This window comes from Pseudomonas sp. PDM03 (genome assembly GCF_014852385.1).
In the GTDB taxonomy this organism is placed as follows: domain Bacteria; phylum Pseudomonadota; class Gammaproteobacteria; order Pseudomonadales; family Pseudomonadaceae; genus Aquipseudomonas; species Aquipseudomonas migulae.
Genome location: NZ_JACVBM010000012.1, coordinates 57,672 through 115,342, shown reverse-complemented (window position 1 = coordinate 115,342; position 57,671 = coordinate 57,672). Strand labels below are relative to the sequence as shown.

The 57,671-nt window shown below is 61.7% G+C and carries 48 protein-coding genes (2 of these 48 cut by a window edge); 15 read left to right on the top strand and 33 right to left on the bottom strand.

Annotated features, from left to right (window positions below; genetic code table 11):
- The 14 genes from IB254_RS17605 to IB254_RS17540 all read right to left on the bottom strand — a co-directional run.
- A protein-coding gene (locus IB254_RS17605) for a secretin N-terminal domain-containing protein (protein WP_192418339.1) crosses the window boundary here: on the bottom strand, nucleotides 1–1,047 show its 5' portion. It extends 792 nt beyond the left edge of the window; 1,047 of the gene's 1,839 nt are visible here — the first part of the coding sequence; the start codon lies at nucleotides 1,045–1,047; its stop codon lies beyond the left edge, outside the window.
- Nucleotides 1,044–1,562: a hypothetical protein gene (locus tag IB254_RS17600; RefSeq protein WP_192418337.1), complete on the bottom strand. Its 519-nt coding sequence runs from the start codon at nucleotides 1,560–1,562 to the stop codon at nucleotides 1,044–1,046. Before IB254_RS17600 ends, IB254_RS17605 begins: the two co-directional genes overlap by 4 nt.
- Nucleotides 1,562–2,110: a GspMb/PilO family protein gene (locus tag IB254_RS17595; protein ID WP_008034015.1), complete on the bottom strand. Its 549-nt coding sequence runs from the start codon at nucleotides 2,108–2,110 to the stop codon at nucleotides 1,562–1,564. The genes IB254_RS17600 and IB254_RS17595 overlap by 1 nt, the downstream gene beginning before the upstream one ends.
- Entirely contained in the window at nucleotides 2,097–2,642 is a 546-nt protein-coding gene (locus IB254_RS17590) for a PilN domain-containing protein (RefSeq protein WP_192418335.1), read from the bottom strand. The genes IB254_RS17595 and IB254_RS17590 overlap by 14 nt, the downstream gene beginning before the upstream one ends.
- A gap of 1 nt (nucleotide 2,643) precedes the next feature.
- On the bottom strand, nucleotides 2,644–3,447 hold the full coding sequence (locus IB254_RS17585) for a hypothetical protein (protein ID WP_192418333.1): 804 nt from the start codon (nucleotides 3,445–3,447) through the stop codon (nucleotides 2,644–2,646).
- A complete protein-coding gene (locus tag IB254_RS17580; protein ID WP_192418331.1) occupies nucleotides 3,428–5,134 on the bottom strand; it encodes a GspE/PulE family protein in 1,707 nt (568 codons plus the stop codon). Before IB254_RS17580 ends, IB254_RS17585 begins: the two co-directional genes overlap by 20 nt.
- 84 nt (nucleotides 5,135–5,218) lie before the next feature.
- Entirely contained in the window at nucleotides 5,219–5,752 is a 534-nt protein-coding gene (locus IB254_RS17575) for a response regulator (protein ID WP_008043360.1), read from the bottom strand.
- Between the two features lie 223 nt (nucleotides 5,753–5,975).
- Nucleotides 5,976–6,929 carry a peptidylprolyl isomerase gene (locus IB254_RS17570; protein ID WP_192418329.1) on the bottom strand — a complete coding sequence of 318 codons (954 nt, stop codon included), beginning with the start codon at nucleotides 6,927–6,929 and terminating at the stop codon, nucleotides 5,976–5,978.
- Between the two features lie 15 nt (nucleotides 6,930–6,944).
- Nucleotides 6,945–8,495: an ABC transporter substrate-binding protein gene (locus IB254_RS17565; RefSeq protein ID WP_192418327.1), complete on the bottom strand. Its 1,551-nt coding sequence runs from the start codon at nucleotides 8,493–8,495 to the stop codon at nucleotides 6,945–6,947.
- 9 nt (nucleotides 8,496–8,504) lie between these two features.
- Nucleotides 8,505–9,125 (bottom strand): SCO family protein, encoded by a 621-nt coding sequence (locus tag IB254_RS17560; protein WP_192418325.1) that lies wholly within the window; start codon nucleotides 9,123–9,125, stop codon nucleotides 8,505–8,507.
- Nucleotides 9,122–9,778: an SCO family protein gene (locus IB254_RS17555; RefSeq protein WP_192418323.1), complete on the bottom strand. Its 657-nt coding sequence runs from the start codon at nucleotides 9,776–9,778 to the stop codon at nucleotides 9,122–9,124. Before IB254_RS17555 ends, IB254_RS17560 begins: the two co-directional genes overlap by 4 nt.
- 13 nt (nucleotides 9,779–9,791) lie before the next feature.
- Nucleotides 9,792–11,744, bottom strand: a complete 1,953-nt coding sequence (locus IB254_RS17550) for a YncE family protein (protein ID WP_192418321.1) — start codon at nucleotides 11,742–11,744, stop codon at nucleotides 9,792–9,794.
- A 421-nt stretch (nucleotides 11,745–12,165) separates the two neighbouring features.
- Complete coding sequence (gene mnxG, locus IB254_RS17545; RefSeq protein WP_192418319.1) at nucleotides 12,166–17,976, bottom strand: manganese-oxidizing multicopper oxidase MnxG; 5,811 nt, start codon at nucleotides 17,974–17,976, stop codon at nucleotides 12,166–12,168.
- 308 nt (nucleotides 17,977–18,284) lie between these two features.
- Nucleotides 18,285–18,893 (bottom strand): lytic transglycosylase domain-containing protein, encoded by a 609-nt coding sequence (locus IB254_RS17540; RefSeq protein ID WP_192418317.1) that lies wholly within the window; start codon nucleotides 18,891–18,893, stop codon nucleotides 18,285–18,287.
- A gap of 195 nt (nucleotides 18,894–19,088) precedes the next feature.
- On the opposite strand from IB254_RS17540, the gene gspG reads away from it, so the two are divergent.
- From gspG to IB254_RS17525, 3 genes are all read left to right on the top strand, one after another.
- The gene (gspG, locus tag IB254_RS17535) at nucleotides 19,089–19,538 is read left to right on the top strand and encodes a type II secretion system major pseudopilin GspG (RefSeq protein ID WP_008043382.1); all 450 of its coding nucleotides are present in this window, start codon (nucleotides 19,089–19,091) and stop codon (nucleotides 19,536–19,538) included.
- 12 nt (nucleotides 19,539–19,550) lie between these two features.
- Nucleotides 19,551–20,738, top strand: a complete 1,188-nt coding sequence (locus IB254_RS17530) for a type II secretion system F family protein (RefSeq protein WP_008043385.1) — start codon at nucleotides 19,551–19,553, stop codon at nucleotides 20,736–20,738.
- A 148-nt stretch (nucleotides 20,739–20,886) separates the two neighbouring features.
- Complete coding sequence (locus tag IB254_RS17525; RefSeq protein ID WP_192418315.1) at nucleotides 20,887–21,507, top strand: hypothetical protein; 621 nt, start codon at nucleotides 20,887–20,889, stop codon at nucleotides 21,505–21,507.
- Nucleotides 21,508–21,640: 133 nt separating this feature from the next.
- Here the strand turns inward: IB254_RS17525 and IB254_RS17520 are convergent, their stop codons facing one another.
- Nucleotides 21,641–22,537: a LysR family transcriptional regulator gene (locus IB254_RS17520; RefSeq protein ID WP_192418313.1), complete on the bottom strand. Its 897-nt coding sequence runs from the start codon at nucleotides 22,535–22,537 to the stop codon at nucleotides 21,641–21,643.
- 160 nt (nucleotides 22,538–22,697) lie between these two features.
- Here IB254_RS17520 and IB254_RS17515 point away from each other — a divergent pair, with 160 nt between their 5' ends.
- A complete protein-coding gene (locus IB254_RS17515) occupies nucleotides 22,698–23,717 on the top strand; it encodes an alpha/beta hydrolase (protein WP_192418312.1) in 1,020 nt (339 codons plus the stop codon).
- A gap of 230 nt (nucleotides 23,718–23,947) precedes the next feature.
- The gene (locus IB254_RS17510; RefSeq protein ID WP_192418311.1) at nucleotides 23,948–25,384 is read left to right on the top strand and encodes a mechanosensitive ion channel family protein; all 1,437 of its coding nucleotides are present in this window, start codon (nucleotides 23,948–23,950) and stop codon (nucleotides 25,382–25,384) included.
- A gap of 175 nt (nucleotides 25,385–25,559) precedes the next feature.
- On the opposite strand, the gene ycaC is transcribed toward IB254_RS17510, so the two are convergent.
- The 7 genes from ycaC to IB254_RS17475 all read right to left on the bottom strand — a co-directional run bounded on the left by ycaC (nucleotide 25,560) and on the right by IB254_RS17475 (nucleotide 32,563).
- Nucleotides 25,560–26,186, bottom strand: a complete 627-nt coding sequence (ycaC, locus tag IB254_RS17505; protein ID WP_008032694.1) for an isochorismate family cysteine hydrolase YcaC — start codon at nucleotides 26,184–26,186, stop codon at nucleotides 25,560–25,562.
- Nucleotides 26,187–26,254: 68 nt separating this feature from the next.
- Complete coding sequence (locus IB254_RS17500; protein ID WP_008043255.1) at nucleotides 26,255–28,093, bottom strand: amidohydrolase; 1,839 nt, start codon at nucleotides 28,091–28,093, stop codon at nucleotides 26,255–26,257.
- Nucleotides 28,090–28,680: an antibiotic biosynthesis monooxygenase gene (locus IB254_RS17495; protein ID WP_008032692.1), complete on the bottom strand. Its 591-nt coding sequence runs from the start codon at nucleotides 28,678–28,680 to the stop codon at nucleotides 28,090–28,092. Before IB254_RS17495 ends, IB254_RS17500 begins: the two co-directional genes overlap by 4 nt.
- Entirely contained in the window at nucleotides 28,673–29,089 is a 417-nt protein-coding gene (locus tag IB254_RS17490) for a DoxX family protein (RefSeq protein WP_192418310.1), read from the bottom strand. Before IB254_RS17490 ends, IB254_RS17495 begins: the two co-directional genes overlap by 8 nt.
- Before the next feature lie 1,334 nt (nucleotides 29,090–30,423).
- A complete protein-coding gene (locus IB254_RS17485) occupies nucleotides 30,424–31,344 on the bottom strand; it encodes a LysR family transcriptional regulator (RefSeq protein WP_192418309.1) in 921 nt (306 codons plus the stop codon).
- A 31-nt stretch (nucleotides 31,345–31,375) separates the two neighbouring features.
- Nucleotides 31,376–32,359 (bottom strand): MBL fold metallo-hydrolase, encoded by a 984-nt coding sequence (locus IB254_RS17480; protein WP_192418308.1) that lies wholly within the window; start codon nucleotides 32,357–32,359, stop codon nucleotides 31,376–31,378.
- A gap of 60 nt (nucleotides 32,360–32,419) precedes the next feature.
- Nucleotides 32,420–32,563 carry a hypothetical protein gene (locus tag IB254_RS17475; RefSeq protein ID WP_192418307.1) on the bottom strand — a complete coding sequence of 48 codons (144 nt, stop codon included), beginning with the start codon at nucleotides 32,561–32,563 and terminating at the stop codon, nucleotides 32,420–32,422.
- A 5-nt stretch (nucleotides 32,564–32,568) separates the two neighbouring features.
- On the opposite strand from IB254_RS17475, the gene IB254_RS17470 reads away from it, so the two are divergent.
- On the top strand, nucleotides 32,569–32,985 hold the full coding sequence (locus IB254_RS17470) for a helix-turn-helix domain-containing protein (RefSeq protein ID WP_008041154.1): 417 nt from the start codon (nucleotides 32,569–32,571) through the stop codon (nucleotides 32,983–32,985).
- Nucleotides 32,986–33,484: 499 nt separating this feature from the next.
- On the opposite strand, the gene IB254_RS17465 is transcribed toward IB254_RS17470, so the two are convergent.
- From IB254_RS17465 to IB254_RS17455, 3 genes are all read right to left on the bottom strand, one after another.
- Nucleotides 33,485–34,927, bottom strand: a complete 1,443-nt coding sequence (locus IB254_RS17465; protein ID WP_192418306.1) for a catalase — start codon at nucleotides 34,925–34,927, stop codon at nucleotides 33,485–33,487.
- A 72-nt stretch (nucleotides 34,928–34,999) separates the two neighbouring features.
- Nucleotides 35,000–35,824 (bottom strand): alpha/beta fold hydrolase, encoded by an 825-nt coding sequence (locus IB254_RS17460; RefSeq protein WP_192418305.1) that lies wholly within the window; start codon nucleotides 35,822–35,824, stop codon nucleotides 35,000–35,002.
- A gap of 31 nt (nucleotides 35,825–35,855) precedes the next feature.
- Nucleotides 35,856–36,431 carry a flavodoxin family protein gene (locus IB254_RS17455; protein ID WP_008032866.1) on the bottom strand — a complete coding sequence of 192 codons (576 nt, stop codon included), beginning with the start codon at nucleotides 36,429–36,431 and terminating at the stop codon, nucleotides 35,856–35,858.
- A 407-nt stretch (nucleotides 36,432–36,838) separates the two neighbouring features.
- Here IB254_RS17455 and IB254_RS17450 point away from each other — a divergent pair, with 407 nt between their 5' ends.
- A complete protein-coding gene (locus IB254_RS17450; RefSeq protein ID WP_192418304.1) occupies nucleotides 36,839–39,643 on the top strand; it encodes an ATP-binding protein in 2,805 nt (934 codons plus the stop codon).
- On the opposite strand, the gene IB254_RS17445 is transcribed toward IB254_RS17450, so the two are convergent.
- Both IB254_RS17445 and IB254_RS17440 read right to left on the bottom strand, forming a co-directional pair.
- Nucleotides 39,608–41,092, bottom strand: a complete 1,485-nt coding sequence (locus tag IB254_RS17445; RefSeq protein ID WP_192418303.1) for an ATP-binding protein — start codon at nucleotides 41,090–41,092, stop codon at nucleotides 39,608–39,610. The two genes, IB254_RS17450 and IB254_RS17445, sit on opposite strands and share 36 nt — an antisense overlap.
- A gap of 176 nt (nucleotides 41,093–41,268) precedes the next feature.
- Nucleotides 41,269–42,219: a GlxA family transcriptional regulator gene (locus IB254_RS17440; protein WP_008032863.1), complete on the bottom strand. Its 951-nt coding sequence runs from the start codon at nucleotides 42,217–42,219 to the stop codon at nucleotides 41,269–41,271.
- Nucleotides 42,220–42,539: 320 nt separating this feature from the next.
- Between IB254_RS17440 and IB254_RS17435 the strand changes: the two genes are divergently transcribed.
- Entirely contained in the window at nucleotides 42,540–43,262 is a 723-nt protein-coding gene (locus IB254_RS17435) for a pirin family protein (protein WP_008032862.1), read from the top strand.
- Between the two features lie 106 nt (nucleotides 43,263–43,368).
- Here IB254_RS17435 and IB254_RS17430 read toward each other — a convergent pair whose 3' ends face one another.
- Nucleotides 43,369–44,244: a LysR family transcriptional regulator gene (locus tag IB254_RS17430; RefSeq protein ID WP_192418302.1), complete on the bottom strand. Its 876-nt coding sequence runs from the start codon at nucleotides 44,242–44,244 to the stop codon at nucleotides 43,369–43,371.
- A gap of 112 nt (nucleotides 44,245–44,356) precedes the next feature.
- Between IB254_RS17430 and IB254_RS17425 the strand changes: the two genes are divergently transcribed.
- The 3 genes from IB254_RS17425 to IB254_RS17415 all read left to right on the top strand — a co-directional run bounded on the left by IB254_RS17425 (nucleotide 44,357) and on the right by IB254_RS17415 (nucleotide 47,785).
- Nucleotides 44,357–45,568 (top strand): YbfB/YjiJ family MFS transporter, encoded by a 1,212-nt coding sequence (locus IB254_RS17425; protein ID WP_192418301.1) that lies wholly within the window; start codon nucleotides 44,357–44,359, stop codon nucleotides 45,566–45,568.
- Between the two features lie 57 nt (nucleotides 45,569–45,625).
- Entirely contained in the window at nucleotides 45,626–46,624 is a 999-nt protein-coding gene (locus IB254_RS17420; RefSeq protein ID WP_192418300.1) for an NAD(P)H-quinone oxidoreductase, read from the top strand.
- A 204-nt stretch (nucleotides 46,625–46,828) separates the two neighbouring features.
- A complete protein-coding gene (locus IB254_RS17415) occupies nucleotides 46,829–47,785 on the top strand; it encodes an alpha/beta hydrolase (RefSeq protein ID WP_192418299.1) in 957 nt (318 codons plus the stop codon).
- A gap of 3 nt (nucleotides 47,786–47,788) precedes the next feature.
- Here the strand turns inward: IB254_RS17415 and IB254_RS17410 are convergent, their stop codons facing one another.
- The 3 genes from IB254_RS17410 to IB254_RS17400 form a co-directional block, all read right to left on the bottom strand.
- Nucleotides 47,789–49,603: an ABC transporter ATP-binding protein gene (locus tag IB254_RS17410; protein WP_192418297.1), complete on the bottom strand. Its 1,815-nt coding sequence runs from the start codon at nucleotides 49,601–49,603 to the stop codon at nucleotides 47,789–47,791.
- Nucleotides 49,604–49,770: 167 nt separating this feature from the next.
- A complete protein-coding gene (locus IB254_RS17405; RefSeq protein ID WP_192418295.1) occupies nucleotides 49,771–50,361 on the bottom strand; it encodes a DUF6338 family protein in 591 nt (196 codons plus the stop codon).
- Between the two features lie 170 nt (nucleotides 50,362–50,531).
- On the bottom strand, nucleotides 50,532–51,560 hold the full coding sequence (locus tag IB254_RS17400) for an AraC family transcriptional regulator (protein ID WP_192418293.1): 1,029 nt from the start codon (nucleotides 51,558–51,560) through the stop codon (nucleotides 50,532–50,534).
- A 166-nt stretch (nucleotides 51,561–51,726) separates the two neighbouring features.
- On the opposite strand from IB254_RS17400, the gene IB254_RS17395 reads away from it, so the two are divergent.
- The 4 genes from IB254_RS17395 (at nucleotide 51,727) to IB254_RS17380 (ending at nucleotide 54,373) form a co-directional block, all read left to right on the top strand.
- A complete protein-coding gene (locus IB254_RS17395) occupies nucleotides 51,727–52,578 on the top strand; it encodes a 3-hydroxybutyryl-CoA dehydrogenase (protein ID WP_192418291.1) in 852 nt (283 codons plus the stop codon).
- Nucleotides 52,565–53,167, top strand: a complete 603-nt coding sequence (locus IB254_RS17390; RefSeq protein WP_192418289.1) for a TetR/AcrR family transcriptional regulator — start codon at nucleotides 52,565–52,567, stop codon at nucleotides 53,165–53,167. The genes IB254_RS17395 and IB254_RS17390 overlap by 14 nt, the downstream gene beginning before the upstream one ends.
- A 244-nt stretch (nucleotides 53,168–53,411) precedes the next feature.
- On the top strand, nucleotides 53,412–53,825 hold the full coding sequence (locus tag IB254_RS17385) for a VOC family protein (protein WP_192226533.1): 414 nt from the start codon (nucleotides 53,412–53,414) through the stop codon (nucleotides 53,823–53,825).
- 119 nt (nucleotides 53,826–53,944) lie between these two features.
- Nucleotides 53,945–54,373: a hypothetical protein gene (locus IB254_RS17380; protein WP_192418287.1), complete on the top strand. Its 429-nt coding sequence runs from the start codon at nucleotides 53,945–53,947 to the stop codon at nucleotides 54,371–54,373.
- A 9-nt stretch (nucleotides 54,374–54,382) separates the two neighbouring features.
- On the opposite strand, the gene IB254_RS17375 is transcribed toward IB254_RS17380, so the two are convergent.
- A complete protein-coding gene (locus tag IB254_RS17375; RefSeq protein ID WP_192418285.1) occupies nucleotides 54,383–55,609 on the bottom strand; it encodes an RtcB family protein in 1,227 nt (408 codons plus the stop codon).
- 66 nt (nucleotides 55,610–55,675) lie between these two features.
- On the bottom strand, nucleotides 55,676–57,671 hold the 3' portion of the coding sequence (metC, locus tag IB254_RS17370) for a cystathionine beta-lyase (protein WP_192418283.1). It continues 755 nt past the right edge of the window; the window shows 1,996 of its 2,751 coding nt (coding positions 756–2,751); its start codon lies beyond the right edge, outside the window; the stop codon is at nucleotides 55,676–55,678.

Here is a 57,671-nt window from a genome sequence, read left to right as displayed (position 1 = left end):
GAGGTCGAGAATCCGTTGGGTGGCAACCTCCATCACCTCCACTTCCAGCACCACTTCGGGGTTGGACTGGTCTTGCGATTGCAGGAGTTTTTCCGCCATGCGGATCGCGTCTTCGGAGTCGCGCATGGTCAGGGTGTTGAGGCGCTCATCGACAAACACGTCGCGGGTCTTGAGCATGGTTTTGATCATGTTCAGCGCGGTGTTGGCATCGATGCTGGTCAGGTAGAAGGTGCGCATCACCAACTCCTGGTAATCCTTGAGCTTTTGCGGTGAGTCCGGGTAGATCAGCAAGGTGTTTTCGTTCACCACTTTTTGATGCAACTGGTTCTGTTGCAGCAGCAGTTCCACGGCGTCTTCGATGCGCACGTCACGCACGAAGATCGTGGCTTTCATGTCCGGGCGCAGGTCCTTGTCGAAGATGAAGTTCAACCCGGCGACCTGGGACAGCACCTCGAAAATGGTTTTCAGGTTGGCGTCGCGAAACTCCAGGGTCACGGGCCGTTCCAGGCGTGTGCGCAGTTGTGGGTACGGGATGACGTTGCGGCTCTGGACCAGACGGATGCTGCTTTGCAGTTCCAGGGCGCCTTCATTCTTCGGGTCCAGTTCGAGGATCTGTTTGACCTGACGGTCGGCACCGTAGATGTCGCCGCGACGCAAGTCGCCACGGGCCAGCTCGAGCTTTTCATCGAGGCTGCGCATGTAGTCGAGCTGGCGCATTGCATCCTGGGCACGCCGGTTGTTCGGCTCGATGGTCAGCACCCGGTTGTAGCTGACGCGCGCGGCGGCGAAGTCCCGGTGCGAACGGTCGGTGTCAGCCTCGGTCAGCAGCGCGGTAATCGCCTTGGCGTGGGCGGAGTTGCGGGCCAGGTGCAGTTCGGTATTTCGAGGGTTTTCCCGCAGCCCTTCTTCAATACGCGCCAGGCCGGCCTCGTATTGTCCCTGCTCGATCAGCTCGGACGCTTCCTTGTTGGCGACCTGGGCAGAACTGCACGCCACCAGCCCGGCACACGCACAGCAAAAGCTCATCAGCAAACGGGATCTATTCATGGCGTGCTCCCCATAGACAAGGTCTGGGACAAATGCAAAGGCAGGTAGACGAAGCTCAGTTCCACATCGGAAATGCCCACGATCCGCCAGGTTTCGTCGATCACATCCCCTTTGCGTACGACGTATATTTTTTCTCCGCTCAGCAGAAACACTTGCTGGTCTGAACGATCATCCATGCGCCCGATAAACTGGAAAGGCATTGGCGGCGCGCTGGGGACGGTCACCACCGGGGTCACGTTGACGGGTTGTTCGGTGACGCTTGCGAGCGTCGGTTCAGCCTTCCAGCTGCGGGCGGCGAACAGGTCGCCCGCCGGGCTCAAGTCCTTGATCACAGCGGTTTTGCCGGTGGCTGGCGCGGCAGGCAGAGCACCGCGGGTTTTGCTGTTGGCCGCCGTGGCCACGACGGTGATGGCCGCCTCACCGTCGTCCGCCGACATCCAGTAATCGGGCAACCAGGCCAGCCCCGCCGCTACGCCGAAGAACCCCACCCACCCCGCTACGCGTTTGGTATTCATCATGACCTCGACAGGTAGAGGGTCATGCGGATCCGCCCGGTCAGGTCGGTGTCGGCGATTTTTTTACGCTGGAACTCCACGTCCTCCACCACCACCGCCGGCAACTGACCGAGCAAGGCATGCAGGAAGCGCCGCAGTTGCGGGTAGCTGCCACGCACCGGCAGCAGAATCTGATAGCGCGCCAGATGGGTCTTGGGGTCGATACCCAGGGCATATTCACCGCGTGCCAGGGTGATGTGTTCCTGGGCCGCCAACGCGTAGATCTTGTCGATGGCCACCGTGGCTTGCGGCTGCGAAGGTAGCTTGCTGCGGAAGTCGTCGAGCTGACGTTGTGGCACCACCGGCGCGGCGACGCTGCCGTCTTCAACCCTGGCCAGGTATTCACCGGCTTCGCGGGTCTGCTGGCTGAGCTGTTGCAGCGACTGCCAGTCCGGCATCAAGCCCGCCAGGCCATAGACCGATGCCAACGCCAGCAGCGCCATCCCTGCCAGACCGGGAATGCCCAGGCCTTGCAGGTATTCGTGGACGATCAGTCTAGGGATTTGCATCGCCAATCTCCCAGGTAGCCGACAGGTTGAATTGCACCGGGTGCTCGGGCACGTTGGCCACGATTTCGTGGCTCAGCAACGACACATCGGACAGCTCGTCGCTGGCCTCGAGGTTGCGGTGGAAGTCGAGCATGGCGTCGAGGTCTTTCGCCTCGGCGCTGATGCGCACCTGGCCTTTGCGTGCATCGGGGGTCAGGGTCAGCAAGGCGATATCGCCCCGGGGCATAGCTTCGAGCATGGCGAACAGGCGCTCCCACGGCCGGCGCAGTTGCTGCGAGACCTTGCGCATCTCGGCGAGGTTTTGTGCCTGCTCGCGGATTTGCGCCGGGGTCAGGCTGACCGCGCCGCCATCGTCGCCGGTGAGGACGCGCTGGGCGGTTTGCAGATGGCCCTGTTGTTGCGCGGTCTGATCACTGAGGTGTTGCTGAACCAGCACGCAAATCAGGCTCAACACCACGCCCACGGCCAGCAGGCTCCAGCCCAGGGGGCCCGAGCGGCGGCGCGGCTGAAAGTCGAGCATCAGGGCGCGCATGTCAGGCCACCGCCCGGGACATGACGTACAAGCCATCGCGTACGGTTGTCCGGTCTTCTTCAAGGGTGCGCAAGTGCACGCCGGGAATGTCGGGTTGCACATCGATACGCGCGGGCGCATGCAGGTAAACGTTCAGTGGCCGCTCGCTGGTGGAGGCCTGCAATTGGCTTTCACGACCGATCAACGCGGTCAGTGCGGCGTCGCTGTCGCCGGTGCCCACCGAACGCACCGAGGCCCAGCGGCCTTCCCGGGCCAGCAGCAATACGCTGCGTACCGGCTCGGCGACCACGAACAGGAAGTCGCCGGTTTCGAGGCTTTTATCGAAGTGGTTGAACGCCGTCATCAGGTACGGCTGCACCGAACGCAGGCGCAGGCCCCGGGCGCTGACCAGGGTGCGCAGACGCGTCAGCAAATCCTGCGGCAGTGCGCTGGCGACCCGGTCGTAGCCGGCCGGTTCCGGCGAGAGCACCAGGCTCCAGGGTTGCGTCGGCACGCCATAAAGGTCTTCGAAGCACAGCCGGGCAAACCCGAGCAATTCGTCTGGACTGCTGATCTGCTCGCTCCAGGGCACCAGGCAGAAACGGCTGAAATGCCCGGAAATCACCACGCTCAACTCGGCACCGGCGTGGGTGTGATCGGCCAGCAGATGATCGAGGGTGTCCAGCGCCACCGCCCAGGCGTGGAAGCCTTCGTCGATAAAACCGACGCTGCCCAGCCACAAGGTTTCGCTGCCACGACGCTGGCCGAGGCCGACCCCACTGGCGCCGAGCACGGCGATAAAACGATCACGAGACAAAAGTGACACGATTGATCTCCTCGAGCGTGGTGCGCCCTTCCTGAACCAGTTCCAGCGCCGACTCACGCAGCAAGCGCAAGCCACGTTTGCACGCATGGGTTTTGATTTTCGAAATCGGTTGGCGCTCGACGATCATCTGCCGCAGCTCGTCGTCCAGGTGCAGCAGCTCGGCGATCGCCGTGCGTCCGCGATAACCGGTGCCCCGGCAATGCCCGCAGCCCTTGCCGTGAACGAAGTGGAAGTGATCGACGTTGTGGGGGTCGAGTCCCGAAGCGAGCAGTTCGTCATCGGTCGGGGTGCACGGCGCGCTGCAACTGGTGCAGACCAGACGGATCAAGCGCTGCGCCAGCACGGCATTGAGTGCCGAGACAAGGCTGTAGGGATCGATTTCCATCTGGGTGAACCGGCCGATGACATCGAACACGTTGTTGGCGTGGATCGTGGTGAACACCAGGTGGCCGGTGAGCGCCGATTGCACGGCGATCTGCGCGGTGTCGGGGTCACGGATTTCACCGACCATGATCTTGTCCGGGTCATGACGCAGGATCGAGCGCAAGCCACGAGCGAAGGTCAGGCCTTTCTTTTCATTCACAGGGATTTGCAGCACGCCCGGCAACTGATACTCCACCGGGTCTTCAATGGTGATGATCTTGTCCACGCCGTGGTTGATCTCGGTGATCATCGCGTACAGCGTGGTGGTCTTGCCGCTGCCGGTCGGGCCGGTCACCAGCACCATGCCGTAGGGTTCGGCGGCCAGCCTGCGCAGTTGGCGCAGGGTTTCGTCTTCAAAGCCCAGGGCCTGCAACTGCACACCGCAGACCTTGTCCGCCAGGTCCTGTTTGTCGAGCACCCGCAGTACCGCGTCTTCACCGAAGATGCTCGGCATGATCGAGACTCGGAAGTCGATCTGCCGGCCACTGATGCCGATCTTGAAGCGACCGTCCTGAGGCACGCGTTTCTCGCCGATGTCCAGTTCGGCCATGACCTTGACCCTGGAAATCACCTGCTCGGCAAACTCGCTGCCCTGGATCTTGCTGATGTTGTTGAGCACGCCGTCTATGCGGTACTTGATCACCAGGCCGCTGCCGGTGGTGCCCAAATGGATATCGCTGGCGTGCATTTTCAAGGCGTCGTACAGCGTCGAGTTGACCAGTTTGACGACGACGCTGGCGTCTTCGCTGATGCTGGTCAGGGACAGGCTTTGCAGGGTGTCGGTTTCGATGTTGGCATCGGCCTGGGCGTTGAGCGATTCCACCGCATGGAAGCTCTCTTCGTGACGTGCCAGATAGGCTTTCAGGTCGTCGGCATGCACCAGATACAGGGGCGCACCGTGCAGGCAGTCATCGATCCAGGCCAGGCGCGACGTGTCGAACGGGTCGGCGAACACGCCGATGATCTCCTCGTCGTGGCGCAACAGGATGAATTCGCGCTTGAGGCATTGGGCCAGGGTGACCCTGTCGAATACGGGAGTGGACTTGAACAGGTTGTCGGTGTCGAGCACCGGATAATGCAGGGTGGCGCCGAGGCACTGGATGAAGGGCATGGGGGCCAGTTCGCACAACACCCCGAGGGCTTCGAGCATCCGCTCGCCGGAACTGGCGGCCAGTGATCGGGCCTGGGCCAATTGCTCACTGGAAAAGCGCGACGGTACGGATTCCAACTGCGCCGGTTCGACGGTAAGGGATAGACGGTCCATGGCTTGCTCTCCAACGCCGGGGGCTTTGAGCCCTGTCGACGCGGCGAGCAATTACGGCGGTTACCGCAACGGCTGGTCGCGCCACTACTCCCCGGTGAGCAATTGTTCGTCGTCTGGTGCCTTGGACGTCGAGGGATTGCGTCGACGATCCGCCAGCACCCAACTGCCATCGTACAACTGCAGCGGGAAACTCTCGGTCCTGCTCTGGCGTCGTTCGACAAACCCCTCGGATGTGCGCGCGCCTGCTTTGGGTTCGCGCTCCATCCCCAGAAGGTCACAGACTGCACGGGCCAGTTCCGCCATTGGAAACGGTTTGAACAGGATATGGCTGACTCCCACCTGCCGGGCCCGCTCACAGACTTCAGCGGTCGGGTGCCCGGTAATCAGCACAAAATGACAGTTCCTGTTCCGGCGGATGGCATCGAGCACCTCAAAGCCTTCCATATCGGGCAAGCGGTAATCGAACACCATCACATCGGGTGCAAACTGCTCGGCTTCGCCGATAGCCGCCGCACCGTCATGTGCAACCCGGACGTCCAGTGCTTGCGCCTCAAGGTAATCCTTGAGGTTTTGTGCAAGAAGCTGTTCGTCATCGACAACCAGTACTTTGTTTAACAAGGTGGACTCCTTGAAACCGCAGGCCCGAGTTCCGAACCTGGCAGAGTGCTCGCCTTACCGAGGCTAACGCACACTTCATGCCAGGCTGGGTGCCGGGTGTTTCACCACTGCATGTGTTTGATTTTCATAAAAAAGCCTTTCCGCCCAAATACACCGCCCCCCCAAAGACGGGGGCGCACACGGAATTGCCCTGAAGCTTTTCCCCACTATTGGGGGGGAACCTTCATTCATCGTCAATTCGTTCGATTCGATTACGCGATCGCAATTGCGCCAAAACCTGCAGGCGCACCTGAGCCTGTTGCTGTCGGTCGAGGTACGCCCTGACCATCTCAAGCCCTTGCACCTCTGTGACATCGGTCACCTCCCTGTGGTTCTGCACCTGGATCAAGTGCCAGCCCAGTGGCGTGCGAACCGGCTCACTCACTGCGCCCGGTGCCAAGGCAAAGGCTGCCGCTTCAAACGCTGGCAGCATGCGTCCTCGTGGAAAATAGCCCAGATCTCCGCCCTCGTTCGCCGAGGCATCTTCGGACCCCGTCCGGGCCACACTGGCGAAGTCCGCGCCCTGGCGGATTGTCGCCTGCATGTGCACCAAGCGTAGCCGCGCCGCTTCGACTGTGGCGGCATCGGCGTCCTGAGCAACCTTGATCAGGATGTGCCGCGCCTGCACCGCTTCGGGCTGGCTCATCTGCGCGCGGTGTTCTTCATAGAACGCGCGGACCTGTTTTTCGTCCGGCCCCTCGACGCTGGTCAGCTCGGCAAACACCTGCTGAGCCGCGAGTTCACGGCGGGTGTATTCGATAAAACCGGCCTCGTCGAAACCTGCGTCTTCCAGGCGTCGAGCGAATTTCTCGGCACCGCCAATGGCCTGCCGGGTCTGTTCAACCTGGCGTTGCACGGTGGCATCGCTGATCACCACCCCACGCTTGACCGCTTCCTGCCACAGCAACTCGCGGTCGATCAATGCGTCCAGCGCCTTTTGCCGAAGTTGCTTGTACGCCTTGGGATTACGAATGCTGCCCAGCGCCCGGCCCTGGTCCTCCAGGTACTCGGCAAAATAGCGTTCGAGGCGGAACTGGGAAATCTCCTCGCCATTGACCCGCGCGGCGACCGGCCCATTGCTGCCGAACGCCACGGGCAGCCATAGGGTCAGCAGGATCAACAGAGTCTTGAGCGTCATGATCGAGGCCTCCGGTCAGGGTTTCGCGGTAATGGGCTTGTAAGGGGCGACCAGGTAGAAGCGCTGGTCGGGCAAATCCACGGTGACGATATGCGCGCCGCTCAAGCCCAGCCGCTGGCCCGGCCCGAAGTTGAGGCGCGGGGTCAGCCCGGTGTCGAAGTCATGCAGGCCTTCCAGCGCATAGATCAGCTTCTCGCGGCTGGCGTCGCGCCCGGCCTGCTTCATGCCTTCGCTGAGCAGCAGCATCGAACTGAACGCGCCGACTTGCAGCACCGCGTGCTGGCCACCGAGCCCCTGCTGTTCGCGCAACTGGATCAGGGCCAGGCGCCCGGCCAGGGTCCAGTCGCTGGGCACGAACGGATAGGACAAGAACAACCGCCGGGAAAAACCACTGGGCACTCGCAAAAGGTCACCCGCCACCTGATTCGCCATGGCGAACAGGTAAGGAACCTGCCCCGCCCTCTGCAACCTTTCGGCGAGCAGGCTGAAATCGCTACCGCAGCCCAGGTAAAACAACGAGCGCGAGCCCAGCGGCAGTTGGTCCTTTACCGGGTCGTAGACCTGCAGGCTGACATTTTGCCAGGCGTGATCTTGTAGATACTGACGCAGGGTATGAGCCGCCAGTCGTTGACCGGGATCGTCCGTGTAGGTAATCAGCGTCGGGCCCTGGAGCACGCGCAAACTCCCGGTGGCGTAATCGGCCAGGGCGATCAGTTGCTCGCGCACCCCTGGCATCGGTTCAAAAATCTGTCGACTGCTCTGCGCCGTACCCTGCAACGAGAGCGGACCGATCAACGGAATGCCCGCCTGCTCCAGACGCGAAACCAGTTGCGTATCGAGCGCCGGCGCCAGTGGCGCGATCAGGGCAAACACCTGCTCCTGATAGATCAACTGATCCAGCGCCCGCCCGGCACTGACAGGGTCCGGCCCCGGGTCGAGGATCGTCAGGCGCAACTGCCGGCCATGAATCCCCCCCGCCTTGTTGATGCGCGCCACGCTGCCTTTGAGTACCGCGGCCACCGTCGCGCCCTCTTCCGCCAACGGTCCCTGACTCGGCAACAACGTGCCCAGGTGCAGGCTGTCAGGCGTCAGGCCGGGGTCGCGCTCATCAGCCAGGCGCTTGAGGTAGGCCGTAAGGTTGCGTTGATCCTTCATCGATAGCACGAACCGCGGCATCGCCGGGTCGAGGCGATTGTTGGCGGAATCGCGCCCCTCCTGAATCGCCCGCGCCAGGGTGCCGTCGGTGTACGCCGGGTAGTTGCGGCCATTGACGTGCCGTTGGCCATAGGTGCTGGTCAGCCGCGACCAGCTCAGATCGGGTGGACGCACCCCGCCCTCGGGCCGGCCCAGGCCATCGGCGCCGTGGCAGTTGGCGCACGGCAGGCTGGTGGCCGGCAGCAACATGCCCGTCGCCCCGATACGCGCCATGATCGGTTCACCGCTGCCCGACACACCCTCGCGGTACAGCCGTTTGCCAGCACTTTCGTCAGGGTTCAAGGGCAACGTATCGGCCGCGCAATGAAGATTGCCGATCAGGAACAGGCCGAGGATCAGGGAGATTTTCATGGTGCGGGCTCAGCGACCGGCCACGGGCATTGTCAGCAATTGCAAGCGCTGGGCAATGGCGGCGGCCGGGGCATCGGGGCGGATTTTGCTCCAGCGTTTGTTGGCCACGTCACCCACAATCAGTTGCGTTGAATGTTGCTCGGGAGTCGGCACGATCTGGCCGATGCGCCCCAGCACCAGATCCATTTGCGCCTTGTCGCCAGTGAGAAAAAGCCAGTGGGGGCCATTGACGCCCTGCTTCAAGGTGTAAGCCTTGAGTACCGCCGGGGTATCCCGCAGCGGATCACTGGTAAGGGAGATAAAGGTAATGCCGTCTGCTTTGTCGCCCAGCAACTCACGCACTTCCTTGAGCTTGCGGGTGATCAGCGGGCAGGCATCCGTGCAACTGGTGAAAATCACGTTCAGCAGCACCACGCGGTTATGCAGCGCGTCGCTGTAGAAGCGCAGGGTCTCGCCGTTCTGGTCCTGCAACGGCGTGTCGGTGAACCAGGTTTTCGCATCGCGCGTGCCGCTCGCCGGTTGCGCGCTGGCCACGACGGGTGCGGGTTCTTCGTGCCCTTCGTGAGCGAAGGCCAACGAGCTGAAAATCCAGAAGCACAGGCTCAACGCAACCCAGTCGATGACTCTCATGGTTGCTGCTCCATGGCAATGGCGGTGTGTTTGGCGTGGCTGTTGCGCTGACCGCTGAGTTTCTCCACTTCACGGGTCAGTACGGTCGGGTCGGTGAAGCCGTAATAGCGCGTCCAGTGGCGGCTGTTGCCGTCGCCGACGAGAATCAGCGGCTGGTGGTTCTTGAAGTCGCCGCTGAACGTACCGAGGCCTTTGAGGGTGGCGTCGATCGATTGCGCACTGCCGGTCAGCCAGCTCCAGCCCGGACCGTTCTGGAAGCTGCGGGCGTAGTCGTTCAGGCGTTTGGCGTCATCGCGCTGCGGGTCGATGCTGATCGAGACCAGTTGCACCTCGGTGCCCACCCGCGCGCCCAGCTGTTTCTGCACTTTGCCCATGATCGACGACACCACCGGGCACACCGTGGTGCAACTGGTGTAAATGAAGCTCATGACCACGATTTTGTTGGTCACCAGATCCTTCTCCAGACGCACCGGTTTGCCGTTCTGGTCCACCAGCGCGACGTCGGCGAATTTGACCTGGGCGCTTTCCGAACGGGCGCCTTTGGCCGGCATGTCGTGCCCGGCGTGTTCATCCGTCGAGTGCGCCAGGGCTTGCCCCACGCCGATGGTCAACAGGCAGAACGTCAGCAGTCCACGGTGTGCGAATCGGTTCATGTCAATTTCCTCTTCAACGGGCATCGCCGGGCAGGACCCGAACGCTGGCAAAGGTCTTGTCATCGAAATTCGCGCCAAGGGACGCCGCACGCACGTGCAGGTACCAGGCGCCGTTCTGGTCGAGCGTCACTGGGGCTTCGTAGATTCCGTTGCCGACCTCAAGGGCCGCGACTTCCCGAGCCCGCGAAGTCGGGGCGCGGAAGTAGCGCACCTGCACGTCTTTCACGCCGCTGCGCTGGGCTTTCTGTTGGCCCTCAACGATGCGAAATCGCACGGTGTACGGGCTGCCGAGGGCGGCGGTGGCGTTGTCGAGCAGGAATTCGACTTTCGGTACGCCGGGGTGTCGGGTGATACGGGTATCCGGTTCAACCAGCGTCGTGAAGCAATGGATGATGTTCGGTTGATTGAGCAGGAACGCCACGTCGAATCGCCCTGCCGGTGGCAGTTTGACCCGCGCGCTGTACAGCCCCGGTTCGACTTCGCGCAGGCTGCGGTCGATGACCATCGCCGCCCGCGCCACTTGCCCGCGATTGGGGTAACCGGACATCGGTGCGTTCATGCCTTCGGCATAGAAATAGGTGGTGTTGTCCACCGGGTTGACCACAAACACCGCGTTGTCGTCCCGCGATACCGCAAGGCTCGACGCCAGCGGCAAATCACCGGCCAGCCGTGGCGCCTGGGGTCCGGCCTCGAAACCCTGACTGATCGGCTGGCGACCTTCACCGAGCGACGACAGGTTGATCATCGTCACCTTGGGCGACGCCAGTCCGCGCACATAGGCGTAAGCCTTGGTAAACACCAGTTGATACGGTTCGGCGGACACGTCCAGTTCATGGACCAGCGAATCGGTGGCGGTATCGATCACGGCCACCTGGTTTTCCAGGGTGTTGAGGACGATGCCAAATCGTCCGTCGGCGCTGAAGCCCATCGGGCCCAGGCCCTGTTTCATCTTGATCACCCGGCGCACGTCGAGGCTGGCGGTATCGACCACGGTCACGGTGCCGTCCTTGCCGTCGGCGACATACACCGCCTGGGACAGCGGCGAATACGCCACCGACAAAGGATGCGAGCCGGTCTTGAGTTGCTTGCTGAGGGTCAGGCTGGCGATGTCGATGATGCTCAGCGTGCCGTCGTCGCGGTTGGTGATGAAGGCAAACCGGCTGTCTTTGCTGAAGGCGATTTCATGATGCCCGGCGCCGGTGGCCAGGTGTTTGAGCGGCTTCAGGCTTTGGCTGTCGATCACGGTGACCCCGGACGCTTCGGCCTTCGGCGCATTGTTGCCGACCCACAGCAGGCGCTCGTCCGGTTGCAACGCTACGCGCACCGGGTGGGTGCCGGCGGCCACCGAGGCGATCAACTTGAACTGCTCGCTGTCGATCACCGCCACTTCGCCGGCGGTGGGCATGGAGATGAATACGCGTTTGTTGTCCTTCGGTGTGACCCAATCCATCGGCGGCCGCTTGAGGTCGATGCGGGCCATGGTGCTGGTGATGCCGCCCACCGAGACCGAGGGGTCGACCACGGAGACGCTGGCATCACGGTTCATCACCAGCAGGAAATAGCTGTTCAGGTCGAGCAGCGGCCGTGCGCCGATGCTCGATTTCAGGAACACCCCGACCCGGGATTTGCAGCTCCGGTCACGGCCCTGGGCCAGGTCGGCGGCAACGGTTTCCGGGTCCAGCCAGGCACCGGGATTGGCGCCGGAAAAGGGTTGGCCCGAAGCGCTGTCACTGACCCGGAAGAGCACGTCGGCAAACTCGCCTTCGCGCAGCACACCGTCCTCGGCCAATGGCTGCATTTGCAAGGTTACAGACACGCCGTCACGCTCCAGCGTCTGACCGCTCCAGGTGTCCGGTAGCGCTATCTCGCTGAGCATGTCGGGCGGAGTCGTGCGCCAGACACCCAGCCAGATCAACGCCAGCCCGACAACCAGCGCACAACCCGCAATTGCAGTAGTCCTGTTCATGTCACCTTCTCCCCTTACAGATCTGCGCCTGTCTTGCGGCCGCCATCGCTGGCAAGCCAGCTCCTACAGTTGAACCTTGTGAACCCAATCCCTTGTAGGAGCCAGCTTGCTGGCGATGAGGCCCTTACGCCTTGCATCAATCCCTCGGCCGCCATCGCTAGCAAGCCAGCTCCTACAATTTGCCCTGTGCGAACCCAATCCCTTGTAGGAGCCGGCTTGCTGGCGATGAGGCCTTCACGCCTTGCATCAATCTCACGACCGCCATCGCTGGCAAGCCAGCTCCTACAGTTGAACCTTGTGAACCCGATCCCTTGTAGGAGCGAGGCTTGCCCGCGAAGGCGCCATCCGCCATACCACCTACAACCGAGGTGTCCCCTTCGCGAGCAAGCTTCGCTCCTACAGGGCTGGTGTCGCACAACGTCTACGGTGCCGGTTCAGGTTCGTTGGTCACTCGCAACAAGCCCCAGAGCCCGGCGGTATTGCCGTAGGCGCCGTAATCGCGGAACAGGTAGTCGCCCGGTATCGCGTTGCTGCCCCCGGCACTCGGGTGCATGAAGCTGAAATGCGCCGCCGGCAGGATGCTTTCGTGGGCGCCGATGTACATCGACATCGGGTTGAACCCGAACCGCACCGAACCCACGCCAGGCGTACTCATCGGATAACCGCCGGTGTCACTCTTCTCCGACTGGAACGGGTTGACCGACCAGACGTGGCCGTCCAGCTGGAACGTCGTGCCGCGGCTACCCCCGGATGGCATCAGGATGTGCGTGCGGAACGGTTGCCCCGGTTTCACATACAGCACCGGCGTCTGCGGATCGCCGCCCACCAGCGCATTGCTGTACGCCATGTGCGCGTTGGGCACGTCGCCGTAACCCGCGCCGTCGGCGTGACCGAACGGCGCATCCGGCGCGAGGCCGAAACGGAACCATATCGGCTCGGACTTGTAGTTGATGGCCATGCTCGAGTTGTCCTGTGGATCGGTCGGCACACCGAGGCCTTCGGCAGCGATGCCTTCCACCGGCCGGCCATTGGCCCAGCGAATGTTCAAGGCTTTCTGCCAGACCATCGCAAAGTCGCGGTAAGGGGTCTGCCCCGGTGCGGTGACCGTCGCCGTGACTTTGCGCGCGTCGTCCACCCAGGTAGCGCCGACCGGCAGGATGCTCATCGCGCCACCCAGGCCTTTCTGCGGTTGCTTGATCACGTCCGCCGGGGTGAAATTCAACCCGCCGAACTCCACGGCCGTGGCGTTGATGTTGTCGACGTTGCGACCCAGTTGAGTGATCGGTTTGCCTTCGCGCTCCAGGTGCCCGGCGTAGTACTGATACGTACGGGTCGGGTAGGCGCCGCTGTTGCCAACCCTTGGTGGCACGGTCTGGATCGGGTTGGCGCCGACGTTGGTACCGTCGGATTTGGTGATGTCGTACGCCAGCAATTGCGCGTGCAGGCCCACGTGGCTGGACGGCCGCATCAGGTTGTTGCTGAAGGTGGTCGAGCCCTGTCCGCTGTTGCGATCGCGTTTGACGATGCCTTGCATCACCGCCGTCTGGGTCAGGTCCGGCATGACCATGGGCAGACGGTTTTCCAGGGTGATGTTGATGCAGTCCCCCGCCGTTGCGCGCAGCACCAGCGGTTCGACAGGCACACCGGGCTTGAGCTTGCCGGTGACCGTGTCGAGGTCGGACTTGCGCACGTAAATGATCGCGGTCGGGTCATGCAGCGGACCGCTTTGCCCGCCGATGGTGATGGTTTCGCCATCCTCCGGATCGGTCACCGTGACCTGCGGAATATTGACCACCCGCGAGTTGTACACCAGGGTGCCGCCCGCCGGATTCAACGGCCCGCCGACATGCTGGCCGATGCCCTCCGGATCGCCGAGGACCAGGTTCAGCGGATTGCCGAGAATGTCGTTGGCCAGTGCCGCAACCACTTCATAGTTGCGTTGCACGGTCGGCCGGGTGCCGATGCCGTTGGGGTTGGCGCTGATCCGTGGGCAGGTACCGTCGAACGCCACGGTGTTGCGCATCCCCGCCGGTTTCGGGTTGTTCGGCAGCGCGAACAGATCGCTGCGCTGGGCCGTGTAGTTACGCATCACGCCCCAGATCCCGCTCCAGTAACCTTCGAGGGAGGCGTCCATCGAGTACAGGTAATCACCCGTGGTCGCCGCCGAGCTGGACAGCATCGAGACCGGCGCAATAAAGCCCATCTGCTCGGAGATCCCGATCATTTGCGACGAGCGCCAACCCGAGTTGGAGCTGTTGCCGTAACCGGAGCCGCTTTGCAGCCACTTCACCCCGTGCAGGGTCACGTTGTGCTCTTCTTCGTGACCGCCGGCATGCACCCGCAACCGCACGTTGTCACCGGTGTAGGTGCGCAGCATCGGCGTGAACGGATCACCCGGTTCCGCGCCGCCACGGTTGATGTGCGGCGGGAACAAGGTGGTGCCGCCAGTCGGGCCGGTGGCGGCGGTGATCAGGTTCGGCGCCTGGTTCATCGCCGGGATCGCACGGTCGGTTCGGCTTTGCATGGCGTACGCCAGATCGCCGCCGAGGCCGTAGGCCTGCATGCCGCGCTTGCCGTCCGGGCCGATCTTGTAGGGGTCGTATACCCGCAGGGCCAGCGGTTCGTTGCGGTAGTTGACCACGAACATGCCGGGGTCATCGACCGAGATCGCTTGTGGGCACGGCCGGCTCGGGCAACCGGGGACCATACCGCCCTGCACTTCGAGAATGCCGTCCAACAGGGTGCTGGCGTTGTTGCGCACCGGCGGATTGATCGCGTAGCGGAAACTGTCCGCGGTGGCCGGGAACGCTTGTGGATTCGGCACACCATTGGGACCCGCGCCCACGTACACACCGGCTTCATAGGCATGCTGGAAGTCGCTGTACTCAAGGAAGAATTCACGGAAGCTGTCGTTCTTGCCGTCGCCGTCCAGGTCGCCGGTGGACACCACGGCTTGCCACGAAGTCGGCCCGCCATCCTGGCGCGCGCCGCTGTACAACGGTTCGCCGGTTTCGGCGTGGAACCAGGTGGAACCGGCCGGTTCAGCCAGCACCGTGGCGTACAGACCAATCTGCTGGTGAGTCGATGGCCCGAGGTGATCGTGGGTGAAAATGGTCCCCAGGCCACGGTCGACGCCTTTGCTGTTCACCACCGGGTCGGCAAACCAGCGCTGCATCGCGGTGCGCGCCCCGACCCAGTCGGCCCGGCCAAACTGGCCGAAGTACGGGTGGTTTTTAGCTTTCGGGCAGGCCGGTGTGCCGTCACGCGTGTCAGTGCCCTGGCATTGATTGAACTCGCGGATGGCGTGGATGCGTTCTTGCACCGCACCTGGGGAAAGTACGCCGTCTTCGTAGTTCCAGCCGTTGGCCGAACCGTCCGCCGCCGTCAGGTCCCATTTCGGCAAATGAATGTGCTGGCCGATCACGTCAGTCGGCGTGCGCACCTGATAGTCGTCCATTTCATAGGTGGCCGGCACCAGGTTGGTTTGCTGGTATTGCACGCAGTCGAAGGTGTTCATGCGCATCACCAAAGGCTCTGGCGGACGCTGCTTGGTGATCACCGGCCACGCGTCTTCCCACAGGGCCAGAATGCGCGCTTGCGGGAAGTGGTAGCCGACCTTGTTGTAGACCGCGTCGAACTGGATGTTCGCCGCTTTGTAGACCCGTGGCCGGTCAGCCGTGAAGGTCGAGGCCCCGCTGAAGGACATGCCGTCGAGCCGTTCGCCGCTGAAAAACTCGCCCATGCCGGCGCTGCTGGTCAGGCGTTTCTGCCGGTCGTCCATGCACGGTTCGTAGAAAGGCGCACCGGCGACTGGCAGCGCGCCGTTAGTGCGGAAGGCGCGTGCGACGATTTGATTGCCGGGCAGCACGGCGAAGCTCGGGTGGTCTTTTTTCGCGTGGAAGGCCATGGCCGCCTGTTCGACTTCGGTGCCCTCTTCCGGCAGGTAAAGCGCTTTGGCACGGGTCACTTCCTTGGAGAAGTCCAGCGAGGTGGTCACGGTGTTCGCCTCGCCACCGGCAGAGAAACCGTCCAGGGAATGGCGTCCCAAACCGCCGTCCCAGCCACCGGACTGCGCTGGATCGAGGTTGGCCCACAAGGCATTGCCGCTGGTTTTCAAGGCATAGGCCTTGGCGGCGTCGAGCATGTCCAGCGGTGGGGTTGGTGGACGTTGGCCGACCGAACTTTCCATGCCGCCGATCCAGAACGGATAACCAGGGTTTTTCAGGCTGCCGTCGGCGTTGCGGTTGGCGTAGCTGCGGTCAACCAGCGCCAGGGAGCCAATGGCCTGGGCGCCACCGCTTTGCTCACCGTCGCCGGCTTCATCATCGTCATTGCCAGCCACCAGGGTCTCGCCGATTTTCGGCACGACCACGACCTTGCCCGGCATCGGCGCCATGGCTTTGCCCGGTAGCGGCACGACCGCTGGAATCGGCGTACCGGCAATGATCTCGCCATCGGGCAAGGCCCGGGCGCCAGCGGCCGGTTTACCGCTGCGCAGTGCGTAAGGTTCGCTGTGATAACCGTCGGCGCCCTGCTCGGACACCTCGAGTCGGGTGCCTTCTTCAAACACGTCATGCACCCGCCACATGCTCCACATGCCTTGGGCGAAGTGCGGATAGAAGTGGCAGTGATAGATCGCATCACCGGCGACGCGGTTACGGTTGCCCGACCCGCCGTTGGCGATTTCATAGGTGTAGCCGGCGCCCGGCCCGATGCCTTGGGCGTCGACATAGTCAGAGTTGTCGTCGTTGGGATTGAACAGCCACTGGTGCCCGTGCAAGTGGAAGATGTGCTGCTCGTGGCCGTTGTGGGTGTTGCGGAATTTGACGAAGTCACCGATGTAGCTGTGGTTGACGTTGGACGGCTCGGATGGATACAGCGCCATCGTCGCCTTGACCCCGACCTGATCGGCGCGCGGTGTTTCGCCCGGCCGGATGCTTTCCAGACCGGCGTTGGCCGGCACGTCCACCAGCATCGCCACGTCGCCGACGGTGTGCGAGCTGAGGAAGAATTCTTCATAGGCGCAGGACAGGCAATCGTGCATCGGCCCGACGCCTAACCGGTTGGCCACCACTTCGGCGCCCATGCCGCCGGAGCCGTAGTTGATCATGAACGAATCGCGGGTCGGCTCCAGCACGTGGGCCATGACCGGGTCTTCCCAGTACGCGGGGAATGCCTGGGTCGCGGCGGTTTCATCCTGGAATTGCGAGGCGAAATCGCGGAACGGTTCCAGCCGGTTAGGCAGCGCCGGGTTGCGTTTGCCGATGGCTTCCAGCGGATAGGTCGACGGCGGGAAGCTGCCGTCGGCGTAGCTGCCCATGACGATCGCATCGCTCTCGCTGGAGATGATTTCGTTGCCGTCGACCATGTTGATGATCGGCGTGCCGGCCTTGCCTTCACGAATCCACGGTTCACGCTGCGGGTAGCGTGCCTGGTAATCGACAATCGGTTGACCAGCCGGCGTGCGGCCAGTGCTGGCGAGGCGCATTTCTTCTTCGGTCACGGTGTTGCGATAGGTGCGGCCGCCCTTGGGCACCACTACCACTTCGCCGAACAGGCCATTGGCGACGTTGCCCGCATCGCCTTCACCACCGAACGTTGCACCGCGGCTGCTGGCGGCGAACGCCCCTTCACGCTCGGCGTACAAGGTGTAGGAACGGGTCGCGCCGGGAGCGACCAGCGTATTGGGGTTGCGTCCGGTGTAGGCCGAAATGTCGTCAATGCTGTTGACCGCCTGCAGACCGTTGACCTGAAAGCCGACGTGGCGGTCGGTGACCTGCTCATCGACCTTGAACTGCTCCGCGTTGCCGATTTCTACCTCGCCCTCGATTTCCCCCTCTTCTTCCTCGCCGCTGTCGTGGCTGCCGGGGTTGGCCTGATAGGCCAGCAGGTTCTGCAGATTGATGGTCAGACAGTCACCGGCGGCAACCCGTAACACCAATGGACGCGGACGCTTGTCGGGCCGCAGCGAAACCTTGCCCGGCACCGCTGCCCCACCGTAGGCCAAGGACACATTGTGATCGTCGACCACATCGCGACGCAGGGCGAACATCATGCCGTTGGCGTTCTGTGCGCCGAGGCGGTTGAACATCAGCGGTTGATCCAGCGCCACAACGTTCGCCACCAGATTTCGTTCACAACGCACGGCGGCTTCGGCCAACTCGATGCCAAACAGGGGTGCAACAAGCAGCAGCAAGTTAACCAAATGATGAGCGTGGGGTATGCCGGTCATAATCACGGGCCTCGCTTTGGGTACTCACGGGAATGATTCTCGACAAATCCCTTGGAGCAATCCGCATGCCATAATTTTTTTTGTTATTTTTCAGCTAGTTACGTAAACGACTTGATAAGTCGGGGGATATTCCCCACCCAATCCCCACCATTCGGGTTGCCCGCTGATTCCACCAAGACGCCCACACCTGTAGGAGCCGGCTTGCCGGCGATCGGATTTGTGGACAGGTGGTGATTGTGAAAATGCCTTCGCCGGCAAGCCGGCTCCTACAGATGAATGTGTTGCCCCACATGTGGGGCCATCACCCATCACAGCGGCGCATCCACGGCCAGGCCTTGCAAGCGGCGATATTGGCGCAGCACGCTCGGCACATAACGGCGGGTTTCGGCGAACGGCGGGATCACCCCGCCACGGCTCAGCACCGCTTGCGGCCCGGCGTTGTAGGCCGCCACGGCGAGCGCGATGTCGTTGTCAAACAGGGTCATCAGGCGCTTGAGGTATTTGGCCCCGCCCTGAATGTTGGCCTTGGGGTCATAGACGTTGGTCACGCCCATTTCCCGGGCGGTGTCGGGCATCAATTGCATCAGCCCGCCAGCCCCCTTCGATGAGGTCGCGCCGGAGTCGTAGTGGGACTCGGCCTGGATCACCGCATGCAACAGCGCCGCCGGTAATTGATTGGCCTTGGCGGCCGCCGAAACCAGCTCGGCATAGGGTTGCCGGGCAATCATCTGTGGCTGTTGATCAAGGCTTACCTGCGCCGATTCAGGCTCGTGGATCACCCGTTCATAGGTACGGCCGGGGCGGTGGACATTGGACAAAACGTAGCTGCCCTTGCTGTCCACGGAAACGAATACATCGGCCTGAGCTGTGCCTGCCAGCAACATGCAGCCGAGCAGTCCAGTGGTGAGTATTTTCATTATTCTGTCTCCCCTGACCGGCCCCGAAAAATGGGGCTATTGCCCCAATGACCGGTAGTGAACCAGCCATACGCAAGCACTGTGCCGTAAGCGCGAAGGCCAGTAATTCAGGGGTTGCGGCAGGATGTCCGGGGGTGAGCATGGCAATTGCATGAGCCTCTGTGGCGACCCTTCTGCCGACTGTGTGAGGTCATCATGAATCATCGTCTGTGTTGTGCCCCGCGTAACGGCTCACCGCGAGCCCAGCGCGGGTTCACGTTGCTCGAACTGTTGGTGGTGCTGGTGGTGCTGGGGTTGTTGGCCGGCATCGTCGCGCCGAAGTATTTCGCCCAACTCGGCCGCTCCGAAGTGAAGGTGGCCAAGGCGCAAATCGAAGGCCTGGGCAAAGCGCTGGATTTGTACCGCCTGGAGGTCGGCCATTACCCGTCGACCGAGCAGGGTTTGCAGGCGCTGGTCACCGCGCCCAGTGATGAAACCCGCTGGACCGGCCCCTACCTGGCGAAAAAACTGCCGCAGGACCCGTGGGGCCGCAATTACACCTACCGCTACCCCGGCGAAAACGGTGAATACGACCTGTTGTCCATGGGCAAGGACGGTCAACCCGGCGGCGAAGGCGAAAACGCCGAAATCACCAGCTGGCAGTGACGGGAGGCGAGCATGCGCTTTCATCTCAAGGCTGTCGGCAAGGCCGGCGTGGTCTCGATGACAGTCGAGGCCCATGGGGACAGCGAAGCCCGACGCATTGCCGAAGACCAGGGCCTGCGGGTCGTCAGCCTGCAAGCCGAAAAGCACTGGCGGGCGTTGCGTCTGCAAAAGCGCGAGACGTTCAACCTGGTGCTGTTCAGCCAGGAGCTGACCACCCTGCTCAACGCCGGCCTGCCATTGATCGATGCACTGGAAAGCCTGGCGGAAAAAGAAACCGCGCCACAGGCCCGCAAAACCTTGAGTGAACTGGTGCGCCTGCTTTATGAGGGCAAATCGTTTTCCCAGGCGCTGGGTCAGTTGTCGGCGGTTTTCCCACCGCTCTATGTGGCCCTGGTGCAGTCCAGCGAGAAGACCGGCGCGGTGGGCGATGCGCTGGGCCGCTATGTCAGCTATCGCCAGCGCATGGACGAGGTTCGACAGAAGATCGTCAGCGCATCGATCTACCCCATGCTGTTGCTGGTGGTGGGAGGTGGCGTGGTGCTGTTTCTGATGGGTTACGTGGTGCCGCGCTTCAGCCTGGTGTTCGAAGGGCTGGGCAATAACCTGCCGTGGCTGTCACAAGTGCTGATGAACAGCGGGATGTTCCTGCATGCTCACCAGGGCGAATTCTTCGGCACTTTGGCGGCGGTCGTCGTCGCCCTCGCCTTCCTCCAGCGCCAACCGGCCTTTCGCCGGGGCGTGGACCGGGTGATCGAAAAACTCCCGGCAGTCCATCAACGCATCTTCATGTACGAACTGGCGCGCTTCTATCGCTCGCTGGGGATTCTGCTGCAGGGCGGCATCCCCCTCGTCACCGCCATGGGCATGGTCCGTGGCCTGCTCACCGCGGCCTCCCGCGTGCGCCTGGACCAGGCCTGCGAGCGGGTGCGCGAGGGGCAATCGCTGTCGACGGCGCTGGAGCTCAATCACCTCGTGACGCCGGTGTCCCTGCGCTTGCTGCGTGCCGGCGAGCAGTCCGGCAACCTCGGACAAATGATGGAACGCAGCGCGGATTTCTACGACGAAGAAATCAGCCGCTGGATCGAATGGTTCGTACGCTTGTTCGAACCCTTGCTCATGACCTTCATCGGCCTGTTGATCGGGGTCATCGTGATCCTGATGTACATCCCGATATTCGAACTGGCCTCGAGCATTCACTGACCCCGGGACAGGGTCGACTCGTACCGTTCATCGTTCATCGACGTTGCCACTGAATAAACCGGAACGTTGCAGTGTTCTCCCACTGAATCGAGCAGCAAGTTGCATTGTTCATCAACGTTCCAACCTGAATAAGAAGACGGAGAACGACATGCACATCAACAAGCTTTTACTGGCAGTAGCTATTGGCGCGGTTTTGTCGGCGTCTACCGTATTGATTCCGGACAGCCTGTCCGGCGTATCGAGCGCTCAGGCCAAGGATGGTGGGGGTGGTGGCGGCTCTGGTGGTGGTGGCGGCGGTGGCTCTGGCGGCGGTGGCGGTGGCGGTGGCTCTGGCGGTGGCGGCGGTGGTGGAAACGGTGGCGGCGGCAACGGCGGTGGCCACGGCGGAAGTGGCAGTGGCGGCAATGGCGGCAGCGGTCACGGTGGAAACGGCGGCGGCAATAGCGGCAGCGGTCACAGTGGCAACGACCATGGCTCGGGACATTCCGGTAACACCGCCTCATCCGGTCGCAGCGGCACCCATGCCGAACCGGGAGACGATCACGGCGTTCACCACGCCGGTGAAGTCGGCCACAACCGTGGCGTTCATCATGCCGGTGAAATCGGTGACGACCACGGCGTTCATCATGCCGGTGAAGTCGGCCACAACCGCGGCGTTCATCGCGCCGGCGAAATCGGCGATGACCACGGCGTTCATGTCGGCGGTGAACCGGGTGACGACCACGGCGTGCACGTCGGTGGCGAGCCGGGCGATGACAAAAGGTCCTGATCACCCCTGACCAACAGACAACACCGCCCCCTGTAGGAGCAAGCTTGCTCGCGATAGCTATCTGTCATTCAACATTAATGTGTCTGACAAACCGCTTTCGCGAGCAAGCTTGCTCCTACAGGGGGCGGTGGACCTAGAGTCCACCCTCAGCCTGATCCAGCCGCTCACGCAAAAACTCGATCAACGCCTGCACCGGTCGCGAACTCTGGCGATGCTGCGGGTACACCGCCGACAACGTCAGCGGCTGTGGGCGAAAATCATCCAGCACCGGCACCAGCCGCCCATCCTTCAACGCCGCCCCGACAATGAAGGTCGGCAGATACGTGATCCCCATCCCGGCAATGGCCGCATCCCTGAGCAACTCACCGTTGTTGACCCGCATCCGCCCGGTCACGTTGACCGCCAGCGGCTTGCCCTGCCCTTCAAAACGCCATTGCACCTGGCGGCCGTGGCCATACGGCAGGCAATCGTGCGTGTGCAGGTCCTCGGGTTTACCCGGCGTTCCGCGCTCCGCCAGGTAAGCCGGGCTGGCGCAATACACCCGCTGGATCGAAGCGATGCGGCGAGCGATCAGCGTCGAGTCTTCGAGGATGCCGATGCGCAACGCCAGGTCGTAACCCTCGCTGAGCAGATCCACCGGGCGGTCGCTCAAATCCACTTCCACCGTGACATCGCGATAACGCTGCAAGAACACCGGCAGCAGACACCCCAGATGTGCCACCGCAAACGACAGCGGCGCGCTCACGCGAATGGTGCCGCGCGGTTCGGTGGTCTGGCCGGCGATGCCCTGCTCCACCTGCTCGACTTCGCTGAGCAAGCGCAACGCCGACTCGTAATAACTCTGGCCCAGCGGCGTGACGTCCAGGCGCCGCGTGGAGCGGTTGAGCAAACGTACGCCCAGGCGTTCTTCAAGTTGCATCAAGCGACGGCTGACGAACTGCTTGGACAGGCCCAATTGATCGGCGGCCGAGGTGAAGCTGCCGGAGTCCATGACCTGGCAAAAAATACGCATATCTTCGAACGGGTTCATTGTCACTTTCCGGTTGACAGTTAAACGCTTTATAGCCGCTTTTTCCCTTTCGAGCACCCTATTAATCTGTGTCCACGGTGTTGCTGAGGCCTGAGTCCCAGCGCAGCAGCAACCTGACCTTTAGGTAACCAATCTCAAATTAATTAAAAAGGATTTGCTCATGAACCTCGTCAAAAAAACCCTGACCGCTTCCCTGCTCGCCCTCTCCGTCGGCAACGCCTTTGCCGCTGGCAGCCCAGGCGTTGAACACAACACTCAAGCCTTCCTCGAAGCCCTCGCGGCCGGTGGCGGTAAACCGCTTGAGCAGTTGAGCCCGAAAGACGCCCGCGCGGTGCTGACCGGTGCGCAAAACTCGGTCAAGGTTGATCTGTCGGGTGTGGACGTCAGCGATCGTGCAATCAAGGTCGATGGTCAAACCATCAACCTGAAAATCGTGCGCCCGGCCAAGGTCAAAGGTGAGTTGCCGGTGTTCATGTTCTTCCACGGTGGCGGCTGGGTGCTGGGCGATTACCCGACTCACCAACGCTTGATTCATGACCTTGTGGTCGGCTCCGGTGCCGTCGCGGTGTATGTCGATTACACGCCGTCGCCGGAAGCGCACTACCCGACCGCGATCAACCAGGCCTACGCCGCGACCCGTTGGGTGGCCGAGCATGGCAAGGACATCGGCGTCGACGGCAAGCGTCTCGCGGTGGCCGGCAACAGCGTCGGTGGCAACATGGCGGCGGTCGTGGCATTGATGGCCAAGGAACAGAAAGCCCCGGCGCTGCGCTTCCAGCTGTTGATGTGGCCAGTGACCAACGCGCAGTTCGACACCGGCTCGTACCAGCAATTTGCTGAAGGCCACTTCCTCACCAAAGGCATGATGAATTGGTTCTGGGACAACTACACCACCGACCAGGCCGAGCGTGCGCAGATCCACGCCTCGCCGTTGCAGGCCAGCGCCGAAGAGCTCAAGGGTTTGCCGGCAGCGCTGGTGCAGACCGCCGAGTTCGACGTGTTGCGTGACGAAGGCGAAGCCTATGCCCGCCACCTCGATGCGGCCGGTGTGCCCGTCACGGCGGTGCGCTACAACGGGATGATCCACGACTTCGGCTTGCTCAATCCGCTGAGCCAGATTCCGGAAGTGAAAGCGGCGGTGCGTCAGGCCGCGCTGGAACTCAAGACTCATCTGAAGTAGGAGCGAGCTTGCTCGCGATGAACGCTAACGATGACGCGGGGAGTCTGAATGAACGCGTTATCGTTGACCGCCATCGCCAGCAAGCCGGCTCCTACAAGGGATCGGGTTCACACGGTCAAATTGTAGGAGCCGGCTTGCTGGCGATGGCGTCCGTGAGAGCGATGCAGGGTTTGAGATCGCCTTCGCCGGCAAGCCGGCTCCTACAAAAACACTTATTCCGGAGTTCTTCCATGTCCCTCATCTACGGTCATCTGCTGTCCTGGAGTGCGCTGTTGCTGGTCATCGACGCCGTGCTCTGGCACGTAGCGCCGTTCAAGCATCGCGTCACGCGGGTCGGTGTGCGCCTCGCGCTGTTTCTGATGTTCAGCGCGCTCATCATCAACGCCGGCGTCAGCCCGTTGCAGGCGCCGCTGTTGGCAGACGATCGCGTGGCGCAACTGGGCGCGACGGCGCTGGGGATTCTCTGGTGGCTGTACGCCGCACGTGTGCTCACCGAAGTCATCGGCCTGCTGCTGATGCGGCGCATCGGGCACAGCGGGCGGTTGCTGCAGGACGTCATCGGTGCGCTGGTGTTTCTGATCGCCATCGTCGCCGCAGCCGGTTACGTGCTGGAGTTGCCGGTGAAAGGTTTGCTGGCGACGTCCGGGGTGGTGGCAATCGTCGTCGGCCTGGCGTTGCAAAGCACCCTGAGCGATGTGTTTTCCGGGATCGTGCTCAACACCACCAAGCCGTATCAGGTGGATGACTGGATCGTGATCGACGGCGTCGAGGGCAAAGTGCTCGACATCGATTGGCGCGCCACTCACTTGCTGACCAGCGCAGGCAGTACGGCGGTGGTGCCGAACTCGGTGGCGGCCAAAGCGAAGATCGTCAACCTGAGCCGGCCCGGCAACATGCATGGCGTGTCGATCAGCATCCAGGTGCCCAACCACATCCGTCCGCGTCGGGTGCTGGAGGCACTGGACCGCACGCTGCAAGGCAGCAGCAGTCTGCTGCTCAACCCGGCGCCGAAAGCCGTGCTGAAAGAGGCCGGCGAAACCATGTCCGAATACGTGGCCAGCGGGTTTATCGCCGAACTCGGCAAGAAAAGCGAAGTGCGCAATCAACTGTTCGACCTCGCCCATCGGCACCTCGAAGCGGCGGGTATTTCCCGACAGCTCGACGGCGTGATCGAACCGACAACCCGCGCGCGGTCCTTGCTGGACGAGGTGAAAGTCTTCCGCTCCCTGAGCGAAGACGAACGCGACCGGATGGCCCGTTCGATGGTCGCGCAGCAGTATGCGGCAGGCCAGGTGGTGCTGGAACTGGGTGAAGTGCCGGACAGCCTGATGGTCATCGCCACGGGCGTGGTCAGCGCGACAGTACCGGACGGCGCCGGGCAAACCGAGGCCGGGCGCATGGGGCCGAGCGAGGTGATGGGTGAACAGAGCATCCTCACCGATACACCGTCGCAGGCCACATTCACCGCGTTGACCTCGTGCATCATCTACCGGATCGACAAATCCCTGACCCGCAGATGCATGGAACAGCGGGTTGAAGTGGGTCGGGCGTTGAACAAGTTGCAGGCGGTACGGCAGCAGAACAGTCGGTTGGCGCTGCTGGCCAAACCGGTGCCGATCAAAAAAGGCGGATTCCTGAGCTGGCTGCAAAAACGCCAATCGGTGTAACGCTGTACGCAAAAACGCCACCAATGTAACGCCGCACACATTGTAGGAGCCGGCTTGCTGGCGATGGCGATTTCAGAGGCGCCATCGCCAGCAAGCCGGCTCCTACACAAAGTGGCCATATCAAAAAGGCACAAAAAAATGCCCGCAGATCGCGGGCATTTTTTTGGCTGCGGACTTACTTCGAAGTCAACACCGAGTAGCTGTTCATCAGGTTGCGGTAGTTGGGAATACGCGGCGACAGCAGATTCGCCAGGCCTTCCATGTCGTTGCGCCAGTCGCCCTGCAGCTCGCACGCCACGGAGAACCAGTTCACCAGTTGTGCACCGGCCGCCGCCATCCGTGCCCACGCAGCTTGTTGCACGGTTTCGTTGAACGTACCCGAAGCGTCGGTCACCACAAACACTTCAAACCCTTCGGCCAGCGCCGACAGCGTCGGGAACGTCACGCAAACGTCAGTCACCACACCGGCGATGATCAGTTGCTTGCGGCCGGTGGCTTTGACGGCCTTGACGAAATCTTCGTTGTCCCAGGCGTTGATCTGGCCTGGACGCGGGATGTACGGCGCGTCCGGGAACTGCTCTTTCAATTCCGGCACCATTGGGCCGTTCGGGCCGTTTTCGAAGCTGGTGGTGAGGATGGTCGGCAGTTTGAAGAACTTGGCCACGTCGCCCAGGGCCAGCACGTTGTTCTTGAATTCGTTCGGCGAGAAATCCTGAACCAGCGAAATCAGACCGGTCTGGTGATCGACCAACAGGACAACGGCATCGTCTTTGTTCAGGCGTTTGTACGGAACGTTGCTCATGTGAAACTCCTCGATGGATGGGTATTACGTCAGGCGCCGACACGCGGGTCGGCGCTTTTTTGTGATCGTCAGAACGCGAAGCACGAGCAGCCGAAGGCGCCCCAGAAACCGGCGAAGTCGCTGACCGGCGCGTTCGACAACCGCGCCTTTTCATGACTGTGGGAATGCACGCCGCATGGCCCGCTGCAATGGTGAACCTGCGCCTGCATCGGCGACGTCGGGCGCCAGTGACCCGGCACCTTGACCACCGGCGACCAGTCCGGCAGCACCGGCACACTGGCCGGGCCGAGTTTTTCGAAATCACCGGCGGCGTACACCACCTTGCCGCCGACCACGGTCAACACCGACTCGATCCACTTGATCGCTTCTTCGTCGACGCTGAAAAAGTCCGCGCTCAGAGCCGCAACGTCAGCCAGTTGGCCGACTTTGATCATGCCTTTCTTGCCCTGCTCGGAAGAGAACCAAGCGCTGCCGTGGGTGAACAGTTCCAGCGCGGTCTGCCGGGACAGCCCCTCGGCGTGCAGCTCCAGGCCACCGACGGTGCGACCGCTGACCATCCAATACAGCGAGGTCCATGGGTTGTAGCTGGACACCCGCGTCGCATCGGTGCCCGCGCCAACCGGTACACCTTCGGCCAGCATGCGCTTGATCGGCGGCGTCGCTTCGGCAGCCTTGGCGCCGTAACGCTCGACGAAATACTCGCCCTGAAACGCCATGCGATCCTGAATCGCGATACCACCGCCCAGCGCCCTCACGCGCTCGATGTTCTGCGGCGTGATGGTTTCGGCGTGGTCGAAAAACCACGGCAAACCATTGAACGGGATGTCGCGGTTAACCTTCTCGAACACGTCGAGCATGCGGCTGATGGATTCGTTGTAGGTGGCGTGCAAACGGAACGGCCAGCGCTGCTCCACGAGGTGGCGGACCACCGGTTCCAGCTCGTCTTCCATGGTTTGCGGCAGGTCCGGACGCGGTTCGAGGAAGTCCTCGAAATCCGCCGCCGAGAACACCAGCATTTCCCCGGCACCGTTGTGTCGCAGGAAATCATCGCCCTGATGCAGGGTTACGCTGCTGGTCCAGTTCTTGAAGTCGGCCAGCTCTTCTTTCGGTTTCTGGGTGAACAGGTTGTAGGCGATGCGGATGGTCAGTTGCTGGTCCTTGGCCAACTGCTCGATCACCTGGTAATCGTCCGGATAATTCTGGAAACCGCCGCCAGCATCGATGGCGCTGGTCAGGCCGAGACGGTTGAGTTCGCGCATGAACTGGCGGGTCGAGTTGACCTGATACTCCAGCGGCAACTTCGGTCCCTTGGCCAGGGTCGAGTACAAAATCATCGCGTTCGGGCGCGCCACCAGCATGCCGGTCGGCTCACCGTTGGCATCGCGCACAATCTCGCCACCCGGCGGGTTCGGCGTATTGCGGGTGTAACCGGCCACGCGCAACGCGGCGCGGTTGAGCAGAGCGCGGTCATATAGATGCAGGACAAACACCGGCGTATCCGGTGCCGCCTGGTTGAGTTCCTCAAGGGTCGGCATGCGCTTTTCAGCGAACTGGAATTCGTTCCAGCCTCCGACCACGCGCACCCATTGCGGCGTTGGCGTTCGGTCGGCTTGATCCTTGAGCATGCGCAGGGCGTCGGCCAGCGACGGCACACCTTCCCAGCGCAGTTCTAGGTTGTAGTTCAAACCGCCACGGATCAGGTGCAAGTGCGAGTCGTTAAGGCCGGGGATGACGCAGCGGCCCTTGAGGTCGATGACCTGGGTGCCGGAACCGCGCAGGGCCATGGCTTCGGCGTCAGTGCCGACCGCGACGAAGCGGCCATCGCTGATGGCGACGGCACTGGCGCGTGGGTTTTCACGGTCAACGGTATGAAATTGGCCATTGAACAAAATCAGGTCGGCGTTCATCGCGTTTCCTTGGGCTGAGTGGAGGGGGACAGCCAAGGCGCGAACAAACGCGTCGCCATCGGCATGAACAGGTACACCACCGAAACGACGATGGTCAGCGTGATCAGGAACGTGGCGACCACGTAATTGGACAGGAACGCGTTAAGCCGCAACAGCGGGCCCCAGATCAGCGGCACCAGCAAGGTGTGCGGCAGAATCACCAACAACGTCACCACGGCCTGCTTCCAGCGCGGTGGCGGCGAACCGGTTTCAGCCTGCGGCGCGAACCAGAATTCTTTGACCGGGTTGACCTCGGTCTGGTCGCCATCGGCGAGCATCGGCGTGGCTTCGTTGACCAGTTCCAGCCGTTGTGGCGAATCGAGCCAGTGCTGCATCGCGTCGGTGGAGCAAAAGCGCAGCACGCAGGTGTACATGTCGAGGCCGGCGCTCTTGCCGCGCATCACATCCACCCCCAAGTGCCCTTCCTGCTGCCCGGCGATGCTGACGATGTTGCGCAACCAGGCTTCGTAGGGCACTTCAAAACCGGCTTTGACCCGGTGCTTGATGACCAGGGTCACGACTTCCTCGAAACGATTGGATTCAGGCATAACGCAAAGCTCCGGCGAATCGGACATTGAGCGCCAGCCGTCCCGGCCCGGCGATAAAGAGGCTGGTGAACAGAATCAACAGCAGCCAACCGAACTGCCCTTCCTCGAGGCTCCATTGCGGGTGCACAACCAGCAGCGCGATCCACAACACAGACAAAATCGGCAGGCACGCCAGGCGCACCAACACCCCGGCAATGATCAGCAGCGGACACAGCACCTCGGCAAAAATCGCCAGCATCAGCGTGACATTCGCACCCAGGTGGAAAGGATCTTCGATGACTTGCAGTTGAGCGTTGTAGTTAAGCAGCTTGGGCAAACCGTGCACCCACAGCAGAAACAAACCAGCGCTGACCCGCAAAAAAAACAGCCCGATATCCTGGGCCCGTTCATCCCATTGCGAAGCGTTCATGGACTACCTGCACAAATGAAAAACCATCGGCGTCAAAGCGCCGGGACCTCATTCGATAGTGCCGGTGTGGGGGCGGGGAAAATTGAATATACGTGCTCTTTTTGTGAGCCGATCAGGATCGCCAGCCATCGCCCCCCCCTGTAGGAGCTGGCTTGCCGGCGATGGCGGCCTGATAGCCGACCTATCTTTTATTGATGTACATATCCATTCCTGCGGTAACGGCTGCTATTGGTTTCGCCCTTACGGCGAGTCACTTGCAGAAGCGGCAAGTAACCAAGCGCTCTTGCCCCTTTCGTTCGGTGGCTCGCTAATGCTCGCCATGCCCTCGCTCCGGTCCTGCTCCGTGGGCCCGCCGCCATCGGCCATCCCTGGCCGGGGGCGGCTAACCCGGCATCCATGCCGGGTTGCCCACTACGCAGAACCTGCGCTCGGCCTCTCGAGGGGGCGCTCAGATCAAAAGCGGAAGGCGAGCTAACGCTCGACCTGATGAGTGGTGAGAAGCAAAAGCGTACACCGATCAACTGTAGGAGCCGGCTTGCTGGCGAAAGATTTTGGAAAGTGCGGTGTTCTTCAGGCCGCCATCGCGAGCAGGCTCACTCCTACAAGGTCCCCGTCGTACACCGATCAACTGCCGGGGAGCCGGCTTGCTGGCGAAAGATTTTGGAAAGTGCGGTGTTCTTCAGGCCGCCATCGCGAGCAGGCTCACTCCTACAAGGTCCCCGTCGTACACCGATCAACTGCCGGGGAGCCGGCTTGCTGGCGAAAGATTTTGGAAAGTGCGGTGTTCTTCAGGCCGCCATCGCGAGCAGGCTCACTCCTACAGGGGATTGGGTACATTCGTGGGTAAAGGGTCGGTTGTCAGGCCGCCATCGCCAGCAAGCCGGCTCCTACAAGGGATTGGGGGCATCCGTGGGTGAAGGGTCGGCTGTCAGGCCGCCTTCGCGAGCAAGCATCGCTCCTACAAAGAGCAAAGCAACGCACCCGCCCGTCACCACTCATCAGGCCGAGCGTTAGCTCGCCTGCAGCTTTTGATTTTGATCTGCCCGCCCCTTCGGGAGGCCGAGCGCAGGTTCTGCGCAGTGGGCAGCCCGGCATGGATGCCGGGCTAGCCGCCCCCGGCCAGGGATGGCCGATGGCGGCGGGCCCACGGAGCAGGACCGGAGCGAGGGAACGCCGAGCCTTAGCGAGGGGCCGGACGCCGGGGCGAAGCGTTTTGCTTACTTTTGGGCGTCTGCAAAAGTGAGTCGCCGTAAGGGCGAAACCACCAGCAGCCGTTACCGCAGCAATGGATATGTACCCCCAAAAGAAAATGGTCGGCCCAAAGGCCGCCACGTTCAACCCGATACAGACAAAGGCCTGGACATAAACTCACTGATCCGAGACCGCAACCACCGCTCCGCCGGATCATTGTCATGCACCCCACTCCAAGCCATCGAAAGCTGCGCAGCATCAATGGGAAACGGTGGATCCTCAGCCCGCAACGCACACCCCTCAACCAGCGCACACGCCGCATAATCCGGCACCGTCGCAATCATCTCCGTGCCGGCCAGCAACGCACGCAACCCACTGAACTGCGGAACGCCCAACACCACCCGACGACTGCGGCCAACCTTGGCCAGATCCAGATCGATATTGCCGCTCAGATCACCGGAAAACGACACCATCGCATGCGGTCGCTCGCAGTATTCATCCAGCGTCAACAGCCCCGGTCGCTTGTCCCCACGCAGCACCTTGCAGGGGATGTCGCGCAATTTCTTGCACTTCGCATTCGCGGGCAAATCCGTGGTGTAACTCACCCCCACAGAGATCTCTCCCGAAGCCAGCAATGCCGGCATCAGCAAATAGTTCGCACGCCGCACCACCACAACAATCCCCGGCGCCTCTTCCTGCAGTTGCCGCAACAACGGCGGAAACAAACCGAATTCGGCGTCGTCCGACAAACCAATGCGGAACACATCGCAGCTGCTCGCCGGATCAAACTCTTTAGCTCGGCTGACCGCCCCGGAAATCACATCCATCGCCGGCTGCAATTCCTTGAGAATCGCCAGCGCCCGCGTTGTCGGCTCCATGCCGCGACCATTACGCAACAGCAACGGATCGTCAAACAGATCCCGTAACCGCCCCAGCGCCGCACTCACCGCCGGTTGGCCCATGAACAATTTTTCAGCCACCCGGGTCAGGTTCCTCTCGAACATCAAGGCCTCGAAAATCACCAACAGGTTCATGTCGACGCGGCGCAGATCGTTACGGTTCATAGGCACGGCTCCCTTGTGAATGCGTCGGACTTTACTCGATCAGCGGCACTTTCGCCGCACGTTTATAAGGACCGTATTCGACCGGTACCCATTGGAAATGCTTGCCCTCTGCGGCGATATGGCCAATGCCCGGAAACGGCAAATGCGCTGCCGTCACCCAGGTTTTACCGGCGGCTGCATCGCTGAACACCTTGGCGCGGCTTTTGATCGCTTGCTGGCTGTTGACGTCAAAGCCGATCGAGACTTCCGGGTGCAAGAACTGCACCGCGAGGTTATGCACCAGATCGCCCATGAACAAAATGCTCTGCCCTTGAGAGGTGAAGCGGTATGTCGTGCTGCCCGGCGTGTGCCCGGCTTCCAGCGTGGCCTCGACCCCCGGCACAGGCGACTGGCCGGCGTCGAACGTCTTGAAACGTCCCGCCGCGACGTACGGTGCGGTGGAGTCCTGGGCGATTTTGAAATACGGCTTGGCGCCCTCGGGAGCTTTGGCCAGCGCCTGAGGATCTAGCCAGTAATCGGCTTCGGCCTTCGCGGCGTAGACCGTGGCGTTGGCAAAAACCGGTTTCTGCTGGCCGTCGACCAATCCGCACACATGGTCCAGGTGCAAGTGAGTCAACAGAATCGTGTCGACCTGCGAAGGCTCGTAGCCAGCGGCTTTCATGTTGTCCGAGAGCATGCCCGCCGTCGCACCGATGCATTGACCGGCGCCGGTATCCACCAGGATCAATTGCTTGCCGGTGTTGATCAGGAAGGCGTTGAACGCAGTCTGCACCCCCGGCATTTCAATCGAGCGACGGGCCAGCAGTGCGCGGATCTGGCTTTGGGTCAGGCCCTGGAGCAGTTTGGGCGACAGGTCGTTGTAGCCGTCGAACAGCGCCGTCACCTCAAAGTCGCCCACCGCCAGGCGGAAGTAGCCCGGCACCTGGGTGCCGACCTGTGCTGGCGCCTGAGCCGAGGAGATTCCGGACGCCAACGCCACCGCGAGGCCCAACGCGCCAACCAGAGAATGTTTCATGCCGTCACCCTTGATCAAGTCAGAAGAGCGGCCATGCACAGGCCCGCCACAAGACGTCGATCATGCCTCGCCCGGCACCGCAAAAATTGCAGCCATGTGCTGAGTCAGCGCTGTTGTCCACCACTGCGCATCGGCGAAATTAACAACGTTTAACTCGCCTGCCAGAGCCCCGCGACCAAGAATGAAGCTCACCGAAACGGACATTTGTCATGGCTCATTCTCAGCAAAACGTCGCTCGCGCGACTGCCACTGAAACGCGAAAGAAAACCACCGGCGGCCTGACCCCGTGGCGCGAAAGCCTGGTCAAGCAACTGATCCTCGAACGCCTCGGTGAAACCGTCGAAGTGACCGAACTGGCACGCGCCTGCGCCCTCTCGCGCAGTCATTTCTCCCGCGCATTCAAGTGCAGCACCGGCCTCTCGCCGCAAGACTGGATTCGCCACCAACGCATCGCCCGGGCCAAGCAACTGATCCAGAACACCGACCTGAGCCTCACGCAAATCAGCCTCGAATGCGGTTTCTGCGATCAGGCGCACTTCTGCCACATCTTCACCCGCAGCGAAGGCATCAACCCGTTCGCCTGGCGCTGCCGAGCCGTGCGCGCGCTTCCACGCGTCAACCTGTAGGAGCGCGGGCTTGCTGGCGATGGCGATTTCACGGGCGCCATCGCCAGCAAGCCGGCTCCTACAGGAATTGTGGGGTGTTCGGGATTTGGAGATTACGCAAATCCTGTAGGAGCCTGGCTTCCTGGCGATGGCGATTTCATAGGCGCCATCGCCAGCAAGCCGGCTCCTACAAGGGATGTGGGATGTTCGGGGATTGAGGGTCGACACAAAACCTGTAGGAGCCTGGCTTGCCGGCGATGGCGATTTCATGGGCGCCATCGCCAGCAAGCCGGCTCCTACAAGGGATGTGGGGTGTTCGGGGATTGAGGATCGACACAAAACCTGTAGGAGCCTGGCTTGCCGGCGATGGCGATTTGATGGGCGCCATCGCCAGCAAGCCGGCTCCTACAAGGGATTGTGGGGATGTTCGGGGATTGAGGGTCGACACAAAACCTGTAGGAGCCCGGCTTGCTGGCGATGGCGATTTCATAGGCGCCATCGCCGGCAAGCCTGCCGCCTTTTACCCTAGCGGCACCAACCGCTCCAACGCCTCCGCCACGCCAAATCCGTACGCAGGATCGGCTTTGGTGCAATTGTCGATATGACGCTGGCGGATTGCCTGCGGTACGCCGTTCATCGCACGTGCGGTGTTGTCGAACAGCAACTGCTTGCGCGCCGGATCGAGCAGTCGAAACAGGTTTCCCGGCTGTTCGTAATGATCCTCTTCCAACCGATGATCATAATGCTGGGCAAAGCCTTCCAGCGGCAGCGGCGGCTCGGCCAGTTCCGGCGAGTCCTGCCATTCACCGACACTGTTCGGGAAGTAACTGGCGGTACCGCCGAGGTTGCCGTCGGTGCGCATGGCGCCGTCGCGGTGGTAGCTGTGCGCCGGGCAGCGCGGCGCGTTGACCGGGATGTGGTTGAAGTTCACGCCGAGGCGATAACGCTGGGCATCACCATAGGAAAACAGCCGCGCCTGGAGCATGCGGTCCGGTGAAAAACTCACGCCCGGCACCACGTTGGCCGGCGAAAACGCTGCCTGTTCGATTTCGGCAAAGTGGTTTTCGGCGTTGCGATTGAGCTCCATGACACCCACTTCAATCAGCGGGAATTCAGCGTGCGGCCAGACCTTGGTCAAGTCGAACGGGTTGTGCCGATAGTTGAGCGCCTGTTCTTCCTCCATCACCTGAATGCACAATTTCCAGCGCGGGAAATTGCCCTGCTCGATGACTTCGTAAAGGTCGCGCAGATTGCTTTCGCGGTCCTTGCCAACCACTGCTTCGGCCTCGGCGTCCGAGAGGTTTTCGATGCCTTGCTGGCAGACAAAATGAAACTTCACCCACACCCGATTGTTGTCGCGGTCGATCAGGCTGAAGGTGTGACTGCCGAAGCCGTGCATGTGACGGAAACTGGTGGGAATCCCGCGATCGCTCATCACGATGGTCACCTGGTGCAGCGCCTCGGGCAGCAGGGTCCAGAAGTCCCAGTTGCTGGTGGCGTTGCGCAGGCCGGTGCGCGGGTCGCGTTTGACCACGTGGTTGAGGTCGGAGAAACGCAGCGGGTCGCGGAAGAAAAACACCGGCGTGTTGTTGCCGACAATGTCCCAGTTGCCTTCGTCGGTGTAGAACTTCACCGCAAAGCCACGGATATCACGCTCGGCATCCGCCGCGCCGCGTTCGCCGGCCACCGAGGAAAAACGCACGAACAGCGGCGTTTCCTTGCCCACCGAGCTGAAGATGCTGGCTTTTGTATAACGGGTGATGTCATGGGTGACGGTGAAGGTGCCGTAGGCGCCCGCACCCTTGGCGTGCATGCGCCGTTCCGGGATCAGCTCACGGTCGAAGTGGGCGAGTTTTTCCAGCAACCAGATGTCTTGCAAGAGCGCCGGTCCACGGGGGCCGGCGGTCTGGATATTGAAGTTGTCGGCCACCGGTGCCCCGGTGGCGTTGGTCAGCTTTTTCATGGTCAGGTTCTCGAAGGATTCGGCTCTACAGGAGCGAGAACGGCGCGGATCTACGCCCGCGCCGTGGGCACATCAACCCTTGAGGAACGCCAGCAGATCAGCGTTGAGCTGATCCTTGTGGGTGTCAGTCAAGCCATGGGGCGCGCCGGGGTAGATCTTCAGCGTAGAACCTTTCACCAGTTTTGCCGAAGCAATGCCGGCGGCCTCGATCGGCACCACCTGGTCCGCATCGCCGTGCACCACCAGCGTGGGCATATCGAATTTTTTCAGGTCTTCGGTGAAGTCGGTTTCGGAGAAGGCCTTGATGCAGTCATAAGCGTTCTTGTGGCCGGAGGTCATGCCTTGCACCCAGAACCAGTCGATCATGCCTTGCGACGGTTTGGCGTCCGGTTTGTTGAAGCCGAAGAACGGACCGCTGGCGAGGTCGATGTACAGCTGCGAACGGTCGACGAGGGACGCCTGACGAATACCGTCAAACACCTCGATCGGCAGGCCACCGGGGTTGGTTTCGGTCTTGAGCATCAGGGGCGGCACCGAGGAAATCAGCCCGGCCTTGGCCACGCGCCCGGTGCCGTGGCGACCGATGTAGCGCGCCACTTCACCACCGCCGGTGGAGAAACCGAACAGCACGGCGTCTTTCAGGTCGAGCCGTTCGATCAACTGCGCCAGGTCATCGGCGTAGGTGTCCATGTCGTTGCCGGTCCACGGCTGACTGGAACGGCCGTGGCCACGACGGTCGTGGGCGATCACCCGATAGCCTTTGGAGGCGAGGAAGATCATCTGCGATTCCCAGCTGTCGGCGTTCAGCGGCCAACCGTGGCTGAAGACGATGGGCTGGCCGGTGCCCCAATCCTTGTAATAAATCTCGGTGCCGTCTCGGGTGGTGAACGTGCTCATGCGATGTTTCCTCAGGAGGGTTGGGGGTGATTCAAACCGGTGAGTGGCTCAGGCGTTCAGCCAGCCGCGCCACGCGTTCGCCCAGGTGCGCGGCGGTGCAGCGATCCTCCGGGGGCGGTGCGAATTCGGGGGACTGTTCGACATTCGACTGCGCCATGGCGCCCAGCGAACTGCCGAGGCGATTGAGCTGCCCGTCGAACACGCCGGTGCCGGAGCGTGCCGGCAGCAGGTCGAGGCCGACCCAGATCATCGAATGCTGCGCGGCGAACACCGCCATCTGCAGCAAGGTGTTGAGTTTGTCGCCACACAGGCAGCCGGAATTGGTGAAGCCCGCCGCGAGCTTGTCGCGCCAGGGTTGGGTCAGGTAGAACGCCGCCGTGGCTTCCATGAACCCCTTGAAGCGTGCCGAGGCGCTGCCCATGTAGGTCGGCGCACCGAAGATGATCGCGTCGGCGTTGTGCAAACGGTCCCAGTGCTGGTCCACGTCCTCGACCGAAATCAGCTGGCAGGTACTGCCCAGGTGCCGTTCCACACCTTGGGCCACGGCTTCGGCCATGACCCGTGTGTGCCCGTAGCCACTGTGATAGACCACCACCACGTTGCTCATTCCGGCGTCCTCATGACAAATAAATCCCTTTTCACAACACGGCCCCCCCTGTAGGAGCCGGCTTGCTGGCGATTGCGATGTACCCATCGCCGACAACTTCGGCTGAAATACCGCAATCGCCAGCAAGCCGGCTCCTACAGTTTGAGCAGTTGCGGTGCTGGAGTTTTGGGCGTAGACCGGACGCAGGACGAGTTAAACGTTGTTAATTTTCCCTGGCGCGCCAAAAGCCCCGGCGCCTTCTGCACGAGCGCCGTGCCCAGTAAAAACGCAAAGAACAGGGAGGATCGCAAACCGGCAGTCCAAGTGAACACCCGGCAGTCAGTTGGCCAGCGCATTGCGCGAATGAACAAACCTGACGAATATGCTCGCTAACCGCGTACCAGACGGCTGCAAGCAGGAGTGACCCGTTGACCCTTCCCCCCGAACAGGCCATCCATTTCGGCCCTTACCGGATCTATCCCGGACAACGCCTGGTGATGGAGGCCGACCAGCCCCTGCGCCTGGGTCGGCGTGCCATGGACATTCTGTTGATCCTTCTGGAACACGCCGGAAATGTGGTCAGCAAACAGGAACTGATCGCCGGGGTCTGGCCCAAAAGCGTTGTCGAAGACATCAACCTGCGGGTGCACATGGCGGCGTTGCGCAAAGCCCTCGGCGACGGCCAGAACGGCCAGCGTTACATCATCACCGTGGCCCAGCGCGGCTACAGCTTTGTCGCGCCGTTCTCTTTGGAGCACATCGAGCAACATCCGGCGAATGAAGCCCCCGCACCGAACGGCCACAACCTGCCCGTGCGGCGCACGCGCATGATCGGTCGCCAGTCCCTCGTCGACAGCCTGGTGGTGCAGTTGTCACGCCAGCGTTTCATCACGCTGGTCGGTCCCGGCGGCATCGGCAAAACCACCGTGGCCCTGCGCGTTGCCGAGCAATTGATCGGGCGCTACCGCGATGGCATTCGTCTGCTGGACCTGGCGCCGATCAACGATCCATCGATGATCAGCGCGCATCTGGCGACGCTGCTCGAACTGTCGTTGCATGACACCGACCCGATGAGCGGCCTCCCCGCATTTTTGCGCGACCGGCAGATGCTGCTGGTGATCGACAACTGCGAACACCTGCTCGACGCCATCGCCGTGTTGAGCGAAAGCATCCTGCGCGCCGCGCCCGACGTGCACATCCTGACCACCAGCCGCGAGAGCCTGCGGGCCGAAGGCGAGTTCGTTCAGCGTCTTGAGTCACTGGACTGCCCGCCGCCCATTGCCGTGCTCGACCGCGCGCAGGCCCTGAGCTTTTCGGCCTTGCAGTTGTTTGTCGAACGGGCGATGGCCAGCCACGACAGTTTCGAACTGCGTGATGACGAGCTGCCGCTGGCGATTGAAATCTGCCGGCGCCTGGACGGTATTCCGCTGGCAATTGAACTGGCGGCGGCGCAAGTCGGCGGCCTCGGCGTCGGCGGCTTGCTCACGCAACTGCAAGGCAGTTTTCGCCTGCTCACCCAAGGCTGCCAGACCACTTTGGGCCGCCATCAAACCTTGCGCGCCACGTTGGACTGGAGTTTCGAACTGCTGAGTGCCTGCGAACAAACCTGCCTGCGCCGACTGAGCGTGTTCAGAGGCGGCTTCACCCTGGAATCGGCAGCAGCAGTGATCGTCGGCGAACATATCGAACCCTGTGAGGTGTTTGGCTCGATCACACAACTGGTGGCCAAGTCGCTGCTGAACGTCGAGGTCGGCGACGAAGAAGTGTTCTACCGCCTGCTCGACACCACGCGCAGCTACGCCCTGGAAAAACTCGACCAGGCCGCCGACCTGCCGGGCACCCGCGAACGCCACGCCGAGCGTTGCCTGGCCTTGATGCATCAGGCCCAGCAGGACTGGGAGCTGATCGCGACGGCGACGTGGATCGAGCGTTATGCACGCAGTCTGGAAGATATTCGCGCAGCCCTCGATTGGGGGTTGGACGCACAAGGGCCGCAGACGTTGGCGATCCGCCTGGCCGCGACATCGACGCCGCTCTGGCAGGAGATGTCGCTGCTCAAGGAGCACGGCGTGTACGTGCGCAAGGCGCTGGCCCTGCTGGATGCAGCGCCCGAGCCCTGCCCTCGGCTGAAAATGGCCCTCAAACTGGCCCTCGGCAGCGCCTGCTACCACACCCAGGGCGGCACGGCGGAAACCGTCGAGGCCTTCGTCAGCGCCAGAACGCTGGCCAGGCACTGCAACGACGTGGCCGGTCAGTTGCGTGCGGTGTCCGGGCACATGGCGGTCAACCTCTGCTGTGCCAACTATCAAATGGCCCTGGAGCAGAGCCAGCAGTTCGACCGGTTGGGGTTGCACGGCGACGAAGTGTTGTCCCTCAGCACCCACCGTTTGCGGGTGCTGGCGCTGCACTTTGCCGGGAATCAGGAGCAGGCGCGGGTGAATGCTGAAGAGGTGCTTCAGCGCATGGCCCAGAGCGGCCACCTCAACCGCTTCACCCACGGTTTTGGCGTGCAGTACGACCAGAGCGTCGCCGCCCTGACCATTCTGGCACGCATCCTCTGGCTGCAAGGCCGGCCGGAACAGGCGTGGCGCACCGCCCGGCAAGCGCTGGACATCGCGATGCAGATCAACCATGGCACGTCCATCTGCTACACCCTGGCGCTGGCCGGTTGCCTGATCGCCCACTACAACGGCGACACCCGCACCGCGCGCGAACTCTTGCGACTGCTGCTGGAACAAGCGCAAAAGCACTCGGTGCTGCTGTTCTACACCTGGGCCATGCATTACGCACAGGTGATCGACCACACCAAGCTGCGCTCCTCCCTTCTGCCGGGCGAGGGGTTGATCAAGGACATCATGGTGACGCTGGACACCGGTTTCGTCGATGACGACTTGTCACAACGGGCAGATACCGGCATGGCGGGCTGGAACACGGCGGAGATCCTGCGAGCCAGGGCTGAGGCGCTTCTGGCGCAAGAGTGCCCCTTGAACACCGACGCGGCCGAGGCCTTGCTGATCAGGGCCTTGAACGTCGCCAATCATCAGGGCGCCCTGGCCTGGGAACTGCGCAGCGCTACCTCGCTGGCACAGCTTTGGCAGCGTCAGGGCCGGCACCGGCAAGCCCATACGCTGCTGGCGCCGATCTACAACCGGTTCACCGAAGGTTTTGCCACACCGGACCTGACGAAAGTCCGCCGATTACTCGACGAGTTGCAGCGCCACTTGCCCGCTTGATACCCACCGCGCCCGGCTGATGTAGCGGGCGTAACGCATTTCAACGGTGCGCAATTCACCGCTGCCCTCGAGTTTCTCCAGGGCGTAGGTGCGGGTGGTGTTGAGGAAACGGTAGCGGGCCAGTCCGCCGCCCTGCTCCAGTGATAGCAACGATTTGAGCGCCAGACTTTCCACCCCTTCAATCAAGCGGGCAGGCAGCAATGCCGCGCAACTGATCACGCCAATGGCGGCATCCAGCGTAAAGGCCATCTTGAACACGGACAGGCGCTGCAACACGGTTTGCTCCAGCGGGCTCAGTTGCTCATAGCTCCAGTCCAGCGCCGCTTTCAAGGTTTGATGCCGGGGCACGGCGGTGCGCCGACCCTGGGTCAGCAGCTGAAAACAATTGTCCAGTTGAGCTTGCAGGCCCACCAGCGCCAACGCATCAATCTGCGCCGCCGCCAGTTCGATGGCCAGGGGCAGACCATCGAGCCGGCGACAGATTTCGCGCACGACCTTGAGGTCTTGTTCGCGCAGCACAAAGCCTTGCTGACGAGCACGGGCACGGCTGACGAACAGTTGCACCGCCGAATAGCCCATCGCTTCGGCCACACTGTGCAACGCCGACGCCGGAGGCACCGCCAGTGGCGGCAAACGCTGGACCGTTTCCCCCTGCGCCTGGAGCGGCTCGCGACTGGTCACCAGGATCGACAGGCGTGGCGCCGCCATCAGCAGGTCCTCGACCAGTGTCCGGCAGCGTTCGAGCAGGTGCTCGCAGTTGTCGAGCACCAGTAACGCATGACGTTGCGCCCATGTCTCCAGGGTGGTTCCGACGCCCAGTTCAAGCGCACGGGTCAGATGATCGACCACCTGCGCAGGGTCATCGATCACCGCCAGATCCACCAGCCAGACCCCATCCTGATAATGCTGCAGGAGCAGTTCGGCCACCCGCAACGCCACGGTGGTCTTGCCGATGCCGCCGGGACCGGTCAGGGTCATGAGGCGCCGAACCGGCAACTGGCGGACCAGACTGCCGACCAGCGAATCGCGCCCGATCACCGGCGACAGGCGCGCGGGCAGGTTGTGTTGAGGTTTCTGAACCGTTTCGATCGAGGCCAGCGTACTCGCCGGCACCCGCTGCACGGCTGCGATAAAGCTATAGCCGCGCTGGGGAATGTTGACGATGTAGCGCTGCCCGTCCTGCCCGTCGCCCAATGCGCGACGTAGCGCGGCGATGTGCACGCGCAGGTTGATCTCCTCGACCACCGAAGTCGGCCAGACGAGTGCGATGAGTTCGTCCTTGCTGACCACGTTGCCCGCGCGCTGGACCAGCACCTGCAAGATATCCAGGGCCCGCCCGCCCATGCGCAGCGGCCGGTCCCCGTCGAGGATCAGCCGTTGCCGCAGGTGAAACGCATAAGGGCCGAATCGCAGCACCGCTTCGTTGTTCAAATCACTGACGCTGTTCATGCAGGTCCACGTGCGCAAACCCTAAGCGGCTCAACGGATTGTCATTTCCATTGCGCGCCAGGCTCGCGCCTCCATTACAAAGAGTTCACGGGTATCTTCGCAGGCCTTGGTGACGGAACAACGGCCACGGTGGGAGCGTCACGGCCATCACGGTGCGCAGAACGGACAAAAAGGCACTAGCTGAACTGTTCACGGTACTGGGACGGGGTCAACCCGAGTTTTTCACTGAACAGAAACCGCATGTGCCGCACACTGCCGAAACCACTTTTGAAAGCCACGGTCTTTAGCGGCAAGTCACTGGTTTCCAACAGATTTCTAGCACAGTCGATACGTGCGCTCTGGAGAAATTCCATCGGCGTCATGTTCACTTCCCGGGCGAACACCCTGGCAAAATGACGCGGACTCATGGTGGCCAGGCCGGCCATACGCTCGATGCTGAAGGCTTCGTCGAGGTGGTCGAGCACATAGTTCTGCACGCGTGTCACCGGCGTTTCGTGAGGGGCCACCGTCGCCATCAACGGACTGAATTGCGCCTGTCCGCCCTGACGTTTCATCACCACCAGCAACACCTTGGCCACGTCCTGGGCGACTTTCTTGCCATGGTCTTCGGCAACCACCGCGAGTGCCAGGTCGATGCCGGCGGTGACGCCGCCGGAGGTGATCAGGTTGCGGTCCTGGACGAAAATCTGATCGGTTTCCACCGTCGCCTTCGGGAACCCCTTGATCAGCCGTTCGGTGTAATGCCAGTGGGTGGTGACACGGTAGCCGTCAATCAGACCGGCATGCCCAAGCACGAATGCGCCGGTGCAGATCGAGCCATAACGTCCGGCCCGCTTAACCGCACCTTTGAGCCAGCCGAGCAATGGCGGGTGTTTTTCGTTGTAGGCCCCGGGACCGCCCGGCACCAGCAACAGGTCATACGCCTGATCCGCCTGATCGATATGCACATCGGCCTGCACGCTGACACCGTTGGAGGCACGCAACGCGCCGTGCTCGGTGCCGATGGTCGACAACACGTAACGCTCGGCCGGTTCCAGATAACGATTGGCGATGGAAAACACCTCCATGGGCCCGGCCATGTCGAGCAGGAGAAAATCAGGGAACAGCACCATTGCCACGGTTTTCATGGGTTCAAAATCACTGAAATCAAAAAAAAATACTGGCCGTACATCGCCCCCTGTAGGAGCCGGCTTGCTGGCGATAGCGTCAGCCAATAAGGTTGGCGACTGACACACCGCCATCGCCAGCAAGCCGGCTCCTACAGGGTTGTGCGCGCGGCGTGAAGACTGTGCTGTGCATTATGGCCAAGTGCGGCGGGATCAGTCTGCTTATTATTGTCAACTCAAAAGGGACAGTATTTCAATTTCCACCTACTTATTGCACCAAAGGATAAACATTAACCTTCTCCTCACTCGGACGAATCAACGTCCCCACAGGAGATTTCATCATGCTGACCCTTCGCAAAGCTTCCGATCGCGGCTTGGCCAATCATGGTTGGTTGAAGTCGTTCCATACCTTTTCCTTCGCCAACTACCGCAACCCGAAAGAGCAGGGTTTTTCCGACCTGCTGGTGATCAACGATGACCGCGTCGCAGCCGGCAAAGGCTTTGGCCAGCACCCACACCGTGACATGGAGATTTTCTCCTACGTGCTTGAAGGCGCCCTGGAACACAAGGACACCCTGGGCACCGGTTCGGTGATCCGCCCCGGTGACGTGCAACTGATGAGTGCCGGCAGCGGCGTGGCACACAGCGAGTACAACCACTCGGCGACCCGTGGCGTGCACTTCCTGCAAATCTGGATCGTGCCGGACGTCAGCGGCGCCAAACCGCGCTATCAGCAAGAGCATTTCAATACACAGAAGAAACGCGGGCGTCTGCAACTGATCATCTCCCCCGAGGGGAAAAACGGTTCGCTGAAGGTGCGCCAGGATGCGCGGGTGTATGCCGGCCTGATCGATGGCAAGGAAAGCGCCACGCTGGAACTGGCCGCCAATCGTTATGCCTACGTGCATGTGGCGCGCGGCAGCGTCGAACTCAACGGCCTGCAATTGCAGGAAGGCGATGGCGTGCGGGTTCGCGATGAACAGTTGCTGACCCTGAGCAACGGCGTGGATGCCGAAGTGCTGGTGTTTGACCTGCGTCCTCAGGAATTGCCTGAAATGCCGTAATCCGGTGTGAAGTAATCGCCACCTCGCTGCGCTCGACAGCTCCTACAGGTACACGCAAATCCCTGTAGGAGCTGTCGAGCGCAGCGAGGTGGCGATCTTTCAGCCGTTACTCACCCGTCCCCGCAAACCCCGCAACAATCTCATCGATCACCACCCGCACCCTCGCGGTATGTCGTAAGTCCGCGTGTGTCACCAGCCATATGTCATACGGCACCGGCCGTGTGCGTTCCGGCCATAGCCTGACCAGCCCGTCGCGCTCCCCCATGTACACCGGAATTTCCCCCAGCCCGATCCCCGCGGCAATCGCCCGGCGCACCAGCAGACTGGAGCTCAGGCTCGAAACGATGCGCCCGCGCCCCAACGGTTCCGAGACCAGCGTGATGTCTTTGTTGCTCTGCAAATACGGTTGATACACCACCAGATCATGCCCCTCGAACGCCGAGCCCGGTGCCGGCACACCGTGGGTGTCCACATAGTCCCGGGAGGCAAACAGGCCCACCGGCCAACGCGCGATGCGCCGGGCGATCAGGTCCGGGTTGTCTGGCCGGGTGTTGCGCACGGCGATGTCGGCTTCGCGTTTCGACAGGCTCAAAATCTGCGTCGAGGCATCCAGTTGCACGCGCACGTCGGGGTGCTGTGCGTGCAAGCGGGCAATCGCCGGGATCAGGAAGTCGATGGCCATGGAGTCCGTGGTACTGACACGAACGATACCGGTCAGGCGGTCGTCGAGCCCTTGAATCTGGCGCTGCATCTCCAGTGCGGAGTGCTCCATTTTCTCCACGGCTTTCAACGCTGCTTCACCGACGGCTGTCAGCGCGTATCCCTCCGAAGTGCGCAGAAACAGCGTCGCACTCAAGGACTTCTCCAGTGCCGTGATCCGCCTCCCGACGGTGGCCTGATCGACCCCCAGCACCCGCGCCGCGCCACGTAACGTCGATTCCCGGCATACGGCCAAAAACACCCTGGCATCATCCCAATTCATAGGTTTCTCCACTGCCGCATATACGCATCACCATAACGCAAAATCGCTGCGTTATTGCATCAATGAACATGGATAAGCTGGGCACCATAGATAAACCTGGAGGACGGCTCCCATGCCCAGCACATCAACCACCTCACGCAGCGCCATCTGGCTGCCGATTTTCGCCGGCCTCTGCGCCAGCCTGGTCAGCATCGGCCTGGCGCGGTTCGCCTACACACCGTTGATTCCCTCGTTGATCCAGGCGCACTGGTTTTCTGCCAGCGACGTGGTGTACCTCGGCGCCGCCAATCTGGTGGGTTACCTGATTGGCGCGCTGATCGGCCATCCGCTGGCCCGTCGGACCTCCAACAAAAGCGCCCTGCGCCTGATGATGCTGGCGGTGACGCTGTCGTTTTTCGCGTGTGGCTTTCCGTTGTCGGTGAGCTGGTTCTTCGGCTGGCGTCTGCTGTCGGGCGTCGCTGGCGGCGCGATCATGGTGTTAGTGGCCGCAACCGTGCTGCCGCATGTGCCAGCGTCCCGCCGAGGGCTGGCCAGTGGTGCGATTTTCCTGGGCATCGGTCTGGGTATCGCCGGCTCCGGGACGATTGTGCCGCCGCTGTTAAGCCTGGGTTTGCAGAACACCTGGTTCGGTCTCGGCGTGCTGGCATTGGTGCTGACCGTCGCCAGTTGGTTCGGTTGGCCGTCAGCCCCGCACGCGGCCACCGCGGCACCGTCCGCTGCCCCCTCGACGATGTCGACCGACCCGAACGTTTACCTGTTGTTCGCCCAATACGCGTTCATGGCTGCCGGGCTCGTGCCCGCCATGGTGTTTCTGGTGGATTACGTTGCCCGCGGGCTCGGGGCTGGCGCGCACATTGGCGCTCTTATCTGGGTGATGTACGGCCTCGGCGCGATTATAGGGCCGGTGAGTTATGGTTTTCTGGCTGACAAGCTGGGCGCACGGCTGAGCATTCGCCTGGTGCTGGTGGTGCAGGCAGTTGCGGTCGGTTTGCTATCGATTTCAAGTGCTTTCACTGCGCTGGCCTTGCTTGCGGTGATCCTCGGCTCGTTCCCGCCGGGTATCGTGCCGCTGGCATTGGCCCGGGTTCACGAACTGATCCCGAACCATCATCAACAGCAGATTGCCTGGAGTCGCGCCACCGTGTCGTTCGCTACCTTCCAGGCGATTGCCGGGTTTGCATATTCGGCGTTGTTCAACGCCAGCGGCGGGCATCACGCGCTGTTGTTCATCATCGCAGCGGGCGCCATTGTCATAGCCCTGCTGCTGGAACAGGGCATGCGCTTGCTGAATCGTCGCGACCGGCTGCAACCTGTATTGAGCTGAGTCACCGACGGCTTGATGTGGTCCCACTTACTGAACATTTCCAGACAGGACACTCACATGAATCTGCCCCACACCATGACCCTGATCGAAATCACCGAACCCGGCGGCCCGGAGGTATTGAAGCCACGCCATGCGTCAGTACCTACCCCTGGCCCGGGCGAAGTGCTGATTCGCGTGCACGCTGCCGGGGTCAATCGCCCCGACGTGATTCAGCGTGCTGGCAAGTACCCGATGAAACCCGGCATGAGCCCGATTCCGGGGCTGGAAGTGGCCGGTGAAGTGGTGGCGGTCGGTAAAGGTGTCAGCGAATTCATCGTCGGCGACAATGTCTGCGCGCTGACCAACGGCGGCGGTTACGCACAATACTGCGTCGCGCCGGCCGGCCAGACGCTGCCGATTCCTCAAGGCATGGATTGGGTGCACGCGGCGGCGATCCCGGAAACCTTCTTCACCGTATGGGCCAACCTGTTTGACATGGGCGGCGCTGCCAAAGGTCAGCGCGCATTGATCCATGGCGGCACCAGCGGCATCGGCACGACCGCGTTGATGCTGTGTCGCGAATTCGGCGTCAAGGCCTTCGCCACGGCGGGCAGTGAGGAAAAGTGCGCGGCGATCCGTACGTTGGGCGCCGAAGCGATCAACTATCGCGATCAGGATTTCTCTCAGGTCATCCAGGAAAAAACCGCCGGCAAGGGCGTCAATGTCATCCTCGATATCATGGGCGGCTCGTACCTGAATTCGAACATCGCGGCGCTGGGCATGGAAGGTCGACTGGTGATGCTGGGCTTTCTCGGCGGCGCCCACGCCAAGGACGTCGACCTGTTGGCGATCATGAGCAAACGCGCCATCGTGACGGGCTCGTTGCTGCGCCCACGCACCGTGGAAGAAAAAGCCTCGATTGCCGAGCAATTGCGCGAATACGTGTGGCCGGTGCTCGCTGCCGGGCGTTGCCTGCCGATGATCGACAAGGTTTATCCGTTGGCCGAGGCGGCACAGGCGCATGCGCGGATGGAAGGTGGCGAGCACATTGGCAAGATTGTGTTGCGGGTGGATTGATCCGCAATTGTCGCGCCCCCCTGTAGGAGCAAGCTTGCTCGCGATAGCGGTGTGTCAGTCGACAGCATTGCTTAATGTGCCACCGTCATCGCGAGCAAGCTTGCTCCTACAGGGAGGGTTGGCGAACGGCTGTCGAAAATATTCCCCCCGCCGACACGCTTCTGTTAAAAACCGGACTTCAGTTTTTTACCGACGGACCATCCGATGCCCTCCTCCCCGCTCACACGTCTGCGCCGACGCTGGCTGCCCTTGCTGTGCATGGCCGCGCTGATTGTCGGTCTGCCGGTGAGTTGCGGCGTGCTTGAGCACACCGAGCGCGAGCTGCTGTTTCGTATCGAACCGGGCACGGCGGGCTGGTATCGCGGTTTGCCGAAGGACGTTCAAGAATTCGACATCCAGCCCGCCAGTTTCAAGGATGGGCAAAACCTGCATGCCTGGTGGTGGCCGGCGGCTCGTCGTGATGCGCCTTCGATCCTCTATTTGCACGGTGTGCGCTGGAACCTCACCGGCCAGGCGTTTCGCATCGAACAATTGCGCGCCATGGGCTATTCCGTCCTGGCGATCGACTACCGCGGGTTTGGTCAGAGCAAAGGCGATCTGCCGTCGGAAGCCAGTGTGTATGAAGACGCGCGAGCCGCCTGGGAACGCTTCACAACGATGCAACCGGACGCCAGCAAGCGCCTGATCTACGGCCATTCCCTCGGCGGCGCGGTAGCCATCGACCTCGCGTCAGACCTGGCCGCACAGGCGAAAAAGAACCATGTCGCCGTCCCGGTGCGTGGCCTGGTGATCGAGTCCACGTTCACGTCACTGGGCGATGCCGTGGCCCAAGTGGCTGAAAGTAACCTGCCGGTAAAATGGCTGCCGGTGCGCTGGCTGCTGTCGCAGAAATTCGATTCCATCGACAAGATCGTCGACATCGACATGCCGCTGCTGGTCGTGCATGGCCTGGCCGATACATTCATGCCGTCGCGCTTCAGCCAGCAGTTGTTCAACGCCGCCAGCGAGCCCAAGCGCCTGTTGTTGGTGCCGGGCGGCACGCACAACAACAGCATGAGTTTGGGCGGCCCCCAGTATCGCCAGGCACTTGAGGGCCTGATGAAAGCAAAACCGCCGCAGATGGCCGGGCCTGCAATCTCACGCGGCTCTCAGGACTCCTGACGTTTAGCGATATCCTCGCGCCTGCAAGTTGAACAATTGCGCGTAGCGCCCTCCGGCGGCCACCAGACTGGCGTGATCGCCGCGCTCAAGGATCGCACCCTGATCCAGCACGATGATGTGGTCGGCATTACGCACGCTGGAAAATCGGTGGGAAATCAACAGCGTCATGCGGCCTTCGGTGTGCTCGCTGAAATGCTCGAACACCGCCGCTTCCGCCGCCGGGTCGAGGGCTGAGGTCGGCTCATCCAGAATCAGGATATCGGCGTCACGGCGCATGTAGGCACGGGACAAGGCAATCTTCTGCCATTGCCCGCCGGACAGTTCCTGGCCGCCGGCGAACCAGCGACCCAATTGGGTGGCATAGCCGCGATCCAGACGCTCAATGAAAGGCGCAGCCATGCCCTCGGCGGCTGCGGCTTGCCAGCGCTGCTCATCGTTGAACGCCAGAGTGTCACCGACACCGATGTTCTCGCCCACGGAGAACTGGTAGCGAATATAGTCCTGGAAAATCACGCCGATACGCCGGCGCAGCGCATCTTCGTCCCACGCCTGCAAATCACTCCCGTCCAGCAGGATGCGCCCCTGATCAGGACGGTACAGACGGGTCAGCAGCTTGATCAGCGTGGTCTTGCCCGAACCGTTCTCCCCTACCAGCGCCACGCTGTGCCCCGGCACGAGGTGCAGATCGATGCCCTCCAGCGCCGCGCGGCTCGCGCCCGGATAGCGGAACCCGACGTTTTCGAACCGCAGACCATCGCCGGGCAGCGCGCCTGCGGTCAGGCTGCCGGAGTCGGCCACCACGGGCTCAGCCAGGTATTCATAGAGGCTGGACAGATACAGTCCGTCTTCGTAAAGACCACTGATGGCGCTCAAGCTGCTGCTTACTGCGGTCTGCCCCTGCTTGAACAGCACCAGGTACATGGTCATCTGGCCGAGGGTGATGCTGCCGTGGACGGTGTCGACCACCACCCACGCGTAGGCGAGATAAAACGCCCCCGTACCCAGTAATCCCAGAACAAAACCCCAGCCATCGCGGCGCAGGGTCAGCCGACGGTCCTCAGCGTAAAGACGCGCGAACGTATCGCGATAACGCTTCAACAGCAGTGGCGCGAAGCCAAACAGTTTGACCTCTTTGATGTAGCCCTCGTGGGAGAGCAGTGTCTCGATGTAGTTCTGTTGCCGACTCTCCGGCGCACGACGGGTAAACAGCCTGAAGGCGTCCCCGGAAAAATGTGCTTCGGCAAAAAATACCGGCAACGCACCCACCACCAACAACACCAGCGCCCACGGCGAAAAATGCACCAGCAACACGCCGAAACTGATCAGCACGATCAGGTTCTGGATCAGCCCCAGCGACTTCATCACCAGCGCCAACGGCCGGGTCGACGCCTCGCGCCGGACCCGCACCAGCTTGTCGTAGAACTCGGAATTCTCGAACTGCACCAGCGACAACGTCTGGGCTTTCTCCAGAATCATCGTGTTGACCTTCTGCCCCAACTGCACTCGCAACAGCGATTGCTGAACCGACAGCGCCCGCTGGGTCCCGGACAGCAACGCGAGCACACCGGCTTCAAACAGCACGTAACGCACCACCGGCCACAACGGCGCACTGCCCTGCTGCGCGTGCAGTTGCATGGCGAAAACCACCGCGTCGACGATGCGTTGGCCCAGCCAGGCAGCCAATGCCGGGAGTACGCCTGCGATCAGGGTCGCCAGCACCAGCCCCAGAAACAACCCGCGAGAAGTAGCCCAGACAAGGAGCAAGGCGCGTCTGGCCTGATCAAGCAATGAGGTGACGCGGGAAAGGGCCGCTGGCATGTTTATCGGTTGCGCTTGCGCGGTTTCGTCATTTCTTTTCGTAAAGGTGAAGGCCCGATGGGGAACACCAGCCCGGGGGGAAGAGGACCACCATTTTCCCACTCTTCCATCATCCGCCTCAGCTCAGGCGGCATTTCAGTCGGCGCTTTGCATGACATTTGATCACCCTATTGTTTTGCGAATTCGACACAACTCACTTTTGATACATCAATAACCAGGGCCTTTGCCCTACCAGGTAACAGATTGCCGTCGCTATCGATCCAGCGAGGGAACTCCAGAACGAATTGTCCGTTAGCAGGCTCCGATGGCCATTCGCTTGGCCAGCCAAACAGACGTTTCCCTCCGATCAAATGCAATATCACGAAACCCGGTCTCGATGAAAAAGCACTGTACCACTCGCAAGGGAACGATTTTTTAGCCGTTATTTTCAGTTTCCTGAGTAACGCATGAAGCCTGTCGCCATGAGCGATATGACAGGAAAGAAACCCCATCACCAGCGCAATCACTGCCGACCATAACGCCTCCGATTTCCTGTCCCACACGCCGATCGAAAAAAATCGTTCTCCCGCCAGTAGCAACAGTCCTTCCAAACCGACCACCAGCGACTGAATCACAAACGTAAAAATCAGTGCCTGGACAATCTGTCCAAAAGTGTCCGGGCGCTTGAACGCCGTGAGCGAGTAAAAAATCCACGTCGCTAAAAACCCCGGAAGCAGATACTGCAGTAGCGGGATCACGTCCTTGATCAAGCTGTCCATTGCCCTTTCCAATCCATTGAAAATTCGTCCCGGAGCAAATAAATACAGCACCTCTACAGCCTGTGTCATCCACTGCTGAAGCGCTGTCGTCACAAGAAATTTCGGGACTACAGGCGGGACTACAAGCGAAAAAACCTCCTACATTCAACAAGGAAAAACTGGACAAAAACTCAATCCAGATCCGACGTCACGTGCTCCAAAAACCGCGCTCGATACCGCCCTGGACTCTCCCCCGTCCACTTCTTGAACGCCCGGTGAAACGCACTCGGCTCCTGAAACCCCAACTGTTCGGCAATGTCACCGATGCTGGCCTTGCTCTGCCGCAATTGCTCAAACGCAACCCCTCGCCGCACCTCGTCCTTGATTTCCTGATACGAACACCCTTCCCGCTCCAGCTTGCGGCGAAAGGTGCTGGGGCTAAGGTGTTGTTCCAGGGCGAAAGCCTGCAAGGTCGGCCATTGGCTGTAGTGACTGTTGCGCAAACGCTGGTGGACTTGCGACGCGAGCCCATGCTGGTTGCGGAAGCGAATCACCAGCCATTGCGGCGCGGTGCGCAGAAACACTTTCAGCGAAGCCAGGTCCTGGACCACTGGCAAGCGCAGGTAGTGGCTGGCAAATTCGATTTCGGTGCGCTCGGCGCCGAAGGTCAGGTTCGGCCCCCAGAGCAAACGGTCATCGCTGAGGGATACGCGCTTATGGCGGAAGTCCGCGCGGTCGATGGGAATACGCCGACCACCCAGCCAGCACATCAGGCTGATCATCAGCACCAGAAAAGTTTCTTCGCCAAAACGCGCAACATCATCGTTTTTCGCGCAGCTATCCAGGCTGATGACTGCACGTTTGCCGCGCACCGTCAGCGTGCCGCGAAAATCGCGAAGGAACAGGGCAAAGTTGTTCAGGCACTGGCGCATGGCTTTGTGCAGGTCGGGCTCCTGAATCAGGGCCCGGCAAATCAGGGCGAAGCTGCCCGGCGGCATGCCGTGGGAGTCGAGCCGGAAGAACTCGTCATCGAACTCGCGGATCTGGATCAACCAGAGTGCGGCAAACGCACTGGCCGGCACCCGCGACACGGGCTGTTCGATCAACGCCGGGTCGATACCTGCCTGTTCCAGCGCAGCCCTCCGCCGCTGCGGATTGTCCCCCAGCCCATGGATCATCGCCTGCACAAAGTAGGCGGCCACCGAATCCTTTTCCCGCATCTGAACGCTTCGCTCCCCATCACCCGAATGGCAAAAAACACCAGCACCGTTGAACAGTTCCGGCATAGGACAACCGCCCCGCCGGTTCTAGACTCGCGGCCAATAGTACGCCTTCGGCCGCTGTGGCGGCCAAGGTATCGCGGGGTTTGACCGGAAGGACGTGTACATGAATCTGCAAAACATTGGCGTGATCGGCGCAGGCACCATGGGCAACGGCATTGCACAAGTCTGCGCCCAGGCAGGGTTCAACGTGACCTTGATCGATATCTCCGAGAGCGCCCTGCACAAGGCTGTTGCGACCGTCGGCAAAAACCTCGATCGGCAAGTTGCCAAGGACACGCTGACAGAAGCTCAAAAGCTCGCCGCCCTCGACAAGATCCGCACCAGCACCGACTACAGCAGCTTGCACAACGTGCAACTGGTGATCGAAGCCGCCACCGAAAACCTCGACCTGAAACTGCGCGTGCTGCAACAAATCGCCGCGCAGGTCAGCGCCGAGTGTGTGATTGCCTCCAATACGTCGTCACTGTCGATCACCCAGCTTGCTGCCAGCGTCAGCCAGCCTGAGCGCTTCATCGGCCTGCACTTCTTCAATCCGGTGCCGGTGATGGGTCTGATCGAAGTGATTCGCGGCCTGCAAACCAGCGACGCAACCCACGCCCTGGCGCTGGACATGGCAACCACCCTGGGCAAAACCGCGATCACCGCCGGTAACCGTCCGGGCTTTGTGGTCAACCGGATTCTGGTGCCGATGATCAACGAAGCGATCCTGGTGTTTCAGGAAGGCCTGGCCAGCGCCGAAGACATCGACGCCGGGATGCGCCTGGGTTGCAACCAGCCCATCGGCCCGCTGGCACTGGCCGACCTGATCGGCCTGGACACCGTGCTGGCGATTCTTGAAGCCTTCTACGACGGTTTCAACGACAGCAAATACCGCCCCGCGCCACTGCTCAAGGAAATGGTTGCCGCCGGTTATCTGGGACGCAAGACGGGGCGTGGCTTCCATGCCTATGCCTGAGCGTTGCTCACGTTTCGCCGAGTACCGCGACAAGGTGCTGGAGCTGTTTGCCAGCAAGGGTTTCGGTCAGGTCGGCATGCGTGAGCTCGCGACGTGCCTGGGGCTTTCCCCGGGTTCGTTGTATCACCATTACCCCAGCAAACAGCACTTGCTGCTCGACCTGATCGAGGAGTTCTACGAAGAGCTGTTGGCAACCCTGGGGCGCATCGAGCAAAAGTCTCCGGCCAAGCGCGACAGGCTCAACAGCCTGATCCGCGCGCATTTGAATCTGCATCAGGAAATGCCCTGGCATTTTCGTCTGGTCGAACGCGACAGCGGCTGCCTGAATGACGAACAGCAGGCGCGCGTTCGGCAGTTGCGCGAGCAGTACGAACGCACATTGCTGCTGATGCTCGGGACCAAACCCCGCCTCAGTGAACAGGCGCAACAGGCCGCCGGGCATGCCATCGCCAATCTGTTGAACAGCGCGCCCTGCTGGCTGGCGCACCATCTGCTGGATGAGCCTGAGCGTAATGAACTGCTGGAAAACCTCGTGGCTGGGGCCATTGAGCGTTTGTTGCGGCCCTCGGTGCCACGCGCAGTGGCCTAATGGCGGCGAGCGATAAACCGTTGCGGTTCAATAGAAAAACCATCTAAACAATTCTTGCCAATCACCACCTCTAACGCTTTGCTGATGCCGTTGTAGGAGCGAGCTTGATCCGGGCGGCGTTCCAACGATGGGCGCCAACGATAACGCGTGCGGTCTGGATAAACGCGGCGTTCTGGAGACCATCGCGAGCAGGCTCGCTCCTACAGGAAAACCCACCACCGTCTGTTGGCAACGGGAGCAAACAATGAAAATCAATCCCTACCTCATCTTCAACGGCGACTGTAAAGCTGCGTTCACTTTCTATGCCCAGGCCCTTCAAGGCCAGCTCGACGTCATGATGACTTTCGGTGAAAGCCCGGCGCGCGAGCACTTTGCGGCGGACCTGCACAACCTGATCATTCACACCCGCCTGTCGGTGGGCGATCAGGCGATCATGGGGTCGGACACCACACCTGATCGCCCCACGGATGACATGGCCGGTTGTTCGGTCTCGCTGAACGTCGACAGCATTGCCGAGGCGGAACGGGTCTTCAACGCATTGGCAGAAGACGGCAACGTGCAAATGCCCCTGGAAGCGACCTTCTGGGCCGCACGTTTCGGGATGCTGGTCGACCGGTTTGGTGTGTCGTGGATGGTCAATTGCGAAAAGGATCAGTGACTTTACCGGCAAGCAAACGCCCAACCTGAAAAGGCTGGGCGTTCTGGACACTCCCGGACCGTCTGCTACCGTCAACAGGCCACCCCGCCTCACAGCAGAACCTTCGGAGGAAACCCACCATGCCTGCCCATGACGCGCTCTGGTCCACCCGTTTGAAAATATCGCTGCTGGCGACAGCGCTCGCCGGAACCCTGCTGGCGTTGAGTGGTTGCGCCACGGTCGATGCCCAGACCACTGCTTATGTGGGTGTCGAACATCCCGCTCCGACGCTGGCCAGTGAAGTCGTGGTGTTGCGTACCGAACCCCTTCGCCCGCACATTCGATTGGGTGAAGTGCTGATCGATGCCAGCGTTGATCCCGCCCCCCCGATCACCCAGGTAGAAGGAAAACTTCGGGACGAGTCAGCCAAGCTCGGTGGCGATGCCGTGGTGGTGGTCTACGACCATATCCAGCCGATGGGCGCTTATGTCAACGGGCCGCTGTGGGCTCGCGATGTAAGAACCATTGAGGGACGCAAACTCAAAGGGATCGTGATCAAGTACCGGTAGCGGCCGCGCCTAACCCTTCACGCACACCACCTGACGCAAGGTATGCAGCACTTCCACCAGTTCGCGTTGGGCGTGCATCACGCGGTCGATGTCTTTGTAGGCCATCGGTATTTCATCGATCACCGCCGCATCCTTGCGGCACTCGACGTGGGCGGTGGCGCGGATCTGATCTTCGACGGTGAACAGGCTTTTCGCTTTGGTACGGCTCATGGTGCGGCCAGCACCGTGGCTACAGGAACAGAACGATTGCTCGTTGCCGAGCCCGCGAACGATGAAGCTTTTCGCGCCCATCGATCCCGGAATGATCCCCAGCTCCCCCTTCTGCGCCGACACCGCGCCTTTGCGGGTGACCAGGATTTCCTGACCAAAATGCCGCTCTTTCTGCACGTAGTTGTGGTGGCAGTTCACCGCCTCCAAGGCGACGTCGAACGGCTTGACGATCACTTTCCTTGCCGCCTGAATCACCGACTGCATCATCAACGCACGGTTCTGCCTGGCGAAATCCTGGGCCCAACCGACGGCTTCAACGTAATCATCAAAATGCCGGCTGCCTTCTTCGAAGTAAGCCAGGTCACGGTCCGGCAAATTGGCTATGTGCTGGCGCATGTCGGCCTGGGCCAGTTGAATGAACAAGCAGCCAATGGCGTTGCCAACCCCTCGTGAGCCGCTGTGCAGCATGAACCAGACCCGATTGGCCTCATCCAGGCACACCTCAATGAAGTGGTTGCCGCTGCCCAACGTGCCCAAGTGCCCTCGATTGTTGGTGCTGGCGAGTTTCGGGTATTTGTCGGTGATCGCCTTGAACCGTGGGTTCAAGGCAGACCAGGCATGATCGGCCTGTTTCGGAACGCTGTCCCAGGCACCTTTGTCCCGCACCCCACGACCAACGGTGCGCCCATGGGGCACCGCTTTTTCGATCGCGCAACGCAAGCCATGCAGGTTGTCCGGCAAATCAGCGGCGGTCAACGACGTGCGCGCGGCGATCATGCCGCAGCCAATATCCACCCCGACGGCGGCCGGGATGATCGCGCCCACGGTAGGAATCACACTGCCGATGGTCGAGCCCTTGCCCAGGTGCACGTCGGGCATCACCGCCAAGTGCTTGAAGATGAACGGCATCTTCGCGGTGTTGATCAATTGCTGCCTGGCTTCGTTTTCTACCGGAACGCCTTCGGTCCAGAGCTTGATCGGTTTGCCGTTGGCGACTTCCAGCAGCTGATAGGTACGGTCTTGCATGATTCGGTTCTTTCCGGTGGCCGATGATCCGGCGCTGTGCTGAAGACTCAGCCGTGTGTTGAGTCTTCATGATATCGCAGCGAAACCACGTTGCAGATCCTCAATCAACGCCTCGACATCCTCCAGCCCGATGTGCAAGCGCAGCACCGGATTCAATGAGCGGTCCGCCGCACTCTGGCGATCCTGGGTGTCGGCCACGGTGATCAGACTTTCGAAACCACCCCAGGAAGCGCCCAATCCGAACAGCTGCAGCGCATCGATGAAGCGCTCGACATAAGCGGCGTCCGCCTCGTTCAGCTCAAAGGACAGCAAGCCGTTGCTGCCCTTGAAGTCCCGTTGCCACAAGTCGTGGCCGGGGTGGTCGGGCAAGGCCGGATGGAACACCCGTTTCACCTGCGGTTGCGCTTGCAGCCAATGGGCGATTTCCAGCGCCTGGCGCTCATGCACCTCCAGTCTCGGTGCCAGGGTTCGTGCGCCGCGCAATACCAGATAAGCGTCATCCGGGCTGACGGTGACGCCAAAGGTGTCGCTCATGGAGGCCAGCGGTTGCCAGGCATCTTCGCGGACGCAGACGCTGCCCATGACCACATCGCTGTGACCGCACAGGTACTTGGTCAGCGCCATGATCGAGATGTCCGCGCCGAGGGTCAGCGGTCGGTACAGGTAACCTGAGCCCCAGGTGTTGTCGACGGCCAGCAGAATGCCTCGCGGTTTGCACAGGGCGGCGATGGCCGGCAAGTCGCAGAGTTCGTACAGCAAGGAGCCCGGGACTTCGGTGTAGACCATTTTGGTGTTGGCTTGCAGTTGCGCCTGCAAGTCGCTGCCGTCCGGTGCGAAGTAGCTGACCTGGATGCCGAACGGGTCAAGAAATTCCCGGGCCAGACGCCGCACCGGTGCGTACACCGCATCTGTGATCAGCACATGATCGCCGGGGCGCAGGTACGCCAGAAACGTCTGCGCGACCGCCGCCAGCCCGGTGCCGAACAGTCGCGTGCGATAACCGCCTTCCAGTTCGGTGACCAGGTCTTCGAGGGCGAACGCAGTTGGATTGCCGCGCGCGCCGTAACTCAACACCCGCTCGGTGTCACGGCGGGCACGGGCGTCACGCATTTGCGCAAGGTTGTCGAACAGTACCGTGCTCAGACGGGTGACTGGCACGTTGACCGAACGACCACCACTGCCCTGCTCCGTGCGTGCCGAATGGACCAGGCGTGTGCGTATCCGCGCGTCCTCGGTGGCTTGAGGTTGCAGCGGTTTGAGACTGGCGATCTCATCGTCGCTCATCTGCGCCAGCAAGCCGATTTCCCAGGCCAGGTACTGCCGCGCCGCGTCTTTGTTGCCGGAGTGCCGATCATGGGTGAAGAACAGGAAATCGATGCACTGTTCATTGGCCGGTGTGTCCGGACTTTCCTGCACGGTGAAACCGGCCGCACGCCAGGCAGCGAGTCCGCCTTCCAGCAGTCGCAGTTGTGCGCGCTGGGTTTCCGGCAATTCCTGCACAGCGAACGCGGCCAGCAGCGGATCATCGGCCAGCAGCACCAGAGGACGCTGCTCGCCCGCTACGTGTGTCGCCAACAGTGAACGGATCGACCAACGCGAGCCTGCAATATGCCCCTTGCGAAAGGTCATGCTCGGGCGCAAGTCGATCAGTGCGACGGCGTCGTCTTTCAACGCGTCGGACAGTGCCTGCACCGAGATCGATGGCAACGCCTCATGGGCGGCAACTTCGGCCTCGGGCAATGCCAGACCGCTGCTCACGCCCCCTTCCAGCACATACGCCTCATGCCCCAACTGGCGCAGCCAGCTCGCGACAATTGGCGCACGCACGCCATCGCTGTCGATCAGCACCAGCCGTGCCTGACGCACGCCGACATACAGATCGGTGGATTGAATCAACTGCCCGCCCGGCGTGTGTTGTGCGCCGGTCAGACTGCCAGCGGCAAACTCTTCGGCAGTGCGCACGTCGCACAGAAACAGACTGCGCCCGACCTCTTCTGCCCACTGCGCGACTTGCTGGGCCACAACGGTTTTCACCCCGGCCCGTTCCGCCAATCGGGCGGCG

Excerpts from the sequence above, each read along its gene's own strand:
- IB254_RS17600 (WP_192418337.1), bottom strand. The coding sequence starts at position 1,562 with ATGAATACCAAACGCGTAGCGGGGTGGGTGGGGTTCTTCGGCGTAGCG.
- IB254_RS17595 (WP_008034015.1), bottom strand. The coding sequence starts at position 2,110 with ATGCAAATCCCTAGACTGATCGTCCACGAATACCTGCAAGGCCTGGGC.
- IB254_RS17590 (WP_192418335.1), bottom strand. The coding sequence starts at position 2,642 with ATGCGCGCCCTGATGCTCGACTTTCAGCCGCGCCGCCGCTCGGGCCCC.
- IB254_RS17580 (WP_192418331.1), bottom strand. The coding sequence starts at position 5,134 with ATGGACCGTCTATCCCTTACCGTCGAACCGGCGCAGTTGGAATCCGTA.
- IB254_RS17570 (WP_192418329.1), bottom strand. The coding sequence starts at position 6,929 with ATGACGCTCAAGACTCTGTTGATCCTGCTGACCCTATGGCTGCCCGTG.
- IB254_RS17565 (WP_192418327.1), bottom strand. The coding sequence starts at position 8,495 with ATGAAAATCTCCCTGATCCTCGGCCTGTTCCTGATCGGCAATCTTCAT.
- IB254_RS17560 (WP_192418325.1), bottom strand. The coding sequence starts at position 9,125 with ATGAGAGTCATCGACTGGGTTGCGTTGAGCCTGTGCTTCTGGATTTTC.
- IB254_RS17555 (WP_192418323.1), bottom strand. The coding sequence starts at position 9,778 with ATGAACCGATTCGCACACCGTGGACTGCTGACGTTCTGCCTGTTGACC.
- IB254_RS17550 (WP_192418321.1), bottom strand. The coding sequence starts at position 11,744 with ATGAACAGGACTACTGCAATTGCGGGTTGTGCGCTGGTTGTCGGGCTG.
- mnxG (WP_192418319.1), bottom strand. The coding sequence starts at position 17,976 with ATGACCGGCATACCCCACGCTCATCATTTGGTTAACTTGCTGCTGCTT.
- IB254_RS17540 (WP_192418317.1), bottom strand. The coding sequence starts at position 18,893 with ATGAAAATACTCACCACTGGACTGCTCGGCTGCATGTTGCTGGCAGGC.
- gspG (WP_008043382.1), top strand. The coding sequence starts at position 19,089 with ATGAATCATCGTCTGTGTTGTGCCCCGCGTAACGGCTCACCGCGAGCC.
- IB254_RS17530 (WP_008043385.1), top strand. The coding sequence starts at position 19,551 with ATGCGCTTTCATCTCAAGGCTGTCGGCAAGGCCGGCGTGGTCTCGATG.
- IB254_RS17525 (WP_192418315.1), top strand. The coding sequence starts at position 20,887 with ATGCACATCAACAAGCTTTTACTGGCAGTAGCTATTGGCGCGGTTTTG.
- IB254_RS17520 (WP_192418313.1), bottom strand. The coding sequence starts at position 22,537 with ATGAACCCGTTCGAAGATATGCGTATTTTTTGCCAGGTCATGGACTCC.
- IB254_RS17515 (WP_192418312.1), top strand. The coding sequence starts at position 22,698 with ATGAACCTCGTCAAAAAAACCCTGACCGCTTCCCTGCTCGCCCTCTCC.
- IB254_RS17510 (WP_192418311.1), top strand. The coding sequence starts at position 23,948 with ATGTCCCTCATCTACGGTCATCTGCTGTCCTGGAGTGCGCTGTTGCTG.
- ycaC (WP_008032694.1), bottom strand. The coding sequence starts at position 26,186 with ATGAGCAACGTTCCGTACAAACGCCTGAACAAAGACGATGCCGTTGTC.
- IB254_RS17500 (WP_008043255.1), bottom strand. The coding sequence starts at position 28,093 with ATGAACGCCGACCTGATTTTGTTCAATGGCCAATTTCATACCGTTGAC.
- IB254_RS17495 (WP_008032692.1), bottom strand. The coding sequence starts at position 28,680 with ATGCCTGAATCCAATCGTTTCGAGGAAGTCGTGACCCTGGTCATCAAG.
- IB254_RS17490 (WP_192418310.1), bottom strand. The coding sequence starts at position 29,089 with ATGAACGCTTCGCAATGGGATGAACGGGCCCAGGATATCGGGCTGTTT.
- IB254_RS17485 (WP_192418309.1), bottom strand. The coding sequence starts at position 31,344 with ATGAACCGTAACGATCTGCGCCGCGTCGACATGAACCTGTTGGTGATT.
- IB254_RS17480 (WP_192418308.1), bottom strand. The coding sequence starts at position 32,359 with ATGAAACATTCTCTGGTTGGCGCGTTGGGCCTCGCGGTGGCGTTGGCG.
- IB254_RS17475 (WP_192418307.1), bottom strand. The coding sequence starts at position 32,563 with ATGTCCGTTTCGGTGAGCTTCATTCTTGGTCGCGGGGCTCTGGCAGGC.
- IB254_RS17470 (WP_008041154.1), top strand. The coding sequence starts at position 32,569 with ATGGCTCATTCTCAGCAAAACGTCGCTCGCGCGACTGCCACTGAAACG.
- IB254_RS17465 (WP_192418306.1), bottom strand. The coding sequence starts at position 34,927 with ATGAAAAAGCTGACCAACGCCACCGGGGCACCGGTGGCCGACAACTTC.
- IB254_RS17460 (WP_192418305.1), bottom strand. The coding sequence starts at position 35,824 with ATGAGCACGTTCACCACCCGAGACGGCACCGAGATTTATTACAAGGAT.
- IB254_RS17455 (WP_008032866.1), bottom strand. The coding sequence starts at position 36,431 with ATGAGCAACGTGGTGGTGGTCTATCACAGTGGCTACGGGCACACACGG.
- IB254_RS17445 (WP_192418303.1), bottom strand. The coding sequence starts at position 41,092 with ATGAACAGCGTCAGTGATTTGAACAACGAAGCGGTGCTGCGATTCGGC.
- IB254_RS17440 (WP_008032863.1), bottom strand. The coding sequence starts at position 42,219 with ATGAAAACCGTGGCAATGGTGCTGTTCCCTGATTTTCTCCTGCTCGAC.
- IB254_RS17435 (WP_008032862.1), top strand. The coding sequence starts at position 42,540 with ATGCTGACCCTTCGCAAAGCTTCCGATCGCGGCTTGGCCAATCATGGT.
- IB254_RS17430 (WP_192418302.1), bottom strand. The coding sequence starts at position 44,244 with ATGAATTGGGATGATGCCAGGGTGTTTTTGGCCGTATGCCGGGAATCG.
- IB254_RS17425 (WP_192418301.1), top strand. The coding sequence starts at position 44,357 with ATGCCCAGCACATCAACCACCTCACGCAGCGCCATCTGGCTGCCGATT.
- IB254_RS17420 (WP_192418300.1), top strand. The coding sequence starts at position 45,626 with ATGAATCTGCCCCACACCATGACCCTGATCGAAATCACCGAACCCGGC.
- IB254_RS17415 (WP_192418299.1), top strand. The coding sequence starts at position 46,829 with ATGCCCTCCTCCCCGCTCACACGTCTGCGCCGACGCTGGCTGCCCTTG.
- IB254_RS17410 (WP_192418297.1), bottom strand. The coding sequence starts at position 49,603 with ATGCCAGCGGCCCTTTCCCGCGTCACCTCATTGCTTGATCAGGCCAGA.
- IB254_RS17405 (WP_192418295.1), bottom strand. The coding sequence starts at position 50,361 with ATGGACAGCTTGATCAAGGACGTGATCCCGCTACTGCAGTATCTGCTT.
- IB254_RS17400 (WP_192418293.1), bottom strand. The coding sequence starts at position 51,560 with ATGCGGGAAAAGGATTCGGTGGCCGCCTACTTTGTGCAGGCGATGATC.
- IB254_RS17395 (WP_192418291.1), top strand. The coding sequence starts at position 51,727 with ATGAATCTGCAAAACATTGGCGTGATCGGCGCAGGCACCATGGGCAAC.
- IB254_RS17390 (WP_192418289.1), top strand. The coding sequence starts at position 52,565 with ATGCCTATGCCTGAGCGTTGCTCACGTTTCGCCGAGTACCGCGACAAG.
- IB254_RS17385 (WP_192226533.1), top strand. The coding sequence starts at position 53,412 with ATGAAAATCAATCCCTACCTCATCTTCAACGGCGACTGTAAAGCTGCG.
- IB254_RS17380 (WP_192418287.1), top strand. The coding sequence starts at position 53,945 with ATGCCTGCCCATGACGCGCTCTGGTCCACCCGTTTGAAAATATCGCTG.
- IB254_RS17375 (WP_192418285.1), bottom strand. The coding sequence starts at position 55,609 with ATGCAAGACCGTACCTATCAGCTGCTGGAAGTCGCCAACGGCAAACCG.